At 52.4% G+C, this 57171-nt stretch carries 51 protein-coding genes, 1 tRNA gene and 1 other RNA gene (1 of these 53 only partly in view); 31 read left to right on the top strand and 22 right to left on the bottom strand.

The features are described 5' to 3' along the window. Positions 1-29: 29 nt before the first annotated feature. Positions 30-785 (bottom strand): ribonuclease III, encoded by a 756-nt coding sequence (gene rnc, locus EV12_RS07070; protein WP_036913785.1) that lies wholly within the window; start codon positions 783-785, stop codon positions 30-32. Between the two features lie 310 nt (positions 786-1095). Here rnc and EV12_RS07065 point away from each other — a divergent pair, with 310 nt between their 5' ends. Then, complete coding sequence (locus EV12_RS07065; RefSeq protein WP_152562990.1) at positions 1096-1452, top strand: hypothetical protein; 357 nt, start codon at positions 1096-1098, stop codon at positions 1450-1452. 342 nt (positions 1453-1794) lie between these two features. On the opposite strand, the gene rnpB is transcribed toward EV12_RS07065, so the two are convergent. Then, an RNA gene (gene rnpB / locus EV12_RS12925) (RNase P RNA component class A) lies at positions 1795-2195 on the bottom strand. Between the two features lie 45 nt (positions 2196-2240). Between rnpB and EV12_RS07055 the strand changes: the two genes are divergently transcribed. The 4 genes from EV12_RS07055 to EV12_RS07045 all read left to right on the top strand — a co-directional run bounded on the left by EV12_RS07055 (position 2241) and on the right by EV12_RS07045 (position 3234). After that, a tRNA-Arg gene (locus EV12_RS07055) sits at positions 2241-2314 on the top strand. Beyond that, entirely contained in the window at positions 2290-2412 is a 123-nt protein-coding gene (locus EV12_RS14825; RefSeq protein ID WP_255327637.1) for a hypothetical protein, read from the top strand. Before EV12_RS07055 ends, EV12_RS14825 begins: the two co-directional genes overlap by 25 nt. Further along, the gene (locus EV12_RS07050; RefSeq protein ID WP_036913780.1) at positions 2409-2738 is read left to right on the top strand and encodes a hypothetical protein; all 330 of its coding nucleotides are present in this window, start codon (positions 2409-2411) and stop codon (positions 2736-2738) included. Before EV12_RS14825 ends, EV12_RS07050 begins: the two co-directional genes overlap by 4 nt. 37 nt (positions 2739-2775) lie before the next feature. Further along, positions 2776-3234: a hypothetical protein gene (locus EV12_RS07045; protein WP_036913776.1), complete on the top strand. Its 459-nt coding sequence runs from the start codon at positions 2776-2778 to the stop codon at positions 3232-3234. Between the two features lie 31 nt (positions 3235-3265). Here EV12_RS07045 and EV12_RS07040 read toward each other — a convergent pair whose 3' ends face one another. After that, a complete protein-coding gene (locus EV12_RS07040) occupies positions 3266-5791 on the bottom strand; it encodes a glycogen/starch/alpha-glucan phosphorylase (protein ID WP_036913773.1) in 2526 nt (841 codons plus the stop codon). Between the two features lie 120 nt (positions 5792-5911). Here EV12_RS07040 and EV12_RS07035 point away from each other — a divergent pair, with 120 nt between their 5' ends. The 5 genes from EV12_RS07035 to EV12_RS14185 all read left to right on the top strand — a co-directional run bounded on the left by EV12_RS07035 (position 5912) and on the right by EV12_RS14185 (position 9654). After that, the gene (locus EV12_RS07035) at positions 5912-6205 is read left to right on the top strand and encodes a hypothetical protein (RefSeq protein ID WP_036913772.1); all 294 of its coding nucleotides are present in this window, start codon (positions 5912-5914) and stop codon (positions 6203-6205) included. Next, the gene (locus EV12_RS07030) at positions 6150-7523 is read left to right on the top strand and encodes a cation:proton antiporter (RefSeq protein WP_036913771.1); all 1374 of its coding nucleotides are present in this window, start codon (positions 6150-6152) and stop codon (positions 7521-7523) included. The genes EV12_RS07035 and EV12_RS07030 overlap by 56 nt, the downstream gene beginning before the upstream one ends. A gap of 74 nt (positions 7524-7597) precedes the next feature. After that, positions 7598-8557, top strand: a complete 960-nt coding sequence (locus EV12_RS07025) for an alpha/beta fold hydrolase (RefSeq protein WP_036913766.1) — start codon at positions 7598-7600, stop codon at positions 8555-8557. Positions 8558-8564: 7 nt separating this feature from the next. Next, positions 8565-9458 (top strand): aldose epimerase family protein, encoded by an 894-nt coding sequence (locus EV12_RS07020; protein ID WP_036913764.1) that lies wholly within the window; start codon positions 8565-8567, stop codon positions 9456-9458. Between the two features lie 22 nt (positions 9459-9480). Beyond that, positions 9481-9654, top strand: a complete 174-nt coding sequence (locus EV12_RS14185) for a hypothetical protein (RefSeq protein WP_193742176.1) — start codon at positions 9481-9483, stop codon at positions 9652-9654. A 118-nt stretch (positions 9655-9772) separates the two neighbouring features. Here the strand turns inward: EV12_RS14185 and EV12_RS07015 are convergent, their stop codons facing one another. Further along, entirely contained in the window at positions 9773-10999 is a 1227-nt protein-coding gene (locus tag EV12_RS07015; protein WP_081939877.1) for an FAD-binding oxidoreductase, read from the bottom strand. A gap of 14 nt (positions 11000-11013) precedes the next feature. On the opposite strand from EV12_RS07015, the gene EV12_RS07010 reads away from it, so the two are divergent. After that, on the top strand, positions 11014-12402 hold the full coding sequence (locus EV12_RS07010; RefSeq protein WP_036913762.1) for a four-carbon acid sugar kinase family protein: 1389 nt from the start codon (positions 11014-11016) through the stop codon (positions 12400-12402). Here the strand turns inward: EV12_RS07010 and EV12_RS13210 are convergent. The 4 genes from EV12_RS13210 to EV12_RS06995 form a co-directional block, all read right to left on the bottom strand. Further along, positions 12286-13731 (bottom strand): (Fe-S)-binding protein, encoded by a 1446-nt coding sequence (locus EV12_RS13210; RefSeq protein WP_036972484.1) that lies wholly within the window; start codon positions 13729-13731, stop codon positions 12286-12288. The genes EV12_RS07010 and EV12_RS13210 overlap by 117 nt on opposite strands. Before the next feature lie 247 nt (positions 13732-13978). Beyond that, the gene (locus EV12_RS07005; protein WP_193742175.1) at positions 13979-14800 is read right to left on the bottom strand and encodes a sulfotransferase family 2 domain-containing protein; all 822 of its coding nucleotides are present in this window, start codon (positions 14798-14800) and stop codon (positions 13979-13981) included. Then, complete coding sequence (locus EV12_RS07000) at positions 14730-15443, bottom strand: sulfotransferase family 2 domain-containing protein (RefSeq protein ID WP_036913759.1); 714 nt, start codon at positions 15441-15443, stop codon at positions 14730-14732. The genes EV12_RS07005 and EV12_RS07000 overlap by 71 nt, the downstream gene beginning before the upstream one ends. A 33-nt stretch (positions 15444-15476) precedes the next feature. Beyond that, complete coding sequence (locus EV12_RS06995) at positions 15477-16901, bottom strand: NADP-dependent isocitrate dehydrogenase (RefSeq protein ID WP_036913757.1); 1425 nt, start codon at positions 16899-16901, stop codon at positions 15477-15479. Between the two features lie 118 nt (positions 16902-17019). On the opposite strand from EV12_RS06995, the gene EV12_RS06990 reads away from it, so the two are divergent. Beyond that, complete coding sequence (locus EV12_RS06990) at positions 17020-18048, top strand: hypothetical protein (RefSeq protein WP_036913755.1); 1029 nt, start codon at positions 17020-17022, stop codon at positions 18046-18048. Positions 18049-18062: 14 nt separating this feature from the next. Continuing rightward, complete coding sequence (locus EV12_RS06985; RefSeq protein ID WP_036913920.1) at positions 18063-19037, top strand: glycosyltransferase family 2 protein; 975 nt, start codon at positions 18063-18065, stop codon at positions 19035-19037. On the opposite strand, the gene EV12_RS06980 is transcribed toward EV12_RS06985, so the two are convergent. Then, a complete protein-coding gene (locus tag EV12_RS06980) occupies positions 19022-20329 on the bottom strand; it encodes a ChbG/HpnK family deacetylase (RefSeq protein ID WP_036913753.1) in 1308 nt (435 codons plus the stop codon). The genes EV12_RS06985 and EV12_RS06980 overlap by 16 nt on opposite strands. Positions 20330-20808: 479 nt before the next feature. On the opposite strand from EV12_RS06980, the gene EV12_RS06975 reads away from it, so the two are divergent. Beyond that, complete coding sequence (locus EV12_RS06975; protein WP_036913751.1) at positions 20809-21846, top strand: glycosyltransferase; 1038 nt, start codon at positions 20809-20811, stop codon at positions 21844-21846. An 18-nt stretch (positions 21847-21864) separates the two neighbouring features. Here EV12_RS06975 and EV12_RS14180 read toward each other — a convergent pair whose 3' ends face one another. Continuing rightward, on the bottom strand, positions 21865-22032 hold the full coding sequence (locus EV12_RS14180) for a hypothetical protein (protein ID WP_193742174.1): 168 nt from the start codon (positions 22030-22032) through the stop codon (positions 21865-21867). On the opposite strand from EV12_RS14180, the gene EV12_RS06970 reads away from it, so the two are divergent. Genes EV12_RS06970 through EV12_RS06950 form a run of 5 tightly spaced genes read left to right on the top strand, consistent with a single transcriptional unit; the run spans position 22021 to position 29673 of the window. Further along, positions 22021-23838 (top strand): ABC transporter ATP-binding protein, encoded by a 1818-nt coding sequence (locus EV12_RS06970; protein ID WP_036913750.1) that lies wholly within the window; start codon positions 22021-22023, stop codon positions 23836-23838. The two genes, EV12_RS14180 and EV12_RS06970, sit on opposite strands and share 12 nt — an antisense overlap. Positions 23839-23845: 7 nt before the next feature. Continuing rightward, positions 23846-26071 (top strand): glycosyltransferase, encoded by a 2226-nt coding sequence (locus EV12_RS06965; protein ID WP_036913748.1) that lies wholly within the window; start codon positions 23846-23848, stop codon positions 26069-26071. Continuing rightward, positions 26068-27282 (top strand): glycosyltransferase, encoded by a 1215-nt coding sequence (locus tag EV12_RS06960; RefSeq protein WP_036913746.1) that lies wholly within the window; start codon positions 26068-26070, stop codon positions 27280-27282. Before EV12_RS06965 ends, EV12_RS06960 begins: the two co-directional genes overlap by 4 nt. Further along, positions 27275-28543 (top strand): glycosyltransferase, encoded by a 1269-nt coding sequence (locus EV12_RS06955; protein ID WP_036913918.1) that lies wholly within the window; start codon positions 27275-27277, stop codon positions 28541-28543. Before EV12_RS06960 ends, EV12_RS06955 begins: the two co-directional genes overlap by 8 nt. After that, a complete protein-coding gene (locus EV12_RS06950) occupies positions 28540-29673 on the top strand; it encodes a glycosyltransferase (RefSeq protein WP_036913743.1) in 1134 nt (377 codons plus the stop codon). Before EV12_RS06955 ends, EV12_RS06950 begins: the two co-directional genes overlap by 4 nt. Here EV12_RS06950 and EV12_RS06945 read toward each other — a convergent pair. Beyond that, on the bottom strand, positions 29658-30887 hold the full coding sequence (locus EV12_RS06945; RefSeq protein ID WP_036913741.1) for an O-antigen ligase family protein: 1230 nt from the start codon (positions 30885-30887) through the stop codon (positions 29658-29660). The two genes, EV12_RS06950 and EV12_RS06945, sit on opposite strands and share 16 nt — an antisense overlap. Before the next feature lie 503 nt (positions 30888-31390). Here EV12_RS06945 and EV12_RS06940 point away from each other — a divergent pair. The 3 genes from EV12_RS06940 to EV12_RS06930 all read left to right on the top strand — a co-directional run bounded on the left by EV12_RS06940 (position 31391) and on the right by EV12_RS06930 (position 36040). Further along, positions 31391-32659 (top strand): O-antigen ligase family protein, encoded by a 1269-nt coding sequence (locus EV12_RS06940; RefSeq protein WP_152562325.1) that lies wholly within the window; start codon positions 31391-31393, stop codon positions 32657-32659. Positions 32660-32751: 92 nt separating this feature from the next. Beyond that, positions 32752-35160 (top strand): UvrD-helicase domain-containing protein, encoded by a 2409-nt coding sequence (locus EV12_RS06935; RefSeq protein WP_036913739.1) that lies wholly within the window; start codon positions 32752-32754, stop codon positions 35158-35160. Between the two features lie 10 nt (positions 35161-35170). Further along, on the top strand, positions 35171-36040 hold the full coding sequence (locus EV12_RS06930) for a sulfotransferase family protein (RefSeq protein ID WP_036913737.1): 870 nt from the start codon (positions 35171-35173) through the stop codon (positions 36038-36040). A 52-nt stretch (positions 36041-36092) separates the two neighbouring features. Here EV12_RS06930 and kdsA read toward each other — a convergent pair whose 3' ends face one another. Next, positions 36093-36944 carry a 3-deoxy-8-phosphooctulonate synthase gene (gene kdsA, locus EV12_RS06925; RefSeq protein WP_036913734.1) on the bottom strand — a complete coding sequence of 284 codons (852 nt, stop codon included), beginning with the start codon at positions 36942-36944 and terminating at the stop codon, positions 36093-36095. Positions 36945-37224: 280 nt separating this feature from the next. Next, a complete protein-coding gene (locus EV12_RS06920; protein ID WP_036913731.1) occupies positions 37225-37542 on the bottom strand; it encodes a hypothetical protein in 318 nt (105 codons plus the stop codon). 361 nt (positions 37543-37903) lie between these two features. Between EV12_RS06920 and EV12_RS06915 the strand changes: the two genes are divergently transcribed. After that, on the top strand, positions 37904-38626 hold the full coding sequence (locus EV12_RS06915; protein WP_036913729.1) for a glycosyltransferase: 723 nt from the start codon (positions 37904-37906) through the stop codon (positions 38624-38626). A gap of 5 nt (positions 38627-38631) precedes the next feature. Then, a complete protein-coding gene (gene kdsB / locus EV12_RS06910) occupies positions 38632-39453 on the top strand; it encodes a 3-deoxy-manno-octulosonate cytidylyltransferase (RefSeq protein WP_036913915.1) in 822 nt (273 codons plus the stop codon). Positions 39454-39471: 18 nt separating this feature from the next. Here kdsB and EV12_RS06905 read toward each other — a convergent pair whose 3' ends face one another. Genes EV12_RS06905 through EV12_RS06895 form a run of 3 tightly spaced genes read right to left on the bottom strand, consistent with a single transcriptional unit; the run spans position 39472 to position 41952 of the window. Next, positions 39472-40323, bottom strand: a complete 852-nt coding sequence (locus tag EV12_RS06905; protein ID WP_036913914.1) for a sulfotransferase family protein — start codon at positions 40321-40323, stop codon at positions 39472-39474. Next, positions 40316-40912, bottom strand: a complete 597-nt coding sequence (locus EV12_RS06900; protein ID WP_052039480.1) for a KdsC family phosphatase — start codon at positions 40910-40912, stop codon at positions 40316-40318. Before EV12_RS06900 ends, EV12_RS06905 begins: the two co-directional genes overlap by 8 nt. Next, complete coding sequence (locus EV12_RS06895) at positions 40909-41952, bottom strand: KpsF/GutQ family sugar-phosphate isomerase (protein WP_052039481.1); 1044 nt, start codon at positions 41950-41952, stop codon at positions 40909-40911. The genes EV12_RS06900 and EV12_RS06895 overlap by 4 nt, the downstream gene beginning before the upstream one ends. Here EV12_RS06895 and EV12_RS06890 point away from each other — a divergent pair. Beyond that, on the top strand, positions 41951-43210 hold the full coding sequence (locus EV12_RS06890) for a CCA tRNA nucleotidyltransferase (protein ID WP_036913726.1): 1260 nt from the start codon (positions 41951-41953) through the stop codon (positions 43208-43210). The two genes, EV12_RS06895 and EV12_RS06890, sit on opposite strands and share 2 nt — an antisense overlap. Then, positions 43210-44739, top strand: a complete 1530-nt coding sequence (locus EV12_RS06885; RefSeq protein ID WP_036913723.1) for a hypothetical protein — start codon at positions 43210-43212, stop codon at positions 44737-44739. Before EV12_RS06890 ends, EV12_RS06885 begins: the two co-directional genes overlap by 1 nt. 28 nt (positions 44740-44767) lie before the next feature. Here EV12_RS06885 and selD read toward each other — a convergent pair whose 3' ends face one another. The 4 genes from selD to EV12_RS14820 all read right to left on the bottom strand — a co-directional run bounded on the left by selD (position 44768) and on the right by EV12_RS14820 (position 49649). Beyond that, a complete protein-coding gene (selD, locus tag EV12_RS06880) occupies positions 44768-46960 on the bottom strand; it encodes a selenide, water dikinase SelD (RefSeq protein WP_036913721.1) in 2193 nt (730 codons plus the stop codon). Positions 46961-47034: 74 nt separating this feature from the next. Continuing rightward, complete coding sequence (locus tag EV12_RS06875; RefSeq protein ID WP_036913717.1) at positions 47035-48363, bottom strand: sugar transferase; 1329 nt, start codon at positions 48361-48363, stop codon at positions 47035-47037. Positions 48364-48428: 65 nt separating this feature from the next. Further along, positions 48429-49475, bottom strand: a complete 1047-nt coding sequence (galE, locus tag EV12_RS06870; protein WP_036913714.1) for a UDP-glucose 4-epimerase GalE — start codon at positions 49473-49475, stop codon at positions 48429-48431. A gap of 51 nt (positions 49476-49526) precedes the next feature. Then, a complete protein-coding gene (locus EV12_RS14820) occupies positions 49527-49649 on the bottom strand; it encodes a hypothetical protein (RefSeq protein ID WP_255327638.1) in 123 nt (40 codons plus the stop codon). A gap of 265 nt (positions 49650-49914) precedes the next feature. Between EV12_RS14820 and EV12_RS14175 the strand changes: the two genes are divergently transcribed. The 5 genes from EV12_RS14175 to EV12_RS06850 all read left to right on the top strand — a co-directional run bounded on the left by EV12_RS14175 (position 49915) and on the right by EV12_RS06850 (position 54258). Further along, positions 49915-50094, top strand: coding sequence for a hypothetical protein (locus EV12_RS14175; RefSeq protein ID WP_052039482.1), 180 nt, complete (start codon positions 49915-49917; stop codon positions 50092-50094). Between the two features lie 89 nt (positions 50095-50183). Then, positions 50184-50336 carry a hypothetical protein gene (locus EV12_RS14170; protein WP_193742173.1) on the top strand — a complete coding sequence of 51 codons (153 nt, stop codon included), beginning with the start codon at positions 50184-50186 and terminating at the stop codon, positions 50334-50336. A 40-nt stretch (positions 50337-50376) separates the two neighbouring features. Next, complete coding sequence (gene hisS, locus EV12_RS06860; RefSeq protein WP_036913711.1) at positions 50377-51687, top strand: histidine--tRNA ligase; 1311 nt, start codon at positions 50377-50379, stop codon at positions 51685-51687. A 103-nt stretch (positions 51688-51790) separates the two neighbouring features. After that, positions 51791-53239, top strand: a complete 1449-nt coding sequence (locus EV12_RS06855; RefSeq protein WP_036913708.1) for a nucleotide sugar dehydrogenase — start codon at positions 51791-51793, stop codon at positions 53237-53239. Further along, positions 53236-54258 (top strand): NAD-dependent epimerase, encoded by a 1023-nt coding sequence (locus tag EV12_RS06850; protein ID WP_036913704.1) that lies wholly within the window; start codon positions 53236-53238, stop codon positions 54256-54258. The genes EV12_RS06855 and EV12_RS06850 overlap by 4 nt, the downstream gene beginning before the upstream one ends. Positions 54259-54290: 32 nt before the next feature. Here EV12_RS06850 and EV12_RS06845 read toward each other — a convergent pair whose 3' ends face one another. Both EV12_RS06845 and mtnA read right to left on the bottom strand, forming a co-directional pair. Further along, entirely contained in the window at positions 54291-56438 is a 2148-nt protein-coding gene (locus tag EV12_RS06845) for a bifunctional aldolase/short-chain dehydrogenase (protein ID WP_036913701.1), read from the bottom strand. Between the two features lie 728 nt (positions 56439-57166). After that, positions 57167-57171: the final stretch of an S-methyl-5-thioribose-1-phosphate isomerase gene (gene mtnA / locus EV12_RS06840; RefSeq protein ID WP_036913699.1), read on the bottom strand. 1108 nt of this gene lie beyond the right edge of the window; only the last 5 of its 1113 coding nucleotides appear in the window; the start codon falls outside the window, past its right edge; its stop codon occupies positions 57167-57169.

The raw sequence follows: 57171 nt of genomic DNA, 5'->3' as shown, positions 1-57171 counted from the left end.
CAACATCGTGATGATGTCAGCCTCTCTGATCATTGAGGATCAGATCTGCTTTCTTCGCGAGAAGCAGAAGGAAGAATTTCTTGCAGTGCGGCCCTTGCGGCTGCTTGTTCGGCATCTTTGATCGATCTACCCCAGCCTTCGCCAAGCAGTTTGCCGTTGAGAAGAACTTGAGCGAAAAAACGATTCTGATCACCATGCTGCTGTCTGCGTTCATTGATCTCATAGGTGGGGCATCCCAATCCTTGGCCTTGACTCCATTCCTGTAGGGCGTTCTTGCTGTGGTAGCGATGAGGTGCTCTCAGCACCTCATCGCTGGTGGCCTGCCAGAAAGGAGTTAACCAGTGATGAATGGGCGCAAGGCTTTGGCTGCCCTCATAGAGCGCACCAATGAGTGCTTCAGTGGTTTCAGCGCGAATAGTGGCTTTGGCTGGCTCGTCAGCTGCGGCCTTAGCTCCGATGATCAGCACCTGATCAATCTGAATCTGATCGCCCACTTCTGCTAGCCACCGATCACTGACCAGCTGTGAGCGAAGTGCTGAGGATTCGCCCACGGTCATGGCAGGGAATGTTTGGTTGATGAACTCGGTGGCGGCAAGTCTTAGAACAGCATCGCCAATAAATTCCAGGCGTTCATGGTTGCTCGCAGCTCTGGCTGAGGTGTGGGTCAGTGCTTGATCAACAAGGTTGAAGGAAAGATCCCAGAATTCAACACCAAGCTTGTGGATCAGGCCTTGGAGTTGATCAATGCGACTTTGTGAGAGTTGCTTTGTCTGTATTGAGGGCATCAAAAGGAGTCTGGCATGGAGAACCCTTGCCGGGAATTTGCATCATGTCATTATATTGCTTTGATTTGTATTTTCATTGACGTGGATGAAGATTATGGCAATAGGAGCACTTGAGAAGTATGCATAAATTGAAATTAAATGAAGCAGTATCTAAGTTCCTTTTATTCTGATCTGCGGAGATATTTTTTATTTTCTTCTGCACATCGCTCCTCTGCACGGATTCCTTGGCCGTCCGTTTAATTTGGGAAAAGATTGGTCTCTCCCTGAGTCTTGCCAATGCTTAAAATTTCTATGGTGTTTCATTCTGTTGGTGTGTATTGCACAGAGAAGAAGATCTCTTCTATATCTTTCTTGGCTGCCACCATTTGCATTTTTGTTGGCTGATGATGGATTACGTATTCATGAACAGATTGGAAATATAGTTTCGATTAGCCACCTTGAATTTCAGCCGCCGCTTGGCTTGAGGAGGCAAGATATTGGCGAGTTGATTGGTTCAGCAGCGTTTGGATTGCCATCGCTGTTGTTGCCTGCATATGGCTTTCTTAGGGCTGACTCTAAGGGGAGAATGGAATTTTTAGGAATTGCCGTGCTGATCTTAAGTCTTGCATTTTTTGGAATTGTTGTTGATATGGCCCATGAAATCATGGAAAAGGATTTCGATAAATAGCTTGCTTTTGTTGAGAATGGAGGGGAAATGTTGTCTGCAAGCTTGACGCTAGGCTATATCTTCTTCCTGGAAATGTGCAAGCCTGGAGAGCGGTTTAATTTTTTCTATTTTTGTAGGAGTTTTATTGCGAAAAATGCGCTTATCGTTAGGAGTAAAAGATGATACCTTTTCTTCCTATTTACTTGAGGCCATGTATTATAAAGGCTTGCTAGTTATTGGCTTTGCTTCCTGTTTATAAAGCACGAATACTGGGAATAGAATGATTTATCCCAGCCATGTTGCCATTTTGGCTTGACTCTATTCGTGCATTAGAGGCGGAAGCGATTTGCATGTTTGGAAAAGGGTGAAAGCAGGTCGTAAGCCGGGTTCTGTTCACTGCTCAATCGCAGTGGGTGACCATCTATCTAGGACCGCCGTTGCCGACGGCCTCAAGCGGCGCATTTAATTGGAACGTGGCAGATGGCCAGCCATCGCTCCTTGGCCTTGCTCCCAACCGGGGTTTACCGAGCCAGCACCTCTCGATGCTGCTGGTGCGCTCTTACCACACCTTTGCACCCTTGCCTGTGCCCGGAGTAGAACTCCATGAGGCCATCGGCGGTGTTTTTCTGTGGCACTCTCCTCACGGTCACCCGCACTGGGCATTACCCAGCAAGTCTGGCCATCGGGGAGCCCGGACTTTCCTCAACCGATTTTGTACTGCCCAAAGGCAGTGACTCCTCGATTGCGATCACCTCTCCTGCTTTCAAACCCCATCATGCATTGTGATCGTGGGCATAATTCCCTTTATTGGGGCTGTAGCTCAGCCGGATAGAGCGACGGTTTCCTAAACCGTAGGTCGTGGGTTCGAGTCCCGCCAGCCCCGTTTTTCGCCAACTGTTCGAGGTAGCCGGTACTACATCTGGTGGGCTAGGCAATTGCCACGCTCCTGCTAGCGTTAATTCGGTGGATCAGGCGTCATGACCCAGCTTCACGATCTGCGGCTACGGCTACTTGTGCAGCAGGAAAGCGAGAGCATTGCAAATTCACAGCCCATCGACCTGGACCTCTCTGTGGTGCAGGCTCGCTGTCTCTGTTGGTTGGCTTTATTGGCTGAGGCTCATGAGGATCAGGCCAGTGATGCTGAACGGCGAGGTGATACTGAGCAGGCGATGGGTTGGTTTGCTGATTCGATGAGACTGCGCGACGTGATCCAGGTGGTGTCCACTATTGAGATTCCCTTGCCTGCTCCAGGTGATACAGATTCGGGCGAGGGCAGTTTTTCAAGCGAGCCTCCTCTTGCGGCTTAGTAGATGGCATGATGGGATGTGAGCTAGACGGAGTGCGGTGCCAGAAGAGCCCTGTCAATGCCCTGACTGTCAAAGGTTCTACCGGGAGCATGATCGACTGATTCGTGAGTGCCCTACCTTGCGTCATCAGCAGGAGCTCAATTGGGCTGCTTTGCAGTCTTTTCGAACACTCTCTGGTCGCGTGCTTGAAGATCTTCAGAAGCAATATGGTTCCCAAGGAAATGATGCTGCTAATACTGAGGCCACTCCTGTTGGTGGGGGCGAAGAGCCGGCTGATGAAATCCAGCAATCCATCGCTGATTTGGAGAACATCAATGCACACCTTTTCTCCATCGAGGCCCTTATGGAACGCATCTTTGATGTGAAGGTGCCAGAAGCTGTTGAGCAGAAATTCCGAGAACTTGCTGGTGAACTAGCTCCAGATCCTCTCAATGCAGATCGGCTTCGCCTCAACCGTCTTCTGCATCAGACGCCTGATTTGCCTGATCGCAGTTAGCTTCCCTACCTACCCATAGTTTGTTTATTCTTCAGGGCACATCGCAGGTAATTTCTACGGGGAAGGGCTCAACGTTCCAGATTGTCTGACAGTAGTCTTGGATTGAGCGGTCTGAAGAGAAGAAGCCAGTTCTTGCCGTGTTTAACAGTGACATCTGGTTCCATTGTTTCCGGTTGGTCCAGGCTTGACTTACCTCGTCCTGGGCGCGCAGATAATCTGCGAAATCGGCTAACACGAAGAATGGATCGAAGCCAGTGAGGTTGTCGAGCAGGGGGCGGAATAGCTCGCCATCGCCGTTGCTGAAATGGCCAAGGCCTATCAGTCTTAAGGCTTCCGCTAGCTCGGGCAAGGTTTCAACAATTTTCCTGGGCCGATAGCCGTTGGTTTGGAGCTCCATGATTTCTGTCTCGGTTTTGCCAAACAGGAAGAAGTTTTCAGGGCCGACTCGCTCACGGATTTCAACGTTGGCACCATCAAGGGTGCCGATGGTTAGAGCTCCGTTCATCGCGAACTTCATGTTGCCGGTGCCTGAAGCTTCCTTGCCGGCTGTTGAAACCTGCTCGGAGAGGTCTGAGGCGGGATAAATCTGCTCAGCGAGTTTTACGTTGTAGTCAGGTAGGAAAACGACCCGAAGGCGGCCCTCCATATCGGGATCAGCGTTGATCGTTTCGGCAATGCCATTGATGAAGCGGATGATCAGTTTGGCCATGTAGTAGCCCGGTGCTGCCTTGCCTCCAAAGATCACGGTTCGGGGAGCCATTCCCTCGGCCTGGCCGTTCTTGATGCGCAGGTAGTGGGTGATTACCTGTAGGGCATTGAGGTGTTGGCGTTTGTATTCATGGATCCGTTTGACCTGCACATCGAAGAGGCTCGAAGGATCGACAAGAACACCGGTTTGTCGATGGATGTAACCGGCAAGTTTGCGCTTCACCGAAAGTTTGGTTGCTCCCCATTGCTCTAGGAAGTCGGTGTCATGTTGCCGCTCCTCCAGCTTGGTGAGTAATTCCATGTTGGTGATCCATTCAGGACCAACGTGTTCATCGAGTAGTCGTGAGAGGGCTGGGTTGGCAAGGGCTACCCAGCGCCGCGGCGTGACGCCGTTCGTGACATTGGTGAATTTCTCCGGCCAGATCTCAGCGAATTCAGGCATCAGCTGTCGCTTCAACAGATCAGAGTGCAACGCAGCAACACCGTTCACATGATGGGCTGCAATGGTGGCCAAGTTCGCCATGCGCACGGCCTTGCCACCATCCTCATCGATGATCGACAATTTTCGCTGGATCGCATCATTGCCTGGGTAACGCAGGCGCACCTGTTGTAGGAAGCGGCGGTTGATCTCATAGATCAGCTCAAGGTGGCGGGGCAGCAGGCTGCCAAAGCGAGTGAGATCCCACTTCTCTAGAGCTTCTGGCAACAACGTGTGGTTGGTGTATGCGACTGAGCGGGTCGTGATGTCCCAAGCGGTGTCCCAATCCAGATAGTGCTGATCAATGAGTAGTCGCATCAGCTCTGCCACGGCAATCGCCGGGTGGGTGTCGTTGAGCTGAACGGTCCAGTGGTTAGGGAACTCTTCAACGGGAATCCCTCGGTTCCCCAGACTGCGCAGCATGTCCTGGAGGGAGCAGCTCACAAAGAAGTGTTGCTGCTTGAGGCGCAGGCGGCGGCCTTCATCGGTGCCGTCATTGGGGTAGAGCACCTTGGAAAGGGTTTCTGAACCAACCTTTTCTTCCACAGCGCCGTAGTAGTCACCGATGTTGAAGGCGTAGAAATCGAAGCTTTCAGTAGCGTCGGCTCGCCAGAGGCGTAAGCGGTTACAGGTGTTGACCCGATAGCCAAGTACCGGCACATCGTGGGGAATGCCGATGGCATGCTCGGAGGGGATCCAGCGTGAGCGGTAGTTTCCCTTGCCGTCGGTGTAGCTCTCGGTGCGACCACCAAACCCCACGAAGCAGGCCTCCTCGGGTTGGGGGAGTTCCCAGGGCCAACCACCCTTGAGCCACTTGTCTGTGACCTCTACCTGCCAGCCATCTCGGATCAACTGGTTGAAGATGCCGAATTCGTAGCGGATTCCATAGCCGATAGCTGGCACCTGCAGGCTGGCCAGTGATTCCATGTAGCAGGCGGCAAGACGGCCTAGACCTCCGTTGCCGAGACCGGGCTCTTCCTCGACCTCAAGGATCTGATCGAGTGATTCGATCCTGAAGCGGCGTAAAGCTTGCTCTGCGATGTCTTTCGAGATGCCAAGGTTGAGCAGGTTGCTGTTGAGCTGCGGACCGATGAGGAATTCAGCAGATAGGTAGGCCACCGTCTTGTGGGGTCGGGCTCGGATTGCCTCAAGACTTGCCAGGTAGCGAGTCATCAGCCGATCCCGCACGGCATAACTCAGGGCCATGTAGAGGTCATGGTTACTTGCCGTGGGAGCAAGTTTCCCGAGGGTAAAGAACAGATGTTCTGTCATGCCGTCGAATACAGCATCGGCATCCAGCCCGGCTCGTTCAGGGTCGGCGAAGCAGCCCGGAGTGGGCAGGCGTAGATCTAAGGGGTGGGAGCTGCTCATGACGGCGGAGAGAAAATAATGTTGGAGGGCTGGAGGCTCTCCTTGTAAGGGGTATTAAGGGGACTAGTAATCAGGCGTAGCAGTAGTCAGTGGCCGATCGGCAGCTCACAAGGCGTCAAGGTGATTGATTTGTTCATCCTCTTCACGTGCGTTGAGGATGATCATTCTCTTGAGGCGAAGGGTTTAGGCCATCGATCCCAGCTGGGGAATCTCTGGAAGTTAGCTGCGATGTGCGGCTTGTTTGCCTTAGCGACCGCACATCAACACCTGCAGGTTCTAATCACGCTTCGTTCGGAAAACACCAAAGCAGGATTTGCTCTTCCTTTAATCTCGCTCACAAAGACTGAAATCCGGCTCCATGGTTTTGCATTCAGTGTTGTCCGTGCTGAGCAGCCACGACGTGGAGGTGGCTGAAACATTGATCGGTGTGCTGAATTTCCTGCTGATTTTTGTGGCAGCACGCACTCTGGCTGAGGTTTTGGTGCGTTTGCATCTACCGACGATCGTCGGCGAACTTCTCGCTGGGGTTCTGATCGGGGCCTCAGGTTTGCATCTGTTGGTTCCGCCGAGCGCGCATGTTCAGTTGAACGAAGGTTTGGTCAGCCTGATCAGCGCCTTGGCCTCGATCCCTCCTGAGGCCGTACCGGACCTCTATTACGAAACTTTCCCCTCTCTGCAAGCGGTCGCCACGCTCGGTTTGTATGCCCTGCTTTTCCTCACCGGGTTGGAAAGTGAGTTGGAAGAGTTGGTTGCCGTAGGAGTCCAGGCCTTCACAGTTGCCATGGCTGGTGTGGTGCTGCCTTTTGCCCTAGGCACCTTTGGTTTGATGGCTCTCTTCCAGGTGGAATTGATCCCGGCGATTTTTGCTGGTGCTTCGATGACTGCTACCAGCATCGGCATCACTGCCAGTGTGTTTGGCGAACTCGGTTATCTCAAAACGCGAGAGGGCCAGATCGTGATTGGTGCGGCTGTGCTTGATGACATCCTTGGCATTGTGATCTTGGCCGTTGTTGTTGCTTTGGCCACAGGCGGGAGCCTCGAGATTGCTCCGATTGTGAAACTTGTTGCAGCAGCGACCGTGTTTGTGGTCTTGGCAATTGTGCTTAGCCGTACTGCGGCGCCGGCCTTTGATTGGGTGATCGATCGGCTTAAGGCGCCTGGGGCAGTTGTTGTTGCCTCATTTGTGATTCTGGTGCTGTGTTGCTTTATCGCTACAGCGATTGGTTTGGAGGCCGCTTTGGGAGCATTCGCTGCTGGATTGATCCTCAGCAGCTCGAAGAACAATCACGCGATTCAGCAGTCGGTGCTGCCGATTGTGACTCTCTTTGCAACGATTTTCTTTGTCTTGGTTGGCGCTGGTATGGATCTCTCGGTGATTAATCCTCTGGATCCTGCGAGTCGCTCTGCACTCGTTGTGGCTGGCTTCCTTTTGGTTGTAGCGATCGTGGGCAAGATTGCAGCTGGTTGGGCTTTCGTGATCGACAAACCCACCAATCGCTTGGTGGTTGGTCTTGGCATGATGCCTCGCGGCGAAGTCGGTTTGATTTTTCTTGGCCTTGGTACAAGCGCCGGGCTGCTTTCTCCGTCTTTAGAAGCAGCAGTTCTATTGATGGTGATTGGCACCACCTTTCTTGCGCCGTTACTTCTTCGCTTGGTGCTTCGAGATAAACCGCCTGGAGGCGGCAACTCCATCCCTGATGACGTTGCCGCCAATCCTGTTGGGCTGGTTTAGTGCAGCTTCTTTGCTTGCATAGCCCTGAAAAGTAAAAGAATTGCCTACCATCACCTTTCGCCACCGTCGCCGTTGTGACGTCAGCTCCATCTGCCGTGCTTAATGCTTCCTGGAGCCATCTGGGGCACGATGTTCATTGCCTACAACGCATCCCAGAACAGGATGTTGAGCATGGGGGACGCCAACGGCCTGCACTGTTGTTGGTGCATGGCTTTGGAGCTTCTACCGATCATTGGCGCCACAACATTCCGAAGCTCTCCCTCACCCATGAGGTGCATGCCATAGACCTGCTTGGCTTTGGTCGTAGTGCCAAACCTGGTGGGTTGGATTATGGCGGGGACCTTTGGAAAGACCAGTTGGTTTCATATGTCAACGAGCGAATCGGAAGGCCCACTGTGATTGTTGGCAATTCGCTGGGAGGTTATGCAGCCCTGGCAGCAGCAGCTGCTCTTGAATCGCAATCCGCCGGAGTGGTTTTACTGAATGCTGCTGGTTATTTCAGCGATGAGAAGTTTTCTCCAAAACCAAAAGATATGACTTCGAGGCTTCGCCAGATGATTGGGCAAGGTCTTTCAAGGGATCTTGTGGTGAAGTGGTTGATATATCCTTTGATACAGAGAATGATCTTTGAGAATCTGCGCCGGCCTGGTGTCATTCGCAGCACTCTCAAGCAGGTTTATATCGATCCTGCCAATGTTGATGATGATTTGATTGAGTCGATTCGTAGGCCTTCTCTGGATCCAGGCGCATTCCAAGTGTTTCGCAATGTTTTTCAGGCGCGCGGGCTTAGGGGTAAGCCTATTGATGAATTGTTTAATGATTTGCAAGCTCCTCTGTTATTGCTCTGGGGTGATGGTGATCCCTGGTTGAGGAATGCAAAAGCCAAGCAAGAAAAGTTTCGCACATATGCCAAAGAAGCTTCTTTGGAAGTGAAAGAGGTGCTTCTAAATGCTGGACATTGCCCTCATGATGAGGTGCCTGACTTGGTGAATTCTGAATTGCTGGAGTGGCTAACTGGTTTGAGTATTGCTTAATTTAGGAATGATTGATTGCCATAGTTCTCCTCTCCTCCGCAAGCAGAGTCCCTATCCTCATTGGCAGTATCTCCACCCAGAAAGTGGTGATCGTTTGCGGATTGTGCCTGAGCGAGGTGGATTAGTCACTGATTGGTGTTGTAACGGCCGTGAGATGCTCTATTTGGATCAGGAGCGTTTTGCAGATCCAGGGAAAAGTATTCGCGGAGGTATTCCAGTGTTGTTTCCCATCTGCGGAAACCTGCCAGGCGATTTATTACTCTTGCCAAGTGGTGAGTTCACTCTTAAACAGCATGGTTTTGCTAGGGATCAGCACTGGGAATTGCAGTTATTAGAAGATCACAGTGGCGTGAAGCTTAGCCTTGGTGATAGTGAAGAGACGCGGGCTGCTTATCCATTTGCTTTTTTGATCGAGATGGTGATGCGCCCGATTCGCAATGCTTTAGAGATCGAGGTAAATGTACATAACCGTAGTCAAACTGCGATGCCCTTCAGTTTTGGTTTACACCCTTATTTCAAGGTGACTGACTTGAGTCAGGTCCGCTTGGAAGGGTTGCCTCATTCATGTCTCAATCATTTGCAGATGGCAGAAGCCGAAACCGCCATCCAATTGGCAGGTCTAACTGAGGGCGTGGATTTTCTGACTCGCCCTGCGGGCCCAGTAACCCTTGTAGATGGCGCCTCTAGGGCATGCCTGCAGCTTCAGCATGAGACTCCCATGGATCTCACTGTGGTGTGGACTGATCCGCCGCGGCAGATGGTATGCCTTGAGCCTTGGACTGGTCCGCGGGAGGCATTGATTAGTGGCGATCGAAAGTTGGAGATCGAACCTGGTGGCCAGCAGAGGCTGAGATGTTCCTTTTCAAAAAATCCTGAAAAAACTGTTAGTGCGGCTAGTTGATAAAACATCTGTGTATTAGACGGTGGCAACAACTCCAACAGGCTCCAGCCTTCAGTGCTCTAAGCCATCGAGGACGGCTGGAACGCCTTCTGTAAAGCTCCCTGGAGTGTTTTGCTTTGCCAAAGCCTGGGGGGGGGTGATCAGACAGTGGAACGCTGCCGACTTGATCAGCGGAAACGTTGATAACGGGAATTGATCAGATCATGAGCTGAAAGAGAAAGCCGCCACCAGCGACTCCGCCCAGAAGGTGACGAGCAACAGAGACGACTGTGATACCGAATTGAGGCATTCCGCCATGCCTGTTTGGCCGTTGATTAACCACTGACTCCTGGCAATCGGCCTCTCGCTAGTTGTTGCTTTGAATCGAATTGTTGCTTCACAGCTTCAATCAGTGGCCTTGAGGGTGCATCTAGCCAAGCAGGGAGCCGATCTCCAGCTTGACTGGGTTGCTGCAGGAGTGTGAGCTGGCCACCGAGGCGAGCAATCTTGAGGCGCAGCTCGTTGAGATCCTCGTTTTGGCTGATCCTTTTTGCGTTGGGTGGTGACATTTGCCAGCCATCGCCGATGCCAGCGCCAGCTGCAAGCTGCCAATGCCAGCCGTTGAGGGCTTGTAGTTCTTTGCTGGCGATCAGCCGGTGAATGTTGCTTGGTTGCAGCGCTACCCGTACCAGCCAGTCGCTGCAATTTAAAGATCCTTCAGATGGGTGTGGATCTTGATGGGGGCCGAGCCAGGCCAGCTGTTTTGTGCCCAGTTGATGTTGATTGGCGAGGTCTTGGAGGCGTCCTATTTGGTCGTTGACGGCTTGATCGCTCACGCTGGCCACGCCGATGTTGAGATGCCAGTCCTCTAAATCAGTTTTGATCCAATCGCAGTATTCCGGGGTGAAGCTGGTGCGCAATAGTGCAGCTCGCCATGCTTCCAGCGCTTCCAGAGAACCATCAAGGCGAAGGCAGATATGTGCTGGGCGGATTGGTTGGCAGCGAAGAGTTAGTTCCGTGATCAGAGCCAAGCTGCCCCAACTGCCGCAGAGGAGGCGCATTAGGTCATAGCCAGCAACGTTTTTGACTACCCGGCCTCCAGCATGCGCAGCAATACCATCGCTACGCAGGAGTCCGATTCCGATCAGTTGGTCGCGTATACCCAGATGCCGCTGTCGCAAACCGCCGGCGAGGCCACGAGCCACCAACCCACCCACACTTCCAGCACTGTTGGGATCTGTGTTGGGTTGGCTTCCCCTGGGCCAGTTGACGGCTAGCCATTGATGGTGTTCTTTCAAAACCATTTGTAGGTCTGCCAGCGGCAGGCCTGCTTCAACAGTGATCGTGAGGTCGTCGACAGCGTGATCAAGGATGCGCTTGAGACCATTCACACTGATTGGTCTTGAAGGCATTTCCACAGGCGGCCCCCATTGCAGACGGCTGCCAAGACCACAGGGCAGCCAGGGGGTTGCTGCTGCATGCAGCCCCGCAACAAGATCGGCCAGTTCCTTTGCCGTAGCAGGTGCTGGCAGGTTGGCGGTATCGGCGAAGAACGTGTTCACGTCACGATGGTGCCATGAAGATTGTGGTGCTTGATGACGACCCCACCGGCTCCCAGACTGTGCATGGCTGTCTGCTGCTGCTGCGCTGGGATGTTGATGTGCTGCGGCAGGGGTTGCGCCACCCTTCGCCACTCTTGTTTGTGCTGGCCAACACACGTGCGTTAGCCCCTGATCAGGCGGCATCCCGCAATCGTGAGATTTGTTGTGCTTTGCGGCAAGCATTCGCGGCGGAAGGCATGTCAGCAGCGGAAGTTGTTGTGGTCAGTCGCGGTGACTCCACGCTGCGTGGTCATGGCGTTTTGGAGCCTGAGGTGATCGCTGAGGAGCTCGGCCCTTTCGATGCGACGCTGCATGTTCCTGCCTTCCTCGAAGGAGGGCGCACCACGGTGAATGGCGTGCATTTGCTTGATGGCAAGCCAGTGCATTCCAGTGCTTTTGCCAAAGATCGCTTGTTTGGTTACAGCACCAGTGATCTCCCTGCTTGGCTAGAGGAGAAAAGTGGTGGGCAGATCCGAGCTCAAACTGTTCAGCGCCTCTGCCTTGCGCAGTTGGATGCGGCTGTTGAAAACCAAGATGCTGCGAAGCCATTGAAGACAGGCCGCACAGAGTTGCGACGTTGGTTGGCTCGGCTTCATCACAATCAGTCTGTGGTGGTGGATGCGGAGCGTTCTGAGCAATTGCTGGCCTTAGCAGAAGCGGTAAGGCAGTTGGCAGGTCAAAAGCGATTTCTATTTCGCTCTGCTGCGAGCCTTCTTAAGGCTCTGGCAGAGATTGGCCCTCAACCGCTTAGCTCAACTGGCTTAGCAGGCTTGCGGCGTAGCGATCGCTCAGGTCAACCATGGCCTGGGTTGGTGATGGTTGGTTCCCACGTGCCTCTGGCTGATGCTCAGTTGGAATCTTTACTCGAGGCGCCAGAGTGCATGGGGGTGGAATTGCCAGTCCCCCGCTTGGCGCAGATCTTGCAAAAGGGCTTGTCAGATGGGCGATTGGCTGAGTTGGAGCAGCATTGCTTCAATCAGCTGGGCGAGGTGCTTGCCATTGGCTGTACACCGGTGTTGTTCACGAGTCGCGGTGAATTGGATTGCTTGACATCAGCTGTAAGGCTGAGCTTTGGCGTTGCTTTGGCTCAATTGATGGCTCGTCTGGCGGCTGCTCTCGCGCCGAGGTTGGGCTATTTGATCAGTAAGGGTGGAATTACAACCCACACTCTCTTGGCAGAAGGGCTGGGCTTGGAGATGGTGCAGCTTGAGGGGCAAATCTTGCCAGGCTTGTCGTTGGTGCGGCCTTTAGCTGGAGGCGGCTTGGTTGATCTGCCGATCCTTACCTTCCCCGGAAATCTTGGTGATTCTCAAACCCTTTTGGATGCCTGGCGATTGATGGAGGCCGGCGGCACAGGCCAGTAGCTCCATTGGATGGGCGACTGCCAGATCACCATCCAGATGGCGGCGGAGTTGCAAGGTGCAGCCAATGTTGGCGCTGGCAATCAGCTCAGCTCCAGTGTTGCTGAGGTCAGCCACCTTGATTCTCCCTAGCTCGGCAGCTTCTTGAGGGTTGACCAAGTTATAAATTCCGGCGCTCCCACAGCAAACTCCGGCTTCTGTGGCTTCGCTCAAAACTAGATTTGGAATGGCCTTCAATAGTTGTCTTGGTTGGGCTTTGATTCCTTGGCCATGAATCATGTGGCAGGCATCGTGGTAAGCAACTTTCAGAGGAGTTTGGGGGCTGGCAGGCTGCCCATTGTTATGGGGAAGAGGCTGAAGGCTTTGCTGAAAGTTGCTGTCGAGGCCGTGTTCCGCCAGGAATTCATGCACATCGAAGACGGGAATATTGAAGCTTGCTGTTGCGTTGAGGAGTTCGCCGTAGGCCTTCATGGTGTGGCCACAGCCCGAGGCGGCCACCAGCACAGCCTCTAAGGGTTCGGCTCCAGCAGGTCGCCCTGGGCCGACAACGTTGGCAAAGCTTTTGACAAGCTTCTCGGCTAGCTCTCGGGTTTGTTTGAGTTGCCCCTGGTGGTGCGAGACGGCGCCACAGCAGCCTTGATCTTTCGGCACAACGACTTCAAAGCCATTGGCTTGCAGCACGGCAACAGTGGCTTGGTTCACGTTGGGATCGAAGCAACGTTGCACACAGCCAAGAACAAGCCCCACCCTGCTGCGGCGTTGACCTGCTGCGGGGTGGAGGATCTTCAAATCATCCTGAAAATTTTCTGCTGCAAGAGCAGGCAACAAGGCCTCCATCGCTTCCAGTTGGGGCCCAAGAATCCTGTTGATACCGAGGCGGCGGCTAAGAGCTTGTATTGGTGTTCCCGCGTAGGCACGCAAAGGGTGCAGAAGGGCGCGCAGTCGGCCGGGATAGGGGAGCAACTTCAGTAGAACTTGGCGAAAGTGGTTCTGGCAGGGGCTGCGAAGTTCTGCTTGGTTCAGTAAAGGGCGCGTCGCCTCGATGAGCTGGTCGTAGCGAACTCCTGAGGGGCATGCACTCACACAGGCAAAGCAACCTAGACAGGAGTCGAAGTGGCTAGCGACGGTGGCATCAAGCTCCAGCTCACCTTTGTCGATCGCCTTGAGGGTGTGGATCCGCCCTCGCGGCGAATCCATTTCAGTGCCCAATACTCGGTAACTTGCGCAGGTTGGCAGGCAGAAACCACAGTGCACGCAGGGGTCGGCGGCGTCTGCTGGGAGGCTGCTCAGGGCCTTGTCATTTTGGTTTGACGTGACGTCAACAGAAGTCATGCATTGAGTCTGGCGACTTCCATGTCGCCCTGTTGCATCGCCGGATCATTCGCCATGCCTTTGCATAAGCGTTGAGTTTCTCCTGACGCCTTCGCTATTTGCTCCAGTGATTCATGTAGGACAGCGTGGTTGCATGCTACTGCCCTTACGTTGGTGTTTGCTCTAGGCAGATTGCTTTTTATTTTGCAGCGTAAACCCAGAGAGAATAGGAGTCACAGGAAGCACATCAGCTACACGGATTGATGCTTCAGTAACTGTATCCAGCTAGCTCAATCTCGTGTTTGAAGAGGGAGGCGATCCTTGCTGCTTGCCCATCATTCAGGATGTCTCGATAATGTCTGTGATCACTGCGAAACTGCCGCTTTGCTTCTGGCAGCTTGGGGCTGCCAGAAAGATTTAATTCTTCAAAAATCCGGTTCACTTCCTTCTGAACATTCTCATAGCGGCATAGTCGGTCCACGCTGAATTTTCCATTGATGGTGTACATTTCTTCGCTATTCTTCGCAGCTGATTCGAGGGAGTGGCTGTTGATAAACGTATCGAGATCCATTGGATCTTTCTTGCCTCTGATTACCCAGAAATATTGAGATATGGCCCGGTCCCAGGGATTACGTACAAAGCAAAACTTGAAGTAGGTTTCCCAACATTCCCGATTCAGATATTGGAGAGCTTCTTGTGGCTTGATGTGGGTATGGAATCCTATTTGTTCGAGCTGCCTGTTGATATTTTTCTTGGTCAGTTTTTTCTGTATTCGTAGTTTAAGGTAATTTAGCTTATTATTCCAAGGGATAAAGTTGCGTGGCCCGAGGTAGCCTAGATCCTGTCGGATGGCTTCATCTCGTGCGCTTAAGGGTGTGATCACGTCCTTTCGCTCACAGGTGCTTGATAGAGCAATGCCAATGGAGGTCGAGGCAGTTTTTCGGTTTGCAATAAAGATGAAGCGATTGCGGTGGTTGATGATCATCAGAATGCGTATAAATAGATAAAAAGATTTGCCTTCAAAAGCTGTATCCAGACAGCTCAATTTCGCGTTTAAAAATGGATGCAATCCTTGCGGCTTGCTCGTCATTGAGAACATCTCTATAATGTCTTCGATCACTGCGAAACTGTCGCTTTGCTTCGGGCAGCTTGGGGTCACCGGGAAGATTTAATTCCTCAAAGATTCGATTGACTTCCGTCTGAATATTTTCATAGCGACAAAGCCGATTGACAGCGAGCTTGCCATTCAAGGTGTACATCTTTTGACTGCGACTTGCGATTCCCTTGATTTTTGAGCTATTGAGAAATGAGTCTAGACTGACCGGATTGGGCTTATTCCTGATCGACCAGAAATATTGAGAAATCACGAGATCCCAGGGATTGCGAACGAAGCAGAAGCGAAAATAAGATTCCCAGAGATCGGGTTGCAAATAGTTCAGAATTTTCTTGGGTGTGATATGAGTATAGTAGCCAATTTCTTTCAACTTTTCAGATATCCAAAGACCAGTGAGCTTTCGCTGAGTGAGAAGTGATAGATAGGCTACTTTGTTCTGCCAAGGTATGAAATGTCGTGGCCCTGGATAGCATAATCTTCTTCTTATTTCCTCATCTTTGCCCAAGGGAGCAATGATGTCTTTTTGATTGCAGGCACTTGAAAAAGTAATCCCTATTGCAGTCGAGGCAGTTTTGCGGTTGGCGATAAAAATGAACCGTTGGCTATGGCTAATAATCATCTAGTAGTGCTGGGAATTGATTTGGCATCAGCCTTAGAAGTGGCTGATAACGGCCTCGGAGAAGCCGCTGCAGGTCACGGGCTCTACGGGAGGTTCCATGAGTCGAGCAAGGTCATAGGTGACCTGTTGATTGGCGATTGCAGCACTTAACCCTTTGGTGATCATGTCTGCCGCTTCTTGCCAGCCTAGAAACTCCAGCATCATCACTCCGCTGAGGATTACTGATCCGGGATTAATCCGATCGAGTCCGGCGTGCTTTGGTGCCGTGCCGTGAGTGGCCTCGAAGATGGCCGCGTTCTCGCCGATGTTGGCTCCTGGGGCCATGCCTAATCCGCCCACCATCGCGGCAGCAGCATCGGAGATGTAGTCGCCATTGAGGTTGAGTGTCGCCAGGATCGAGTATTCCTGCGGCCGTGTTTGGATCTGCTGGAAGATGCTGTCAGCGATGCGGTCATCAACCAGCACCATCTTCTTCCAATGGCCATTGCCGTGGCTAGCGCCGATGGTATTGATCACTCTCTGCACCTCGGAATCGATGCTGGCCTTTTTCTCAGGAGTCAGGTTGTCGTAGCCCGGCTCGAGCATGCGCGCGTTGGCCTCGACGCTCAGGTTCGATTCCTTTTCAAGGTTGCCGAGGATCCAGCTCTCTCGTTCAGTGATGCAGACGTCACGAAATTCGCTTGTAGCTAATTCGTATCCCCAGTCTCGGAAAGCACCCTCAGTGAATTTCATGATGTTGCCTTTGTGCACCAAGGTGACGTGGCGCTTGTCGCCCTTGAGTCGAAGAGCATGTTGGATGGCTTTGCGGATATGACGCTGGCTGCCGTGCTTGCTTACCGGCTTGATGCCGATGCCTGAGCCTTCAGGAATCTGGCGTTTGCCTAGCTTGCCGTTGGCTGGAATGACGACTGAGTTGAGATGCTCGCGCAGCTTCTGGCCGACTGGATCATCGGCTTCCCATTCCACCCCCATGTAGATATCTTCCGTGTTTTCTCGGTAGACGATTACATCAAGATCCTGAGGCCGTTTGTGGGGGCTGGGTGTGCCCTTGTAGTAGCGACAGGGGCGGACGCAGGAATACAAATCGAAGATTTGGCGTAGGGCCACATTGAGGGAACGGATGCCCCCGCCGATTGGAGTAGTGAGGGGCCCCTTGATGGCGACCCCATAGGTGCGGATTGCTGCAAGGGTGTCTTCAGGTAGGTACTGGTAGGTGCCGTAGAGATCGCATGCCTCGTCGCCTGCATACACCTTGAACCATTCGATACGACGAATCCCTTGATAGGCCTTCGTTACAGCTGCATCCAGCACTCTTTGGGTCGCGGGCCAGATGTCCAAACCTGTGCCATCGCCGCGGATGAAGGGGATGATTGGCTCGTTGGGTACGACTGGCTGGCCGTTCACGAAGCGGATGGCCGTGCCCTGGCTTGGGGCGGAGAGCTTCTCGAACTGAGCCATGTGTGACGACCGTGCAATGGTGTGGCGAGTTAAGAGGGAGCCTATGACTTAGCGGTAGAATTGTCATGAATACAGATCAACCCTAGCTTTTACAAGTAAATCTAGTTGAGCGTAATCAATGTTTTGGCAAAAATTGTGGCCGAAGATTCAGGTCTCTAGAAAAGAAAGAAAGTTTCTGCTTTGTTTTGGCGGCTCATTGGCTATCTTGACTGTCTTTTATTGCTCTAATCAAATTTGGTCGAAATATCAGTCTGAGGTTGAGATGGTTTCCGAGATGTTAAAGGGAAAGCAGAATATTGGTTCGAAACAGCTTCAGGTCCCGATACTTCGCAAGGCTAGTTTTCCTGACATTGCTGTTCAGCAGCGCAGCATGGCTGCCGCGGCTGAGCAGTCTGTCAAGGCTCTTGGCCTTGACAGACTGAAGGTTAATGATGAATCAATAAAAGTTCAATTTGCAGGCCTTTATATTTCTAGCAATAACGAGATATGTAATTATATCATGATGTTAATTAAGCAAGAGCTTCAACGGGCAGGGGCGAGGGAAGTAAGCATTGCCTATCCGCGTAAGACATTTGAGTTGGGAGCACAATCTGTTGTTGATGGTGTTTCTGCAGAGTTAGATAATGCTGTGATGGTCATGAAAGATACACAGTTGGAGAATGATGTTGCGAAAGAAGGGCAAAAGCTTTTGCTTTTACGTATCCGAGAGGCAGGGGTGGATACAATTGATCGCAGTATTTATTCAGAAGATTTCTATATCAGGGTGGCTATTTTGGCGGCTTTAACCACCTTTGCCTCGGGATGGATTGTTTATGGCTTGACTGAGCGCTATTGGAGGGGGCCACAATGGCGAACACATTTCCTGGCAACTGCCGCTGGGTTATTGGTTGGCTGGAATCTCTTGCTCTGTTTGTATCTTAATATGCGCCCTGATCGACCGAGATATAATATGATTAGCAGGGTAAATTTGGCTTCTTTTGTGCGTCTTGAGGATGGCTTATATGAGGGAGAAGGCTTTGGCAAGGATGAAGTCCTTCTAGGAGGAACAGGTTTTAATTCACCTCAGGTGTTGGACTCGCCCAAGGTAATGGCTCCTTCAGAAGGGGGTTTTTATCAGTTGATTCCTACTCCCTTAATGCTTCCTTGAGGTCAGAGCATTTGATTGACTTTTCGTCCGATTCTGTTGCGGATCAGTCCCAGGTTTGGGTAGTAGCTGCCTGTTTCAATGAAGAGGCTGTGATCTGTCAGTTCATAGAACGAGTGGTTGCCTTGCCGGAAGTCAGTCATTTGTTGCTGGTGGATGACGGTTCACGGGACGCCACGGTGGCCCAGATCCGCAGATGGCAGAAGCGATTTGTTGGTTCAAAAGCTTCAGCTCCTGTCACTTTGCTGGAGCTCACACGCAACTTCGGCAAAGAGGCGGCAATGCTGGCCGGGTTAGATCATGCTCACGGTCACTGCGATGCTGTGGTGCTGATTGATTCAGATCTTCAGCATCCACCAGAGCTGATTACGGAGATGGCTCAGGCTTGGGGCCAAGGTGCTGAGATTGTCACTGCAGTCCGTGACGATCGTGATCAGGAATCAAGGTTGAAAGTAACAACTTCCTCCTGGTTCTACAGGGTTTTCAACCGGGTAGTTGATTCCATTCAACTGATTGATGGAGCAGGAGATTTTCGTTTGCTCAGTGCACCAGTTGTGCAAGCCCTCACTCAAATGCGTGAATTCAGCCGTTTCTCCAAAGGTTTACTTCCTTGGACCGGATATCGCAGTGTCGAGCTTAGTTACAGCAGGGTGAAACGAATGGGAGGTCGTAGCTCCTGGAGCCCCCTGAAGCTATGGAGCTATGCCCTTGATGGCATCTTTTCCTTCTCAGTGATTCCTCTAAAGATTTGGAGCTTTTTGGGCCTTGTAGTTTCCTTAATTAGTTTGCTTTACGCCGCAGTTATCGTTTTGATCACGATTTTTAATGGAGTTGATCTTCCTGGCTATGCCTCACTGATTGTGGCGGTTCTGTTTTTGGGGGGCATTCAATTGATTGGTATCGGTGTACTTGGCGAGTACATCGGTCGGATCTATGTGGATACCAAAGCCAGGCCACACTATTTCATTAGGGCCATTCACGGTTCACTTTGAGTGGAGGCACTGGCTTGTAGTTTTTTGACTGCTTGCCACTCCAGTTGACGCCATGAGGATGAGAAAAATGTACGAGATAAAGGGAAATCTGTTAGGCCCTTATTAATCTCTTCTGGCTTTAGCGGTGCAGCTGGATGCGATAGCAGCAAAGGTTGTGTTTGCGGTGGTGAGAATGAAACAGATTTGAGTTCTTGCCAAGCGGCTTTGAGCGGAGCATCCACCATTTGCCCTGTGAAAAGCACGCCGGCAAATCGGGCGTTGGTAGCTACTAATGCTTTGCCCAGTCGTGGTAAAGCCATGCGAGTGAGGTTTTGCAGCACAAGCCACTTCAACCAGCCACCATTAGTTAGAGCTGTTAGCCAGTAGCGTGATGATAGCCCAGTGGGCAAGGGCTCAGCAGTGGTGCGTAACCAGCTGATGCCTTGTTCAGGGGCTAGTTCGAGGATCACATCGAGCACGATTGGCACCAGATGCACATGTTGATGGCCATCAATGGCGATGATGGTGAGTCCAGTTAGCTCTCGAAACCGCTGGATTTGAGAATTCAGTTCACAGCGAAGTTGCCTTTCAAGTCGTCGTCGTCTTGGAGAATTTTTAGGTAGGCATGATGCCAGCATTAACGTCCCAAAAGAGCATTTGAGCCGCCCTGCATCATCAATGAGTTCGGACACTTGTTGAGGGGCTGCTACTGCTCGACCTTCGCTTAGGCAGAGGTGCAAGCAAAGTTGAAGGCTGGGGCAGTTTTTACATTGTTCAATAGCTGCCTCAACGGCATTGCCGTTGACCAGCAGGCTGGCGCTGTCCAACTGCCTGGCTGCAGCAAGAGCAAGGATGGCGGTGTTGGTCGCGTTGGTGAGACCTAGGTCATCGGCATGGAGTTGAGGCTTCGTCTTGTTAGATCGTTGGTGTCGGCGCATGCTGAATCGGGCTGCCCTTGACCAGATCAAAGCATTGAGCAATGTAGGTGTAAAAACCAGCATCACTGTGGTGATGGGTAGTGAGGCCCAAGGGCTGAGCGCCAATGGCAACAGTGCGCTCACGCTGACATTGACACTGAACTGCAGAAGCAACCAGCGACGTGCGAAGCGTTGTCCAGTTGTTTCTGTACGGAAGGTGTACAGGGCATGGCCTAGATAGCTGACCAATGAGGCGGCTAAGAAGCCACTGAGGTTGCTCAGCCAGAACGGTATGAGCTTTGCCATGAGCACCAGCAGCGTTGCGTGTATGGCTGCAGCTGCTAGTCCGACTAGTCCATAACGCCCTACCCGTGCAGCCAATGGCTGCAAACTCATGACAGCACAGTTTCAAGGACTGTATTCATCGTCTTGAGATGATCGAGTAGCAATAGCCGTGACATGGCAGAGCGATTCCTCATCAGGGACAACATCAAAGTGCCGCAACCGTAATGGCATGGCACTGATTGATCCTGCAAGATTGGTACGCTTCAGGAGACTGGATGCAGTCGCTACAAGATGCATCACTTGGAGTTTGCTCAGGGCCAGATTGAATGGTCATGTCTTGAGTCCGTATATCCCAGCCGCTCAATCCATCTTCACTTGCTGATGGGATGATCCAGAGATTTGCAGTTGGTTTGAGGGTGAGACCCTTGATCTTGCTCTACTAATACAGCTGTGGAGCTCGTGGCTTTAGTGCCGCTTTGTTGATGCAAATCAGCTCAGCACCGAGGATGCGGTGGTCGGATGAGTTTTGTAATCGCCAGATTTGATCAAATTGCGGCATAGTTCTGCATCGGTTATTCCCCACGCCCACTGTGCGTCGCGTCTTTTTTCTGGTTCCGGGGACTACTGATCGCTATCGCTGCGGTGGTCTTTCAGTGGCACTCCATACCGCAAGGTTGGTGAATAGGCTGATGCCTACTGATTTGGTGACCTATCGGAACCGTCAGGACGATTATCTATTTTTGGATGATCTTTTGCAGCAAGAACCAGCTCCAGGGAAAACGCTTTGGGTGGTGAGCTGGGGGTTTGAAGTGCCGAAGTTGTTGCGGCGTCTAAGGGGGCGGCATGTCGTCTATCACGCCCATAGCAGCGGCTATGGGTTTGATCTTCCATCAGGGGTTCCTGTCTTCGCTGTGAGCAGGAATACCCTTGGCTACTGGGGTGACCGGGCACCTCGCAATCCTCTGTTTTTGGTGCCTAATGCTTTAGAGCCGTATTGGTTGGAGCGAGGTGCTCGGCTTGGAGCCGCTGTTGCTGAAGCTGGAGATCGCCCAATCGATGTCTTGGTGCAGGAACGAAAGAGTAGTCGCTATGTGCTGGAACAATTGGTTCCTGCTTTGAGAAAGCTGGGGTTGAAGGTTGTGGTTCAGAGTGGCTGGGTGGACGATCTAGTCGCTCTGTTCAACGCTTCCAAGGTATATCTCTACGATTCGGCTGAGTATTGGCGGGGTAATGGCCTGAGTGAGGGCTTTGGCTTGCCACCTCTGGAGGCGATGGCTTGCGGCTGCGTGGTGTTCAGCAGTCTCAACCATGCGCTCGCCGATACCATTGATCCGAGTGTGGTGGGCCATCAGATTGGTTGCGGCAGTCTCGCCTGGGATGTGCGGCGGATTTGCGAATCTGTTCGAGAGCCGGGGTCTTGGTGTCCGACGCAGGAGCGGCTCAGTCAGCTGCTCAGTGAACATACGGAAACGGCTTTGATGGCGCGTTGGAGATCGGCGCTGGCTGTTATCGAGACCATGCCGTCCGATGAAGTTCCCCTCAGGATTTCTCCAACCTTTCTGATGCGATGCAGACGAAAGGTTGGCCGAGCATTGAGGCTTTTGAGACAGCTGATCTCTCTCCGCTAATTGTGGCTTCTGTCTTTTTCATGAGCGGCTGCAGCGAACAGGGGGCTTAAGGATGGTCAATCGGTTGCCTGGCTGGCCGATCTGTTGCTGATTGTGGAGGTTGGCTACCGGTAACTTGCGCTTTAAGGGTGCTGGCGTTCCGTCTGCCTCCGAGAAGAATTGTGCGGCGTGTCCATGCTCTTGCAAAGTCAGACCTGGAATGAACTAAGGCAGCTGCTGCGTCAACTTCCGTCTAAGCGCATCAACCTTCTGATTCTTGTTTTGCTTGCTTCCTTTTTTCAGGGCTTGCTTGACATGCTTCTCGTCGGTCTCCTGGCCAGGTTGGTAGGCGTGATGTCGGGAGCAACGTTGCATGATCGTATCCCCGGTATTCGCTTTTTTGGCGGCGGCATTCTTGATCAAACCGGATGGCTGTTAGGACTCCTAATCGCGTCATTCTGGTTTACTTCGGCGATCCGTTTTGGTGTTTCGTTGATGCAAAGCATGCTCAGTGCGGAGATCTGGACAGATTTAGTTAATAAGGTCTATGCCAATTTGATGTTGCAACGCTATGAGTTTTTCACTCACAACCGAACTGCTCATCTTTCCGAGCGCTTCAATAGAATTCTGAACCGTGTTTCAACCACAGTTGTTACACCTTTGATCACGATTGTTGGTAACACGCTTTCGGTTTTGGTTCTTCTGGTCGGAGTGGTTTTTGTCCTCGGCTGGAATGCGTTGCTGATTTTTGTATTGATGTTGGCTGCATATACTCTTGCGTCAAAGATTATTACCCCCTATTTACGGCTGGCAACGAAGCAAAAGGTTCGTTATTCGCGCCGGATCAATCTTTTGCTGATGGAGTCTCTGAGGTCGATGAGAGATGTGCAGATCTATTCGGCTGACGAATTTTTTGTCCGCCGTTTCTCACGTGATGGTGTCGTCGCTAAGCGTTATGACCGCCTCTCTAAGTTGTTGCCTGATGTGCCTCGGTTCATCATTGAGCCTGCAGGGATCACGATCCTATTTTTAGTTGGCCTGGCCCCGGCATTATTGGATGGTGATACAGAGAGAATTCGTGAAGCTGTGCCGATGTTGGCAGCAGTCTTGGTTACTTTGTTGCGTATTTCCTCTCCCCTGCAGTCGATGTTTCGCAGCATTAACAAGCTGCGGGGTGGGCTCCCTGAAATTCAGGATGCCCTTCAGCTGCTGAGTATGACCCCTGATCGACTTGTGCTTTCTTCGCCAGGTGTGCCCACGCCTGATGGGGTGATGCCGCGAAGATTCATTGAGCTCGAGGGAGTGGGTTTTTGCTATAGCGGCAGCGATCGCGAGGTGCTTAGAGATGTCAATCTCACCATTCCGGTGGGTTCCAGGATCGCTTTAGTTGGGCGTACTGGCAGTGGTAAGAGCACTCTGGCTCATTTGTTGTTGGGGCTATTTCTTCCCACTCGAGGAGAGCTCTCCCTTGATGGGGTTCCTCTTAATGAAGAAGAGGTGCCAGCTTGGCAGGCTAATTGCGCTCTTGTCCCCCAGGATATTCGCCTTCTTGATGCAAGTGTACGCGAGAATATTGCTTTCGGACAGGATTTAGAATCAATCAATGATGATGATATTTGGGCCGCGCTGGAGGCGGCCCAGTTTGACGATTATGTGAGTCAGATGCCCTATGGATTATTCACCATGATTGGTGAGAACGGGGTGAAACTTTCTGGCGGTCAGCGTCAAAGATTGTCTCTGGCTAGAGCTTTCTTTCGCAATGCCAAGGTGTTGGTTTTGGATGAAGCAACGAGTGCTCTCGATAACAAGACTGAGCATGATGTCCTGCAAGCACTTGATTTGATAGGTCGACGCTGTACCACGATTGTGATCGCCCACAGACTTACTACCGTGAAGAAGTGCGATCGCATCTACGAGTTGCAGGATGGTTGCATCAAGGCTTCGGGTGATTACGACACACTTTGCTCCTCTTCTTCGTCCTTCCGAGAGATGACTCGTTTCGAGAGCGCCTGAACTGACCATGGCTGACTTTGTGGTTCTTTCAACTGCTGACTGGGATCATCCGTTATGGACCAATAAGCAACATGTTGCTGTTTCCCTGGCGGCTGCCGGCCACAGAGTTTTGTATGTGGATTCGCTGGGTTTGCGTCCTCCTCGTGCAGGGGCTGCTGATCGAGGCCGCATCCTGCGGCGTCTTCGTCGAGTGTTGCGTCCGCCTCGGCAAGTAGGCGAGGCCCTTTGGGTGTGGTCACCTCTTGTGCTGCCCGGCGGGACGGCTGGCTTTGCTTTGATTCTGAATCGGCAGTTATTAACTCTGGGGCTGCGTCTTGCGTTGCTTTGGCTGCGCTTCCGGCAACCAATCCTTTGGACGTATAACCCGCTGACATGCCGCTATTTGGCGCTGGGTAGTTTTGGTGGAAGTATTTATCACTGCGTTGATCGCATTCAGGCTCAACCAGGTATGCCGGCGGAGAGGATCAGTGCAAGCGAGCGGCAGCTTTGTCGTGCAGTGGATGTGGTCTTTACGACCTCCCCTGATCTACAGGCTGATCTGGAGAAGATTCATCCTCACACTCATTTTTTCGGCAACGTCGCCGATCAGCAACATTTTGCTCAGGCATTGGGCGGAACATTGCCTTGCCCTCCTGCTCTGAATGATCTGGCCAGGCCTCGCTTGCTATTCATCGGCGCTATTGATGCCTACAAGCTGGATTTGTTGATGCTTGAAGTCTTGGCGGCGCGCCACCCTGAGTGGACCTATGTCTTTGTCGGTCCTGTGGGGGAGGCAGATCCCGAAACTGATGTTTCCAACTTGCGCAAGTTCTCCAATGTTCACTTCGTTGGCGCGCAGTCCTATGGAAATTTGCCTGCCTGGCTTGCTCACTGTGATGTCGCCTTGCTGCCATTGCGGCACAACAGCTACACCCGTCATATGTTCCCGATGAAGTTCTTCGAGTATTTGGCGTCTGGTAGGCCTGTAGTGGCTACTGCGATTCCTGCACTTCGTCCCCACGCTGCAGCGGCACATCTCTGTGAGCCTGAAGCGGACTCCTTTGAAGTGGCAATTGCCAATGCGATTACTTCTGGCGGACCGGCTTTGAATGAGCGACTTGCCGTGGCAGCAGAACACACGTATGAGACGCGAACAGCAGCCATGTTGTCGGTGCTGAACGAGCTGGGAATTTTGCCTGACGCTCGAGCCAGTGGTGTTTCCTCTGGACGGGCCAGAGTCAGAGTTCGTCGTCTTCGTCACTATTGGCCCGAATGGCTCCTGTCGCAGCTCGCGATTTCCTTGGCTGTTGGGCTGGATCGAATTGGTGCCCATGACAATGCGTTTGAGATGTTGCGAGCTTTTAGACGCCGTTGGCCGCGCAATCTGCCTGTACTGCGTGCCTTGATCCCACGTTCAGTTCAAGCAGGTGATTTCAATTATGCGCTCGAAGTCATGGAAGATCTTTGGATTAATAACGGCCAGATCTCTTATTTACGCAAATTACTTTTTCGTCGGGGTTCGCGGCCTGAAGATCTACAACAGCAGATTATTTTGTTCGAAACTTTGGCCAGAAGTGTTCTGCTTCCATTGACCTATCGATGTTATTCCCGAGTCGTTCTGGCCTATCGGATTGTTGAGAGTGGGGATCAAGTCAGAATGCGTGAATCAGCGGTTGCTTTGGAGTCGTTTGTTGTTCAACTTGAAAGTGATCCAGGCACACGAATATGTCGGCGAGGAAATCGCTCGAATCGAGCAAAGTTATTGATTTCTTGCTATTCAACACTCACGCGCTTGTATTTAGAGCTTGGCGATCGAAAGGCACTGGCGGCTATTGGACGAAAAGCAGCGGAGTTTATGGATGGCTTCGATCTGAATGCGATTGATAGCGATACATCCTTCCGCTTGACTCGCAATCTGATGCGTTGCCTCACGATCGATGTCCTTGAAGCTTGGCGTTTGGGGGAGCAATCCCTTTATCAGAGGGCGAGGCAAAGGCTTGCTCGGGTTCGGGATCATTGTCATCAATCCATCCATGATGAAAGCAATGCGCAGGAGGATCATCGAGGTTTTGCCAAGGCTCTTCTTGAAGAGGTTGATAGCCTGGAGCAAATGATCACTGGTCCCAGCCATGATCCGCAAAGGATTCACGAATTACTGCGGTTAATGATTAAGAATAAGGGATTATCACTTGGTGGAGTGTTGCCCTTATTCCCTGATTATCTAGACACTAAGGTGGCTGAGGTCTGTCAATGAAGGATGTGGTTGATGTCTCATCGCCACGAGTGCTTTTATATGTTGACTCTTTGAAAATTGGGGGTGCGGAGAGGATCACTCTCACCCTGGCTCAGTGGTTGTATCAGGAAGGTTGGACCCCAGTCGTTTTAACCCGTCAGCCTTTGGCAAGGGATTTTTACCCCATTCCGGCTGGAGTTGAGAGGGCAGTTGAGCCTGTTGATCCAGATTGGCTCAAGAGGCTTCATTGGTTTGGTTTCCCATGGCGGGTCCAGCGTTTGCGGTGTTGGATTCGGCGTGAGCGGGTTGCCGTGGCCATTGGTATGACCACGTTGCCAGCCATCAAGCTGCTTCTAGCCACACGTCCTCTGGCTGTGCCATGCGTTGTTTCTGAGCGGAACTATCCACCGGCTAAGCGACTTGCTATGCCTTGGCGGTTGTTAAGACGCTTGACCTATCCATGGGCAGATCTCCATCTGGTGCAGACCCGATCAACGGGGAAGTGGCTTGCGAACAAGGTTGGAGCCAAGCATCAGTTGCTGTTGCCGAATCCTGTGCAGTGGCCACTGCCACGTTTTGCTCCTGCTCCTGACCCAGAGTCGTGGCTTGCGGCTGCCGGGGTGGTTGCAGATGACCCTCTCATTTTGGCTGCTGGCACCAAGGCCTATCAAAAGGGTTTCGATCGCTTGATGTCGACTTTTGCCTTATTGGCAGCGCGCTTGCCAAGGGTGCAGCTCGTGATTTTGGGCCTTGCGTCGACGACATATCACGGCATGGATCAGCAGGCCAATTTGCGAGCTCTGCTTGCTCAACATGGCGACTTTCAGGCTCGACTTCACTTCCCGGGGCGCGTTGGCAACATGATGGATTGGTATCAACGTGCTGGGATTTATGTTCTTCCCTCGCGTTATGAGGGCTTCCCTAACGTGTTACTGGAGGCCATGGCGGCAGGCTGTGCTTGTGTTGCCTCTGATTGCCTCACTGGCCCAGCCGATTTGATTGAGAATGGTCGTAATGGGCTGTTAATGCCTATAGAGGCTTCATCCATGGATTGGGCTGAGACTTTGGCTGAGCTTTTGGACGATACAAAAAGGCGCCGTTCATTAGCCAAACAAGCATTAGGTGTTCACGAACGATTTGCTCAACAGGCTTTGCGTCAGAGTTTCTGTAAAGCTCTGGCAGGCTTGCAAATAGCAGATCATCAGGGCATTCGGAATGGCAAAGATGGATGATCTTTGGCTGGTGTTGCCTCATTTGGGACCGGGCGGTGCCCAAAAGGTTGCTCTTCTCGCTGCTGATCACTTCGCGGCTCAGGGGCTAAGCCTGCGTGTTGTGACTTTGCTGCCAGGTCATTCCATTGCCCATTGCCTCCCTGATGGACTTGATCATTGTGATCTAGGGCCTGCTGTCGATGCCGCTTGGCGCAGGGACTATTGGAACCGATCCCTGGCAGCGCGTGGTCGACGATTCGTGTTTGCTCAGCGGCGACGACTACATCGCATCGCCGCAAAACTTTTGCTGCTGCTGGTTTGGCCCTGGTTGAGTGGCGAGGCTAAGCCTGGCAGGAATGGCCTTGCATCAGGATTGCTCTGTTGGTGTGTACACGGGGTTGGTGGGCCTCAGGCACTGCTGCTACAGGATTTGTTTCGCCAGCATCAGCCTCAGCGGGTCCTGGCGTTTTTAAGTCGTACCAACATGTTGGTGTGCCAGGCCCTTTGGGATTCGTCGACCCACCTGGTGATTTCTGAGCGCAATGATTTATCGCGTCAGTCGTTGCCTTTCCCCTGGCAGCGGCTACGCGAGGTTCTTTACCGACGTGCCGATGTGGTCACCGCCAATACCGATGGCGTACTCCAGTCTCTTGAGTGTTTGCCCAACTTGCAACGCCTAGAACTATTGCCCAACCCCCTGCCGAGAAAGGATGAATCCTTCCATGTTGCTAATGCCGCTTATGGGATACGGCCAGAAGCATTTGTCACCGTGGCCAGGCTGGTTCCTCAGAAGGGCATCGATGTCTTGATTCGTGCGCTTGCACTGATGACTGGCTCGGCCAGTCAATGGCCAGTTTTTCTGGTTGGCGATGGCCCGGAACGGCCGGCACTGGAGAATCAGGCTGCAGTCGAGGGTGTCGCCCAACGTGTGCATTTTGAGGGCTTCCGCAGTGATCCAGAGGTACTCCTTGCTGCAGCTTCTGTATTTGTGCTGCCTTCAAGGTTTGAAGGTATGCCGAATGCTCTTTTGGAGGCGATGTCTGCCGGACTTGCTGTGATCGTTACCGATGCGTCGCCAGGCCCACTGGAGGTTGTCGAACATCGTCGTTCCGGCATTGTGGTTCCCAGCGAGGACCCTCATGCTCTCGCCAAGGCGATGTCGGAACTGGTTGAAGATGTGGACCTACGCAATCGTTTGGGATTGGCAGCACGTGATCGCCTAGCAGCCCTTGACTGGCCGCAGGTGGAGACACAGTGGCGCTCGGTGCTCGCTCTGCCATGAGCATGCGCTTGCTTGTTTTTGCGCCAACACGACGCGCGCCAACGGAAACCTTTGTGCGTGCCAATCTTCAGGGTCTTCCTTTTGAGATCACCGCCTATTTTGGTGATGAGCGACCTCTGTCGGATCCAGGTCGCTTCGCCTATGGCCTCGCCATTCTTGTGAGTAAGGCGCTAACCAGGCTTGGCCTTTTGCGTTTAGCCACGTTGCCAGGCTCATTGGTTGCTTGGTGTTTGATCCGTCGTCATCAGCCTGATGTGTTGATGGCGGAGTTCGGGTTTCATGCAGTGCGCATTATGGAGGCCGCCACTTGGAGTGATGCCCCATTGGTGGTGCATTTTCGCGGTTCTGATGCTTCGGCACGGAATAGGGTGGGACTCCTAAAAGAGCGCTATCGCCGATTGATGGCGATTGTCTCTGGGATCATCGTTAAAAGCCAACCGATGCGCCGCACGTTGCTGGATTTGGGAGCAGCAGATGAGCACATGATTGTCAGCCCTTCGGGAGCTGATCAACGACTATTCCATGGTGCCGACCCTGGCAGTTCCGCGCCTTTATTTGTAGCCATAGGCCGTTTTGTTGCCAAAAAAGGTCCGCTGGAAACAATCCACGCCTTCGCCGCTATGCGACAAGTATTGACTGAAGCTGAGGTTGCAAAAACTAGCTTGATCATCGTTGGCGATGGCCCGTTGTTTAATCAGGCCAAGCAGTTAGTGCACCAGTTAGGTCTTGGCAAAGTTGTGAGTTTGCCTGGTGTCGCTGGTCGAGACACGGTGGCACAACTTCTCAGGCAAGCGCGTTGCTTCGTACAGCATTCTCGTGTTGCCCCTGATGGCGATAGTGAAGGCAGCCCGGTGGCTGTGATGGAGGCTCAGTTGAGTGGCCTTCCAGTTGTGGCCACTCGCCATGGAGGCATCCCTGAGGTTGTGCAGGAAGGCATCAGTGGTTTTTTGGTCGATGAGGGGGATTTGCAGAGGATGGCCTCTGCTATGGCGCGCTTGGCTCGCGATCCAGGTTTAGCCAGTCGCATGGGTTTGGCTGGACAGCAACGCGTTGCATCACGTTTCACGGTAAGCCACCATTTGGCGGCGGTTGCTGCGTTGCTTGAGAAGGCGAGTCAGAAACGTTCTTGACTTGATTCGTCGCTAGCCGGTTTGATTACGCAGAGAGCAGTGGCTGCTAGAAGGCCAATTAATATTTGGTTGACTTGACTGCGATGGTGGATTGTTGTTGATAAGGCATTGAATGCGAGAGCAAAGTTAATTCCTAGAGCCATTTCTGGCCAAGTGGTGCCACGAAACCCAAGAGGTAGAACTTCGCGAATAGAGGATTGTTGTCTTAAAAGCCCTCTCATGATCAATATCACCAGCATCATTAATGCAATGATTCCGAGCAGGCCGTGATGACCACCCATCTGGGCTAAGGTGTTATGGCCATGGCCAAGATGGCCTAACGTATGGTCGTGATTGGGAATGTGATAACAAAACTCATTGAGTTTTTCGTTTGACCAGCCAACACCGTATATGAATCGGTTATTTCCTGAGAGCATCCCTGATAGCCAGCACACAGCTGCTGCCAGGCGGTGGCTATCTGAATAAACGTTATCTCTCACATTAGGTCCTAAATACCACCAAAGAATGAGGGCGATTGCAAGAAGAGCAATGAGAGAGATTGCGAGAGCCCAGAATTTTTTGCTACGACCTTTTAGGCGCATCACCAACCAGGCCATCAATGCACTAATTGGTACGGCCCATGTCGCCATTCTCGATCCACTGCCGACACAAAGTAGGTATCCGCTGATTGCTCCTGCTAGAGTTATTCCCTTGATAAGTAATCCACGGTTAAGGATAAACGAGTACCAAGAGGCCATTGTGACCATCACCAGCAGAGTGGCAAAGCGATTAAGACTCCCGTAACCATCCAATCTCGTATTGAAGATCGGCTTTACGGAGCTAAGGACGAGTGGAAATCCAGATGCAATGGCTTCGTGAAGGAATAGGAAGCTGAGTGGAAGGGATGCGATGCCGAGCCAAGTGAGCGTGTGCTTCCATTGTCGCTGGCTGAGCAGCGAGCCGACCAAGACTCCAAGCGCAATGAGGAGGAATTGCACTGCCCCTTGCAGATCAGTGCGCAACGTAATCATGCGGGTGTTGATGAGAAGCAATCCCAGGAGAAGGATCAATGGAGTCTGAAATTTTTCCTCGAAGTTTCGATCGCCGTTGATGACTCCTTGCAGTAAAGGAACAAGCAGCCTCCAAGTCATCCAGATCACCAATAGCCCCAGGCTTGTTGTCTTTAAAGGTTTGTCTTGAAATGTGTGCAGAATAATACTGATGGGTAGCAGCACGTCGACGGGCTGGATTTTTATGAACCATCTGTTGAATATTTTGATTAAATTAAGGTTCATCTTTGTCGGCCGATCGGGAAAAGATTGGGGTTGATGTTTTATCTTTGGACGCTAAGATGGCGTCAAGTTTGTGTCAATTGCTGGCAGCCATGGATTTGCTTGGGTTGCCAAGACTCTCTGGGAGGTTGTTCATCATGCTCGGTTGCTGATGATCTTTTGCTATTGCATCGATGTTTGCAAGGCGATGGTCTCTTGGGAAATGGATGTGGGGCTTTTGTCTTTGGTATGGCGGTATTGATGTAGTTCATCTCACCATGCCGTCTTGGTCAATGGGAGTCTTTTTGATTGGATTTTAGAAATTTACAAGTAGGGCATCTGCATTTGCTCATGGCTCCCCGCTCGATTCATGTTGGCGTGGGAATGGCAACCTTTTGATTGACAGGGTTAAGGACTTTGCTGGAAGCGGGTCGTGAGAGGATGGATAGGTATTTATTTGAATGAGCTTGTCAACTCCATCCTGGCTGGAGTCCCTGACATGGGACGCTCTCCTCGATGTGCTGCTGCCGCTTTCGCTGTTCACTTTGCTCCTGCAGCGCAGCAGTGATCCTATGGGCATGGTGCTGCTGATGGTGGTCTGGCTGGGATTGAAGCTTGTGTTGCGCACTAATATTTCACCGATTTACTGGTACTTGTTGGGGGTGCTCTCCATTTGTTTGGCGATGCTTACTCATCAGGTTTCGAACTCTTCCCCATCTGATCTGTTACTTGTCCTGCTTGCTTTTAGTGTTGGTGTAGGCCGTAAACGTGAGGAGTGGCGTGCTTCGTTTTGGATTCTACTATTTATTGCTCTAGCGGCTTTGTTCACTTTTGAATTAGATAATTATGATCGTGATTATACGCGGTTTAATGATAATTTAAAGATTATTCCATTCCAATATTTGCGTGATCTTTTGCCGGCCGAGGCGGTGCGTCTTCAGCGGATAACGATTAATAGATCTGGCTACATTCTTGGTATTGTCGGTATATTAGGCTTCACTTTGGCACGCCATAGCAATAGGAATTGGCCTAGATATTTTGCCTTCACCCTCGGTCTGATCGCCTATGGCCTTGCCTTCTGTACAGGCTCTCGTGCTGCTGCTGGGTTTCCGGTGTTGGTGCTTTTGTTTGCAGAGCTTGCTTGGTGCTTCCGAGGCCAGCTAAGGCGATTGGCGACCCCTGTCGCAATCATGGTGTTAATGCTTGGTCTGATGATCAATCTTTCGATGTATTTACCAAGCAGTCCTTTCTCTAAAAACAATCCAAGCGATATTGGCCGGGCCAACGTGGCACAATGCTTTGTCTCTCAATCAATTAGCTCCTGGAGCACTCTTTTGACTGGGCAGGGAGGAGACCGGGTCTCCTTGGCATGTCAACGATTAACCCTACCTAATCCTGGGCGTAAGTTTGGTCCTCCACATGCTCACAACGCCTTCTTGCAGACCTTGGCCGATTACGGTTTGCCCGCAGCTTTAATGCTTTTATCTATTGTTGGTCTGAGTCTTCGAAATGCCCTGCGAATGATTGCTGCAGGCGATGGGCTGCAGGGGAGCATGGCTCTAAGCCTATGCCTGTTCATATTCGGCTCTTCCTTGGTGGAGTCTACTTTGATTAGTACTTCATTGCAGCAGGTGTTGAGTGGATATTTGTTAGCTGTTGCTTGGCCACGTCCACTAAAGTTATACGAGCATAATCTTCAGTTAGAAACTGTTAATTTTGAGGTTAAGGTTGATTGAGCTCATCAACCTCTCCGGGATGCTGGTTGTTCAGTTGGATGCCTGGCTCAGGGTTTGACGAAGATTCTTTTGCCGACTTTGAGGTTTAAAACTTGAGTTTCCTTGACGGTCTTAATGATGCTCAGCGGAAGGCTGTGGATCATCACCAGGGGCCTTTGTTGGTGGTAGCAGGTGCTGGTAGTGGCAAGACGCGTGCGCTCACGCATCGCATTGCTCATTTGATTGGTGCGCATGGTGCTGATCCAGCCCATGTCCTGGCAGTGACCTTCACCAACAAGGCCGCGCGTGAGATGAAGGATCGTTTGGAGCTGTTATTGGCCCAGCGGCTTGCTGAGAGTCAATACGGCCAGCCATGGAGCACCTTGCCGTCGGTGGACCAACGCCAGTTGCGGGGTCGAATTTTTCGAGAGGTGACCAAAGAGTTGTGGATTGGCACATTTCACTCCTTATTTGCTCGCTTGCTTCGCTTTGACATTGATAAGTTTCGTGATGCAGAAGGGCTGAGTTGGACGCGTCAGTTTTCGATTTACGACGAGGCCGATGCTCAGAGTTTGGTGAAGGAGATTGTGACTCAGGAGCTACAGCTTGATCCCAAGCGCTTTGAGCCGAAGAAGGTGCGCTGGGCGATTAGTAACGCTAAAAATCAAGGCTGGTTGCCTGATCAAATGGAAACCCAGGTCGATGGTCAGCGAGGCAAGCTCACGGTTGAGACGTATCGGCGTTATCGCAAGGCATTAGCGGCGAACAACGCACTTGATTTCGACGACCTCCTGCTGTTGCCCGTCCAGTTACTTCAGCAGAACGAGCAGATACGACGTTATTGGCACAACCGTTTTCGGCATGTGTTAGTTGATGAATACCAAGACACCAATCGCACTCAGTACGACTTGATCAAGTTGTTGGTTACCGATGGTCGGGAACCTGAGAGCTTTGATGATTGGCAGGGCCGTTCAGTTTTTGTGGTGGGCGATGCAGATCAAAGCATCTACAGCTTCCGTGCGGCTGATTTCACGATTTTAATGGGCTTTCAGGACGACTTTGGCGATAAAGCATCAGACGATGCCACTCGCACCATGGTGAAGTTGGAGGAGAATTATCGCTCTACCTCAACAATTCTGGAGGCAGCCAATGCCTTGATCGCTAACAATACCGAGCGGATTGACAAGATATTGCGAGCTACCCGTGGTGAGGGGGAGTTGATCACCCTTACTCGCTGTGACGATGAGATCGCCGAAGCTGAAGCTGTGGTGCATCGAATGCGCATGCTGGAAGCTGCTCATCCAGAACTTCGTTGGGGCGATGTGGCGGTGTTGTATCGCACCAATGCCCAGTCAAGGGCGATTGAGGAGTCGTTGGTGCGTTGGCGTATTCCTTACCTTGTTGTGGGCGGGCTACGTTTTTATGACAGGCGTGAAATCAAGGATGTCTTGGCCTATCTACGCTTATTGGTCAACCCCGCCGATACGGTGAGCCTGCTCAGAGTGATCAATGTGCCTAAGCGAGGCATCGGCAAGACCACCTTGCAGAGGCTTGTCGATGCTGCTAACCAACTTGGTATTCCTTTGTGGGATGTGGTGAGTGATGCCGAAGCAGTGCGCTCACTAGGAGGCAGATCGGCGAAGGGGTTGTTGCAGTTCTGTGAATTGATCAATGACTTGCAACGCTCGATGCAAGATCAGATTCCTTCGGAGATGATTCAGCAGGTGATGGAGAAGAGTGGCTATATCAGTGAGCTGATTGCTGAAGCCACCGATGAGGCTGAGGAGAGGCGTCGCAATTTGCAAGAGCTTGTGAATGCTGCTTTGCAATACCAGGAAGAAAATGAAGAGGGCAATCTTGAGGGCTTCTTAGCCTCTGCTGCGTTGGCCAGCGATGCTGATAGCAAGGACACGTCTGCTGATCGGGTGACGTTAATGACTTTGCATAGCAGTAAGGGGCTTGAGTTTCCCTTGGTCTTTCTGGTTGGTATGGAGCAGGGACTTTTCCCTAGCTATCGCTCTCTTGATGATCCCTCATCTTTGGAGGAAGAACGACGCCTTTGCTATGTGGGGATGACGCGTGCCAAAGAGCGTTTGTTTTTGTCTCATGCCAGTGAGCGAAGGCTTTGGGGTGGCATGCGACAGCCTGCTGTTCCCTCACTATTTCTTGCTGAGTTACCCGAGGGTTTGGTGCAGGGTGATCTCCCTCAAATTGGTGGTGCGGCATTACGGCGTGAGCGACGGCTTGACCGTTTGACGCGGGTTGATCGCGATGACAATCAACGGATCAAAGCCTGTGGTGTGAGCGGAGCCCCTAGCAATGCAGTGCGGCGGCGGCAGGCTGGGCCCGCTCCAGGCAAGGCATGGGTCGTAGGTGACCGGGTCGTGCATTCCAGCTTTGGCGAAGGGGAGATCACCCATACCTTCGGCAGTGGTGAAAAAGTGTCGATTGCTGTCAAGTTCGCCGGTATGGGGCCAAAGATTCTTGATCCACGTTTGGCCCCGATTGAGCCTTTGGAGTAGGCCTGAGGTCATGGCATGTAAAAAACTGCTCCTGATCCGTGGCCTGGGCCATAGCGGCACCACCATTCTCGATTTGGCGTTGGGGAGCCACCCAAGCATGATCGGCTTGGGTGAGGCTCTACGCATTTTGCGGACTCCTTCACCAGGTGAGGAGCAACGTGGTCCTGCTCGTCTTAGGGCTGAATTGCGCCATCAGCGTCTTTGTACATGTGGCACCACGGCAGCCAGTTGTCCTATTTGGGGTCCCTTGCTTGATTGGCTGCCCGTCCATGATCATTTTCCTTTGGCTGACAAGTTGCGCCAGTTACTTGGCAATGTTGACCATTACGTCAATCAGCAGAATGGTGAGATCGAGTGGGTGGTCGATTCTTATCAGGATGATCTTCAGATCCCTCTTCAGGTTCTGCCAGATCTTGATGTACGCATCATCTTTTTGGTTCGTGATGTGCGTTCTTGGGTTCATTCCCGTGCTCGTGATGGCAACAAGAAGGGCAAGAGCTTGCCTGGGGTCAGGTCGTTGGCTCGCTGGTGCTGGGTGAATCGACGCTTTGAAAGGGATTTAACCCGTTCGGGTAAGCCAATTTTTTTACTTGGTTATGAGGAATTAGCCCTTTCACCTGAGCGGTCTCTCACATTGTTGTGTGAATGGTTAGGACTTTCCTTCGAAAAGGCTATGCTCACTCCAGGAGTTGGAACACAAAGTCATATCCTGGCAGGTAATCGTTTGCGATTTGATCCTCTTAAGAGTCGAGAGATTAGCTACAACACGTCTTGGATGCAGGGGCCTGCTTGGCCAGCACAACCTGCGTTGATGTTGCCTAGCGTGGATCATTTGAATCGACGTCTTGTTTACTCCAATAAGGTTTTGGGTGTTGATTAAGATCGCCTTTAGAAGGCGAATAGAATGACCTGGCTTTTGATGTTTTGAATATTTATTCAATGGTTAATTTGTTCATACTTTTGACTAGATCGTCAACTGATTTAACTTGCTTTAAGAAGGCTTCTAGCAGTGTTAGAGGCAGTGCGCTGGGGCCATCGCAGAGAGCTTTGTTGGGGTCGGGATGCGATTCAAGGAATAAACCCGCAAGCCCAACGGCCATGCCAGCACGGGCGAGTTCAAGAACTTGTGATCGTCGGCCGCCCGAGGCGGCTCCGCCAGCATCGCGGCATTGCAATGCATGGGTGACATCGAAAATCAGGGGCAAATCATTGCAGGTATGCTTCATGACTCCAAAGCCCAACATGTCGACCACTAGATTGTCGTAGCCAAAGTTGGAGCCACGTTCACAAAGAAGCAATTTAGTGTTACCACATTCTTTAAATTTTTCAGTAATATTCTTCATTTGCTCTGGGCTCAGGAATTGTGGCTTCTTGATATTGATTACGGCATTTGTTTCTGCCATCGCCTGCACAAGATCTGTTTGGCGTGCCAGGAAGGCAGGAAGTTGAATCACGTCACAAATGGCGGCAGCTTCAGAGGCCTCTTCCGGTGTATGGACATCAGTTAAAACCGGGATTTTGTATGTCTCTTTCACGGCTTTTAATATGCTGAGCCCTGTTGCGACACCGGGTCCACGGTAGGAATGAATTGAGGAGCGATTTGCCTTGTCGTAAGAGGCCTTGAAGACAAAAGGGATTCCCAGGTGTCGGCAAACTTCCACGTAATAGCCTGCAACATCAATTGCAAAATCAAGACTTTCAAGCACATTCACTCCGCCTATCAAGACGAAGGGCTGGTCGTTAGCAAAAATGATGTTGTCCAGTGAGACCCGAGGGCTTGCCATTCTGAAGACTCTGTTCAATTTGCTCTCTTGAGCCTAACTGGCTTTAGGAACAGGTGCATCTTTTATATGATTGGCCGAGGTTAGTTATCCAATGAACACCAGATCGCTAAAAAAAATAACCTGATCCATGTCTGTGGAGACTATAATGAGGTCGTAACTTTTTTATTATTATCTATAATTCAGCCAAAGGCTCTATTGTTGCTTGGGAGTAGATTTGCTCGTGTATTTGGGATGATGACAAATCTAGAATAGTGATTAGATCTGATCGCTTCTGCAATGGCTATTGGCATAAAAATTGCAGGAATTTCTCGCGGTTTTCTCGACTACCTAGAGTCTCTTCGGCCATTGTGATTTCCATCATTTTAGCGTATGCCACTTTCTTTTCCTTGCTGCCAATAGTTGAACCCATCCACTGAGCACAATTGAGCTTCAGCTCTTTTGCTTTGGATTGGTTAAGCGCGATAGATACCTGTGCTGCGGCTAATGCGACAAGGCTTATAGAGGCAACTACTGTCGCAATAAGGCTTGCATTATCTTTGCATAGGTTAAAGAATTCAAGAGGGCTTAGGCCTTGATCTTGTTCTGGTGTACTGCTCATGACTTGCTATTTGGATTCTCAACATTAGAGCATTACGCGTTTAGTTTTTCATCGAAGGAATTCTGAAATAACATACGACTTCATTGGTTGCAGCAGCCTTCGTTGCCCAACTATGAATCTATGTCAACTATGTAAACCTACGAGAATGTTGGCATGAAACCTCTTTCTCCTCCATGGTTGACCTTTCCTTGTTGACAGGTGAGTGATGATCCAGAGGTACAGGAATCTTTGCAATGCAAGCGTATGGCTTGTGAGGCGTTGGCATTTTGTCGAGTTCTGATTTGGTTCAGGTTTTTGCCATCGCCAGGTGGGGCATGAGGTCGGTCTACGCTTCTTCTCAATTACCGATGAAGCTTGAGTTATGACACTGCCAATACCGATTTATATCGGTTACGACCCGCGTGAGAGAGCGGCCACGAATGTTCTGATCGACAGTCTTTACCAGCACAGTTCGGTACCGCTGGCAATAACCCCTTTGGTCACTCCTCAGCTGGAAGGCCAGGGCTTATTTCGGCGGGAGCGCGATCCGAAGCAAAGCACGGAATTTTCCTTCACGAGGTTTCTTGTGCCGCAGCTGATGGATTATCAAGGCTGGGCGATTTTTATGGACTGCGACATGCTTTGCCGCGGTGATATCGCGGAGCTATGGGCCCAACGCGATGAACAGATGGCCGTGATGTGCGTTAAGCATGAGCATGAGCCAGGAGAAACAAAGAAATTCTTGGGTGAGGTGCAGAGCCCCTATCCGAAAAAGAATTGGAGCTCGCTAATGTTGCTGAATTGCAGTCGTTGCACCGCTCTAACCGTCGATTATGTGAGTACGGCCACGGGGCTTGATTTGCATCGTTTTCACTGGCTTGCCGGTGATCATGAGATTGGAGCCATTGAGGGTGGGCTTTGGAACCACTTGGTTGCTGTTCAGGAGGATCCTGAGCTGTTAGCTGGGCAGTTACGACCCCAATTACCCCAGTTACTGCATTGGACTTTGGGTGGACCATGGTTCCGCGATCAGCGCACGATGGGTGGTGCCTTAGCGGCTGAATGGTTTAGTGCTCGTGATGATGCGATGAAGCTTTGGGATTAATGCCGATGGGAGTTCAACGCAGTGTCGTGGCCGTGCCTGCAAGGCTTGAATCATCGCGATTACCCAATAAGGTTCTGGCAGATATCGGCGGGATGCCAATGCTGCAGCGTGTTCTTGAGCGCTGCAGCCAGGCTCATGGGCCAAAGGCGGTTGTCCTTTGCACGGATAGTGATCGATTGAAAGAGATGGCGGAAGACTGGGGTTTCCCGGTGTTGATGACTTCGCCTGCATGCAGTTCAGGTAGCGAAAGAATCGCTTCGGTTGCCGAGCATTTGGTTGCCATGGCCTGGGATGAGCAAGCTGATAGTTGGGATCAGCAGCAGCAGCAACAGCGGTTGGCTATGACTGCAGTGATCAATGTGCAAGGGGATCAGCCGTTCTTGGATCCTGCGGTGGTGACGACAATGGCGATGGAGTTCGAGCAGAGAGAGATTGTTCCAGCTGTGATAACTCCGGTTTATCGACTCAAGGCCGAGTCCATCCATAACCCCAATGTGGTTAAGACCTTATTGGCTATTGATGGCCGAGCACTTTATTTTTCTCGCTCGGCGATCCCGCATGTGCGAGATGTGGACCCTTTGGATTGGCATCGCCATGCCACCTACTGGGGGCATGTGGGGATGTATGGCTTTCGAGGAGATGTGTTGGCCTGCTGGTCAGGCATGCCGCCTTCGCCTTTGGAAGCTCTTGAACGTCTAGAGCAATTGCGATTGATTGAAGCTGGTCATACGATTTCCACCTTTGCAGTTGAGGGGATATCCCTTTCGGTGGATACGGTTGAGCAGTTGGAAGAAGCTAGGGAATGTGCCTTGCAATCTTCACCGTGAAGCCAAGGTGAATGGCATTTATTGGTCTCTGCACCAAGTCGCAGATGTTGACCATATTGATTCAATATTGACATTCGGCAATTGATTTTTGACTGCGTGGTAGATAGGCGATTGCCACAGGCCTAGCTGCTCTAAAATATCTTCTGGTATTAGAGTATCTGTAGCACTTACATTGATCTTTTGTTCCCAGCGTGGCTCTTGGTAGTTAATGTCTAGGAATTTGCATAGGTTCGCGTAAGTTTCCTGTGTGAACAATGTTTCGTAGAAGCTGATGAAGCAGTTTTCGTGACCGAAGGCTTCGTCTAGGGCTCCCAAAGTCTGCGCATAATTACTGCGAATCGAGACTCGTTCTGGCAGTTTATTCACAAGAGAACGAAGGGCTTCTATCTCTTGCGATGGGTCTTTTTGTCCGTGTTTACGCAGTTTCATGCGCTGGCTTGAAATGACTCGTTCAATGGGGTCACGCATCAGAAAAACCGGTCGAACAGGAATCCCGCGTTGCGTAAATTCACGTTTGATTGTCATCAGGGTATTGGCGCTTAGGCATGAATAGGAGGGGGTAATGTCTCCGGTTAGGTTGATATGAGGTTGGCTTAGCAGATTAAAGAAGTAGTCGTAATAGCGAGCAGGTTCTTTGAAGAAGCGTTGACGACGCCACGTGCGTGGCTTGAGCCATGAACCTTGCTGTTGCTTATAGCGGACTAGCTTTGGCACAGTTAATGCATCGTGGATGTGATATTCCTTGCAGAAACCAAAATTTGCATCGGCTCTGTTGTGTAGCTGTAGATGGAGCCAAGACGTGCCGGCTTTTTGTGCACCAACCCCGAGAAGGAAGACTCCTTGTTGTGTTGTTGAGGTTGTTCTAGTCATTGCGATCTCTCCAGCCATTTTTGCGCAGTTGATCCCATCGATCTCGAGCTTTGAGTAGGCGTTCGGCAAGTTCTCGCACGGCACCATGCCCCCCAGGGCGTTGGAGCACGGCATCAGCTTGGGATCGAAGTGGTCTACAAGCATCTGCAGGTGCTAGCAAGAGCTTGACTAGAGGGCGCACGATGAGGTCATTGAGATCGTCGCCGACAAAGGCGGTCTGTGCTGGAGCGAGGTTTAACTGCTGTTGCAGTTCGGATAGCGCTGCTGTTTTGTCTTTGATTCCCACTAAGCAATGCTGAATGCCGAGCTGCTTGGCGCGCGCATCGGTCGCTCCTCCTTTGCCACCGCTCAGCAAGGCCAGTATCAGGCCTTCTTGTTGGAGCAGTCGTAGTCCCAGTCCATCGCGCACATCAAATCGCTTTTGCAGTTCGCCGTGAGCATCAAGCCATAGCCCACCATCGGTAAGTACTCCATCAACATCCATCACCAGTAGATCGATGGAAGCTAATGCCTTCCACTGCAGTCGCCATTGCAGCTCTCGGTTCCAGTAACGGGGGTTGGTTCGAGAGATCAGGGTGGTGCCGCTCATGTCAGCCCTGCTTGAACCAGATCATGAAGCCGTAGTAGTCCGAGCAACAGATTGCCTGAGCTGTCAGGGCCTACGACGGGCAGTACTGAGATGGGTTTGCGACGGTTGCATTCCATCTGCTTGATCGCTTCGACTGCGAGGAGATCAGCGTCCACGGTGATTGGATCGGCTGTCATCAGGTCAGCGGCACTGAGGCTGGCCCAATTCTCGGCACTGTGATCACGCAAGGCGCGGCGTAAATCACCATCGGTAATGAGGCCCAGCAGCAGCCCGGCGGTGGAGGGGTCTTCCACCCAGCCACTGCCAATACCATCTTGGGTCAGTCTGCAGATCACTTCTTGCAGACTGTTGTTGGGTTTTAGTGGTTGGACCTTTTTAACTGGCACCATTAGGTCCGAAGTGGTGAGGGTGAGCTGTTTGCCGAGCGAACCGGCTGGGTGGTTGAACGCGAAGTCTGCAGGTGAGATGTTGCGACGTTCCATCCATATGGCAGCAAGGGCATCACCGATCGCCATGGCCACCGCCGTGCTGGCGGTGGGGGCAAGATTCAAAGGACACACTTCTCGATCAACACTTGCTTCAAGCACCACGTCACTACCGCGAGCAAGTGATGAGTCGGGCTTTCCAACCAGAGCGATGCGAGCGGTGCCACGTCGTTTGAGGTGGGGAAGCACTTCTAACAGTTCAGCAGTTTCACCGCTGTTGGAGAGCAGTAGGCAGACGTCCTCTTGGGCTACCACTCCCAGATCGCCATGCATTGCATCGAGGGGGTTTAGGTAAAGGGCCATCAGGCCGATCGAGGAAAAGGTGGCAGCAATTTTGCGTGCAACGATGCCGCTTTTGCCTACGCCGGTGATCACCAATTTGGCGCGTTGATCACCACAGCGTTCAAGCAAGACCAATGCCTTTTCCACCTGGCTGCTGCTGAGTCGTTCGGCAGCGACGGCGATGGCGGCAGCCTCTTCCTGCAGGCAGCGGGTGAGGGCAGACAAACTGTAAGTTCGTGATGATGCGGTCATTCTCCTGCATACCACCGCCATGGAGAGTCTGGTGAAGCCAGAGCCTGGATTCGATGGACCAGGCTTGCCAATGGGTTTGTTGGCGGTACTGCAGCAAGTTGCGTCAGAGGTTGGGATTAAACGCCTTGCCTTGGTGGGTGGTGCGGTTCGAGATGGCCTGTTGCATCGGGTTCATTGTGATCCCTGGCGAGGTTTGCCTGATCTCGATTTGGTGGTGGAGGGTTCAGCGGTGGTTTTAGCCAAGGCGCTTCGCCGTCATTTAGGGCCAGAGCAGTTGCCGCAGCTGCGTGTGCATGGGGCTTACGGAACGGTGGAACTTGTGGTTGATGGCGTATTGCTTGATTTAGCCACTGCTCGGCAAGAAACCTATGCAGCTCCTGGACAAAACCCGCAGGTCACGGAAGGTCATCTCGAAGAAGACTTAGCCCGAAGGGACTTCACGGTGAATGCCATGGCTTTGGAGTTACCAGGGATGACCTTGTTGGATCCCCATGATGGTTGGGCGGCTTTAGCCATGCGTCAGCTGGCTTTTTTACACTCAAACAGTGTCGCGGATGATCCGACGCGAGTCGTTCGAGGGGCTCGTTATGCGGCCCGGCTTGGTTTTGTATTGGCGCCTGAGGCTCTTGCTCAGGTGCGCTCCACTCTTCAATCCTGGCCTTGGGCTTGGCGTCCTGGCGAAGCGCCGAAGCTGGCACCGCCAGCCCTTTCCACGCGGTTGCGGATGGAGCTGGAGTTGTTATTTGAAAGGGAGCCTTGGCAGAAGGCAGTGGCTCATTTGCAGGACTGGGGAGCTCTGGTGTTACTTGATGAGGGCCTTCAGGCTGATCAAAACTGGCATCGTCGAATGCGCAGGGCCTGGCGTTTGGGGCTGCCGCTGCTGACAGCATTGGTGGCTGGAGCTGCGGATCCTCTGGCTATGGCAGAACGGTTGCAGTTGCCACAATTGCAGCAAAGGTTGTTGGCGGAAGCCGCCGAATTGCAGATTTTGTTGGCTTCGCTAGAGGTCGCTGAGAGTTTGTCGACGTGGTCGCCCGCTCGCTGGTGCGAAACCTTGGAGGCCAATGGTTGGCAGCCAGAGGCGGTTGCTCTTTGCGTTTGTTTGGGTGTACCGATGTGGCGACCCTTGCTGCGTTGGTGGGGGCGTTGGCGGCAGGTGAAATCTCCTGTATCGGCACAGGCCCTGATTGATCAGGGCTGGCGACCCGGTCCGGCTTTGGGGGCCGAATTACAGCGGCTCAGGCTGGAGTTGATCGATAAGCAGGTGGCGTTGAGGTGATGTTGTTCTGGCGGCGCTTTGGGCTGGGAGTAGTGGTCATCCTGGTCTGTGTGGCATTTGCCTTTAAGGCTCTTTTGTTGGTGGATGTCACCAGCTTGTGGAGTGATGAGCTTTACAGCGTTGGCAAGAGTTTTCAGCCGAGTTTTAGGGATCTGTTGGCAATGCTCCGCAATGACACCCATCCGCCTGTTTATTACAGCCTGCTCTGGTTCTGGGGTCAGAGCGTTGGTCAGAACGCTGTGACGTTGCGATTGCTTTCCTGGCTGGCCTATGGGCTTGGTGGAATCGTGATGGTGTTTCAGGCAGGCGCCTTGGCTCAGGCGCTAGGGGTGTCGCGGGGTCGGAGTTTGTGCCTTGCGGCATTGCTGGCTTTTTGCAGTCCTTATCCGGTGCGTTTTGCGATCGAAGGCAAGAGTTATGCCCTTTTGGTGTTGTTTGTGGGACTTGCTTGGTGGTGGCGGCGTCGGCTTTTGCAGTCAGTGGGATCAAGCACTGTTTTTGCAAGAGATCTTCTGTTGTATGGCATCACGGTTTGCCTTGCAGCACTGACACATTTCTATGGTCTTTTTTTGTTTGCGGCGGCGGCGGCTTGGGATCTATGGCAGCAGCGCTGGCGGCTGGGCGGCATAGCCACACTGGCTGTGCTTCCTGCTTTGGTTTGGATTGCTTACGCGGCTGCTTATCTTTTTCGTGATTCCACGGGTGGCTGGTTGGCTCAGCCAGATTTCGCTCTGCTTGAGGAGACCTTGGCAAGGGCCCTTGGTCCTTGGCCTTTGCCGAAAATTGGGTTGTTTGTCTTGCTGATGCTGGCTTTGCGTCGATGGGGGCGACTGGCTGCTGGTCATGATGGTGATGATGGCTATAGAAGGGATTTACAGCCAGCTGTAGTTGCTGGTTCTCTTTTGGATCAGAGCGGTTTGATTCCATCCGCGTTGATGCTTCTGGCAGTAGTGGCTGTGTCGTTTGTGAAGCCGTTGGCTTTTAGCCGCTACTTCGTGGTGCTGGTGCCGGCAGCTCTGCCTTTGATTGCGGTGAAGTTGGGGGGGCTTCGACTCAACCTCCGAGGTAGTGCCTTGGCTCTTGTCGCTTTGACGGCCCTAACTGTTTTGTGGTGGCAGCAGAGCTATATAGGGCTTCATCCTGGGCTCGGCGGTGCCGGTGGTAGGGAACAAGACAATTTTCGTGCGATTAGCCAGTCACTAGCTGGCCAAGTGGAGCGCTATGGACGGCGGTCGAGGCTGCTTAATTTGAGTGATCATATGGAAGTTGCGGCGGGTCGAATGCTTAGAAATCCAATGCCTTGGGGTGATGGTGCTGCGCTGCAGAAACGACTAGATAACCCCCCTTTGCCATCGGTTATCTGGCTTGCGAGTAGCGGTCCTGACCAATCAATGCATCGTCGGCTCAAGCCCCTGATCAAGAGAGCTGAACGAGGTGGGTATACATGTCGGGAGGATGGCCCACAGATTGAGTACACGCGCGTGTTGCGTTGCACGCTGATGACGTCCACTGTCGGAGACTCTCAGTAGCCAACATCAATTGAATGAGCAGCAACCACTACATCGGCTGAACCTGGCCGATGCGTTGCCAAGGACCATCCCTGAGAAGTTCTGAGGCGATTTTGGTTGAACAGGCCAGGACTAATGGGCCGCAGGTTTGTGGATCCACCATGAGTTCGAGCAGTGCCTGGTGGTGTGCACTGCCTGGGGTTACATCGTTCAGTGCGATTTCGATCGGTGCGGGCTCGCCGTCGATGCTCGGATTGAGCAAGTGCCAGTTGCGACGATTGGCTGGGGCCAGGGTGCTCGAATAGCCAGCTTTTAGGAGCAGCAGAGCACCCTGCAGGGAGGGAATGGCGGTGGCTTCGAGGATGAGACGTAGAGGTTGTAGCCCTGCGCTATGGCGTTGGTGATTGCTTGCGCTAAGCATTTCACCGAGATGGCCCAGTAGTCCGAAGCCGGTGATGTCGGTACATGCATGAATGGTTTGCATTCCTGCATGTTTTTCTTCAAGGCTTCGCAGCGCTGTCAGGAGGTTGTGCTGGCTGATCGTCATCTGGGCAAGTGCAGCGTCGAGATCCTCTGGGTGAGCTTCTCCTGCCATTGCTGCAGCAAAGATCACGCCGCTGCCTATGGGGCGGCTGAGGAGCAGGACATCTCCCGATTGCAGCTTGCCTTTGCTCCAAGGCACCCGCCCAGAAGCCACCTTGCCGTTAACACTAAGGGTGAGCTGGATCCCAAGATTGATTGGTTGGGGCGGAATGCTGCGGGCTTCGAGGGTATGCCCTCCAATTAATTTGGCGCCTTGCGGTTCGAGGGTTGATTGGATTCCTTTGAGCGTTTGGACCAACAACTCTTGTTGAAGTTCAGATGACACCTTGGGCAGGGTGATGACAGCCTGTGCAGAGATCACATGCGCACCACTGGCCCAAAGGTCTGAGCAGGCATGCAGTGTGGTTAAGCGACCATTAAGCCAGGGGTCGCTGATCAGTGCAGGGAAACCATCGACACTTTGCAGCAAGCTGTCGCCTGATGATGTGCTGGCAATCAAGGCAGCGTCCTCAGGTTGTTGCCCAAGAGCTCCAAGGCCTGCCTGCTTTAGGGCATCGTTTAAAGGCTTCTCAGCCAGTTTGGCTGCGCAACCTCGGCAAGCCATGTTCTCCTGTCGCTTGAGAACTCCGCTCATGCTTGGGAGTTCGTTAAAGCTCCCCATGAAGCGCCGATCGATAGCTTCTTTCCAGTACCAAAGCCAGGTATGGGGGCCGATGATCCGGTTGCCCCAAATAGCCCAGGCGGTGAACTTCCCTGAGGTCAGCTGACCTCCCAGTATTTGCAAGGCAAGCTGTTGTGGCTGCCATGGACGGGTGGGTTGTCTACGGCTGAGCCGCTCTAGGTTTTGGGCAAGAGGCTTTGCGGCTTGCACGGCCCATACCCCTGCGGCTGGCCGCTGGGCCTTATCAATCACCGCACAGTCGCCGACGGCGAAGCAGTGGGGATGGTTGATGACTTGAAGTGTCTTAGTGGTGCGAACACGCCCAAAGGGATCCACGGGAAAGCCACTGGTAGCAAGCCAAGCGGGAGCTTGGCTGCCAGTGCAGAGCAGGGTGGGGCCACTCAAGGGGGTTCCGCTTGGCACTACTACGATTGCGGCCCTGGAGAGGGCTTGTTTTAGGGCTGGTCTGGGTTGCCCATGATGCGCCTGCAGATTTAAAGGGCGCTTGGGCCAGCGTTGACGAAGGGCGAGCGCCACTTCTACTCCCGCCAGGCCAGCCCCGATCACCGTCAGTGGCGTGGAATCATTGAGCAGCACCTGACTGTCTTGCTGTTCAAGCCAGGCCAGGGCAGGCTCCAAAGGCTTGATTGGCATTGCCATTTCAGCCTGGCTTAGTTCAAGGTATGGGCCCTTGTTGAAGGTTTCGGCTCCCACATCGAAACTAATTCGTTGGAAATGTATGGGAGGACGCTTGGCGAGGAGCAGGCGATTGTGGTGGGCCTCCACTGCTGTGATTTCGGCAATGATTAGTGCTACGCCAGCTCGGTCCGTGAGGCGACGGAGGTCGATCGTGATTTCACTGTGTTTGTAATGACCGGCAATGAGACCAGGCACCATGCCGGAGTAGAGGGTGGTGCTGTGGCGGTTGATCAGGGTGATCAGTCCTGCAGGTCGGAGTTGGGGACGCATGGCCCAGCGACGCAGCATCAGGGCATGGCTATGTCCCCCCCCGGCGAGAACGAGGTGATCAGCCGTCATGGTTTTTCAGCGCAGCATGGAGTTGAGGCTTGTCATTGCGTTGGCAATTGAACGTGTTGCCTGTGGCGAGATTTTCAACGACCACCCACCTTGAGCACCGTTTTAATTGTGCGTAGCAGGATCATGAGATCTAGCCAGCTATTGAAGTATTTGAGGTAATAGAGGTCGTAAGAGAGTTTGAGCTCTGAATCCTCCACACTTGCGGCATAAGGGGCACATACCTGGGCCCAGCCGCTTAATCCAGGGCGCATCCAGTGGCGCTTGCGGTAGTGGGGAATGCTTTCTTCCAGCTCATGCTCTATTTCAGGACGCTCAGGTCGCGGTCCAATCAGGCTCATGTCGCCACGCAGCACGTTGATGAGCTGAGGTAGTTCATCGAGGCGCGAGCGCCGCAGCCAGTGGCCTATTCGGGTGATGCGTGGGTCGCCCGGCATTGTCCAGCTGATGGGAGCATGAGGTGGTGGCACTTTCATCGTGCGGAGTTTCAGGACCATGAATGGCTGGCCTAACCAGCCGCTGCGTTCCTGGATGTAAAAGATCGGACCGCGATCTTCTAACCAGATCAGCAGGGCCGCTGGCAACAGCAATAGCGGTGTTGTTACTGCCAACAGCAGCATTGCTAGTACCACATCTGCCACTCGTTTGAGTTGGCGTTGAGGGCTGAACAATATGTTCCAGGGAATTTCGGAATAGCTCAGCCAGGATTCGGGCAGCAGCTTTGGAGGCAGTCGTTCGAGTTGTCGCTCTGCAAGGGCAAGAGGTGTTGTCAGGTTGCATTCGCGGGGGTCGCGCTGCTCAAATATTTCCAGTAATTCGCTGTAATCAGGGTGGTGCCTAATGTTGGGTGATACCGCTATCACTAATGGCCCCCGTTGTTTTGCCACCTCTGCAGCAGGTAGCCATTTAGGCATGAGTCGTGTGGGTGTTTTTTGCCAGGCCTGAAGGGTCTGATCTGCTTCCGTTTCGGAGGCTAGAAGGATCAGCTTTGGCTCTTCAGCCTGAAGTCTCCCCTTGCGCAAACTGACTCGCACCAGTAGAGACCACAGTGTTGTTGGTAGCAGCCATGACAGCTGGGTGCTGCGGTACACCAGCCAGATGTCTAGTGGTGGATTGATCACCCAGCGCAGGATCGCCACCAGCATCAATGTGGTCAGCAGGCAAAGCCCCAGGCGTTGGATCAGTGTCCAGCGGGGCAGACGGCGCCAGCTCAGCAGGGTGTATGTGCCCAACAGCCAGCCCAGTAGCAAATAGGCCGTGATCGTCGTCACCATCCAGCCAAGCTGTCCCGTTAGCGGTTGTGACCAGATGCTTGATAATCCAGCCAGGACTCCTACTAGGCCAAGCAGATCTAGGCCCGCACAAGTCAGCAAGTTGCGGCGAGGATCGCGCCAGGACAAGGGCATCGCAGCGACTTGGTGACCTTAGGGCTTGCCTGGCTGTGAGTTGGTGTTGGGGAGCAACAATGGTTTCATTGTTGTTTCTGGCTGTAGCCCTGTGGATTGGCCTTCTGCCAAGTCCAGCTATCGCGGCACATGTCTGAAAGGCTGCGCTGCGTGTACCAACCCAACCGCTCGGCGGCCAGTCTTGGATCTGCGACGCTACATGCGGTATCTCCAGCGCGGCGCTGATTAATGCTGTATGGCACGGGTTGGCCGCTTGCCTTTTCAAAGGCCTGCACAACTTCCAACACCGAGTGGCCTTTGCCACTGCCGAGATTAAGAGTGAGGAGTTGCGGTTCTTCTCGCTCTAGTACCTCCAGCGCAGCCCGGTGTCCTTCAGCTAAGTCCATCACGTGGATGTAGTCGCGCACACCACTCCCATCGGGTGTAGGCCAATCGGCTCCAAATACTTGGAGTTCCGCGCGCAGGCCTACTGCTACCTGGCTCACAAAAGGGAAAAGGTTGTTGGGTGTTCCTTTGGGATCTTCGCCGATGCAGCCGCTGGGGTGGGCTCCAACTGGATTGAAATAGCGCAATCGGGCAATGCGCCAACCAGGTTCGCTGCAGGCCAGGTCATCTAGCAACTGCTCCACCGCTGCCTTGCTTTGACCATATGGATTGATCGGTTGCACCCTAGTCGTTTCAGGGATTGGGATTTGCTCGGGATAGCCATAGAGCGTTGCACTGCTGCTGAAAACGATCGTGCGGCAGTTATGCCGTTGCATGGCTTCCAGTAGGCAGCGGCTGCCAGCCACATTCACATCCCAGTATTTCAGTGGCAACTGAACTGATTCATGCACTGCCTTGAGCCCGGCGAAGTGCACCACAGCCGCGATGCCGTTTTCCATTGAGCTGAAAGCGCGATCTAGATCGTTGCTATTGCGGATATCTCCCTCCAATACGAGCATTCGCTCTTTGGCGGCCACTCCAGCAAGTTCGGCTACCCTTTTTGAGGCAATAGCTGAGCTATTGGAAAAGTTGTCGAGTATCACCAGCCTGTGGCCGGCTTCCAGAAGCACCAGGCAGGTGTGACTGCCAATGAACCCGGCACCACCCGTGATCAACAACTCGGCCATCGCAAATTAAATGACTTAGGCAGTCAGGCTAGGAGCTGTACCTGTTCAATTTCATAAGACTCTTGAAATGATCAGCTGACCAGAGGAGCCATTGCAGAGTTTGCGGGGCATCGTCGACCCCCTTTTCGCTGTGATATTGAGCTGTCCATCAATGTTCAGAACCTTAGTAGTCAAGGCAGCAGCTAAACCCTGAACTCCATCAAAGACTTTGAAGGCTTCGGGACCTCGCTGAAGTCATAACCCGAAACTTGGCTGAGCTGGTTTGCGAGCGAATCAATCCTTCTCTATCCATGAATGAACAAACTCTTGCCTAGCGATGCTCACTTGCAGCGCCTACCGCTTATTGATTTGGTATTGCAGCATTTCGTTGGCAGCATCAAACAAACCAGATTGATGGCTTGAAATCCACCATCGCCTACTTCCGAGAGCTTTTGGACTCGTGATCACCTATTTGCGTATCAAGCTTTTGCCTCTGGGATTGAGCCTCATCCAATCACTTTTTGGCGTGCTATTTCGCTGGTGCTTTTTAGAGCCACATTGGTACGGCAATGGCCAGTACTCCGCCAGTGGTGAATACAGCAGCAGAGGCCGCCATAAGTCATTTGTTGAGATCAGTTAACGCATCATTGTCTATCAGGATTCTTCTTTGATCTGTACTTTCCATAGGCGTCCTGCTCAGGGCTTTTTGAGCGTAAGGGGTTCAACGTGGTGCCATTTCCTGTTGATTTCAAGGTTCGCGGGGCTTGGGCAGGTCCCTTCTGGCGTGATCCGTTGCGGTGGTTGCCACCGGCCGGCAGCCTCGCCAACAGTTCAGGGGCATTGCGCGACTTGTTTGGTTGCCTCGTTTATCGAGCTTGGTGATCACTGGCCCGGCAGACTGTCGACTGCTTGTCGGTGAAGCGTGACTCAGCTGCAGAGCCTGCGAGGAATGGTGGATCTATTGCCAGAGCAGACGAGGCGCTGGCAGGCGGTAGAAAGCGTTGCGCGAGATCACTTCCGCAGAGCAGGGTTGCAGGAGATTCGCACGCCTCTTCTGGAAGTGACTGAACTCTTCGCACGTGGCATTGGTGAAGCCACGGATGTTGTTGGTAAGGAGATGTATACCTTTGTTGATCGGGGTGAGCGATCCTGCACCCTTCGGCCGGAGGGAACCGCTTCTGTTGTGCGTGCGGCTCTACAGCACGGCTTGTTGAGTCAGGGGCCACAGCGTCTTTGGTATGGCGGTCCAATGTTTCGCTATGAGCGACCTCAGGCTGGTCGGCAACGACAGTTTCATCAGATTGGTGTGGAGTATCTCGGGGTTGGTAGTCCTCGTAGTGATGCTGAAGTCATTGCATTGGCCTGGGCACTTCTGGTCGACTTGGGCGTGCAAGGTCTTGTTCTGGAAATCAATAGCCTCGGTACCCTTCAGGATCGACAGAAGTATCGAGAGGAGCTTGTGGCGTGGCTAGAAGCCCGAAGTGACCAGCTTGATGACGATTCACGCAAGCGTTTGCACACCAACCCACTGCGTATCCTTGATAGTAAAAATCCTGCAATAAGGGAATTGTTGCAGGATGCTCCTACTCTTTTTGAGGCGCTCAGCGTGGAGAGTAAGGGCCGCTTTGAGGATGTGCAGGTTGACTTGGAGGCTCTCCAGATCCCTTTCCAACTTAATCCTCGTCTTGTGCGCGGCCTTGACTACTACGGCCATACCGCTTTTGAGATCACTAGCGATCAGCTTGGTGCCCAGGCCACAGTCTGTGGCGGAGGACGATATGACGGGTTGGTTGAGCAGTTAGGGGGCCCCCCCACGCCCGCTTTTGGTTGGGCTCTTGGTATGGAGCGGTTGATGCTTTTGCTTGAGGCTGCAGCGAGTATTAATCCAGATGGATCAGCTGCTCGCTTAACGGCTTCCACGAGGCCGGATCTTTATGTGGTGAATCGGGGAGAGCAGGCGGAACGAGTTGCCCTGGTCATTGCCCATCGGCTACGGGCTGCGGGGCTCATGGTGGAGCTGGATAGTTCTGCCGCTACCTTTAGCAAGCAGTTCAAGCGTGCCGGTCGCAGTAGGGCCACCTGGGCTTTGGTGATTGGTGATGATGAGGCCGAGCGGGGCGAGGGACGCCTTAAGCGTTTGCAGGAGGCAACAATTCAAGCCAATCCGAATCCCATCGATCAACTCCATCGACTCGACGATGTCACTGGCCTTGTGCGTTTGGTTCGAGAATGACCGCCGATCGCTTTCTTTGCAGGCTGAGGTTCCACTTAATCTTCTGCCATGACTGAGCAGGCCTCTCCCCTCATCTTTTGTTGAACTCGCTGTTTACAACGCTATGACTGCCTTTAAAATCCGCAACATCTGTTGCATTGGTGCGGGTTACGTAGGCGGCCCGACTATGGCGGTGATTGCCGATCGCTGTCCACATATTCAGGTGAACGTGGTGGACCTCAATGAGGCCCGCATTGCTGCTTGGAATGACCTTGATCTCAGCAAACTGCCTGTGTATGAGCCTGGGTTGGATGCGGTGGTCGATCGGGCTCGCGGGCGCAATCTCACTTTCTCTACGCAGGTAGACGCTGCGATTGCTGCTGCTGACATGGTGTTCATTTCGGTGAATACACCAACCAAAACAAAAGGACTGGGGGCCGGTCAGGCCAGTGATCTGCGTTGGGTGGAAGCTTGCGCTCGTCAGGTCGCACAATCTGCGCAGGGTCACACGATTGTTGTTGAGAAGAGCACGCTGCCAGTGCGGACCGCTGAAGTTGTGCGTTCGATTCTTGAGGCTGCTCAGCGGCAGGCGGTTGATGGAGAGCTACCGATTAGTTTTTCTGTGTTGTCCAACCCAGAGTTCCTTGCCGAGGGCACGGCGATTCGTGATTTGGAGTCGCCGGACCGTGTGTTGATCGGTGGCGAAAACCCCGTTGCCATTCAGTCTTTGGCAGAGATTTATGGCCATTGGGTGCCAGTTGAGAAAATTCTGCTTACAAATCTTTGGAGCAGTGAGCTCTCCAAGCTCACCGCCAATGCGTTTCTGGCTCAGCGCATCAGTTCCATTAACTCAGTGGCGGCTCTTTGCGAACGTACTGGTGCGGATGTGCGTGAGGTGGCGCGCGCTATTGGTAGCGATTCTCGCATTGGCTCCAAGTTCCTTCAAGCTGGGCCTGGGTTTGGTGGGAGTTGTTTTCAGAAAGACATCCTCAATCTGGTTTATCTCTGTCGTCATTTTGGCTTGCCGGATGTGGCGGACTATTGGGAGAACGTGGTAGCTCTCAATACTTGGCAGCAGCACCGTATTTCTCGTTTGGTGGTGCAAAAGCTTTTTGGAACGGTTACAGGTAAGCGGTTGGCACTGCTCGGCTTTGCTTTTAAGGCAGACACCAATGACACTCGAGAAGCGCCGGCGATTCGTATTGCACATGATCTGCTGGAGGAGGGTGCTCAGCTGGCTATTTATGATCCGAAGGTGGATCCGCAACAGATTGCGTTTGATTTGCAGCTGCCGGCTAGTTCCCCGCCAGATGTCCAGGCAGGTCCTACCCGTGCCGCCCTTAGCGGTGAAGGGACCTGGTGGTCCTGCACTAGCGTTGCCGATGCAGTCGCTGGTGCAGATGCTGCGCTGATCCTGACGGAGTGGCAGCAGTTTAGAAAGCTTGATTGGGTCGCTTTGGCACCTTTGATGCGTCAACCTGCCTGGGTGTTTGATGCTCGCGCTGTTGTCGATCCAGACGCTGTGAAATCGTCTGGCTTGATGCTTTGGCGAGTTGGAGATGGTGCTGTATGAGTCGATGCGTTGTTGTTAGCGGGGCTGCGGGATTCATTGGTGCTGCCCTTGTGCAGAGGCTGTTAGCCCAGGGTGACCGTGTCATTGGCATTGACAACCTGAATGACTACTACGATCCGTCTTTGAAGCGAGCACGACTTGCTCAGATTGAAGCGGTTTCCCTTAAAGCGTCTTGGACTTTTTACCCAATAGCCTTGGAAGATGGTGCAGGCATAGAGGAACTGTTTAGTACTGAGAAGCCTCAGGTGGTCGTTAATTTGGCTGCCCAGGCAGGGGTTCGCTACTCATTGGAGAATCCGGCGGCCTACATTCAGGCCAATTTGGTGGGCTTCGGTCACATCCTTGAGGGATGTCGTCATCATGGAGTGAAGCACTTGGTGTATGCCTCGAGTAGCTCGGTATATGGTGGCAATCGCAACTTGCCTTTTCATGAGCAACAGCCTGTGAATCACCCGGTGAGTCTCTATGCGGCCACCAAGAAGGCCAACGAATTGATGGCTCATACCTATAGCCATTTGTATGGGTTGCCTGCTACAGGATTGCGCTTTTTTACTGTGTACGGACCTTGGGGCCGTCCAGACATGGCTCCGATGCTCTTCGCCAGGGCAATTCTTGCTGGCGAGCCCATCAAGGTGTTCAATTACGGCAAGATGCAGCGTGATTTCACCTATATCGACGATATCGTTGAAGGGTTGCTTCGTTGTTGCGACAAGCCTGCTACCGCAAATTTAGGCTTCGATCCGCGGAACCCTGATCCAGGCACCGCTGCTGTACCCCACCGTCTTTTCAATATTGGTAATAGCCAGCCCATTGAGTTGATGCATTTTATTGAGCTCTTGGAGAAGTCTCTCGGGAGGGAAGCGGTGAAGGACTTCCAGCCCATGCAACCTGGTGATGTGATGGCCACCGCTGCTGATACATCTGCTCTTGAGGCCTGGGTGGATTTTCGGCCGTCGACCCCGATCGCAGAGGGGGTGGAGTGCTTCTCTCAGTGGTATCGAAGCTTTTATGAGGTTTGATCAATAGCTTGACATGCATGTGCATGTAGGCGTCAACGCACCATCGCCGCAACATTTCCGCCGTCCACTGTCAGTAATGCACCAGTGGTTCGCGGCATTAAGGCTAATGCTACGAACGCATTCGCTACATCACTTGCTCGGACTTCTGCACCGAGTAAGTTCCCACCCATGTAGCTTGCTTCGCTGATGCCGCGCGCTTCCGCTCGTTCTCGAATCATTGCCTGATCGAGCAGGCCGGACCGAATTCGATCTGCATTGATGGCGTTACAGCGAATGCTTGAGGGCCCTTCCTCCAGGGCGTATTGCTTCATAAGTGCCAGCAATGCCGCTTTCGCAATTCCGTAGGCACCAAAACCAGGGCCTGGGTTTAGCGCTTGCTTGCTGACATTGAAGAGCAGCTGTCCGCCTAAGGATTTGCTGGTATCTGTCGTTCTATTGCCCTGGGCTCGAAACAGGCGAACTGCAGCTTGTGCAACGTGCTGGTGAGCAAATAGGTTGAGCTCGAAGCTTGCTCGCAACTTGGATTCTGGAAGAGTGGCAATGTCTCCGCTCCAAGCCGCACCAGCATTGGATACCACGATGTCTAAGCCCCCAAAGCAAGCTGCAATTGTCGCGAATGCATCATGAACCTCAGCAGCATTGGTGAGGTCGCACTTCAGTCCGAGAGAGCTTGAGCCGCATCCTTTGGCAGTAGTTGTTGCTGCTTCACCATTCTTGTCAAGTACGACAACTTGTGCACCTTGCTTGGCGAAGGCAAGGGCGATCGCTGCACCAATTCCACCACCACCACCAGTGACCAAGACAACATGGCGTGCGAGTGGTGCTTCTTTGCCCTTGCCGAGCTTTGCTTGTTCGAGACTCCAGTACTCCATCTCGAAGGTATCTGCCTCATTGACTGGTTGAAAACGTCCCACTGATTCAGCTGCCATCAGTGTGGCGGCCCAGGCCTCACCAATATCTGCGGTGACATTGGCTTCGGCTGTTGAACGGCCTAGGCCAACGAGGCCAACTTCAGGGATTGCGATCAGCCTTGGTAGTGGATCGAGCTGTTGTTTATGGCTGCCAACGCGAGCATTCTGACGCTCGAAGTAATCCTGATATGAGTTGATGTATTGCTCTAATGCCAGTTTTGCTGAGTGGAGCCATTCCCCCAGCACTTGGCAGGATTCAATCGCTTCATCTCCTTGGAGTTGCGGAGGCTTTTTGAGAATTAGAGGCCAGGGTTTGGTTCGGATCACGTGGTCGGGGGTAGCGACTCCACGGCGAGACCAGTCTTGAAGGTGAATGTCGTTTACTAGTTGGAGTGCCAGTGGGGTTGAGCGCAACTCCATAAGCCAACGTTGGGGAGCGTTATGCACAGCTGCTGATTGAGCCAGGGCACCACGTAACAGTGGCAGCAGAATTGCAGCGATGTTTTTGTTATGAGCTGGATTGGTTGGTGGTGGTAGGCAAAGCGTTGGGGTTTCCCCAAGACGCTCTTCCGCCTCACGCACCAAATTGATCATTCGCTCGTAGCTTTGTTGTGCTGTGGGAGCAAACGAAAATAAGCCGTGCTTGAGAAGCACCATCCCTTCAAGTTCAACTCCCGCTTTAGCTGCTTCTACTTCTGCTTGTTCGTAGGCTTTGATGGCGGCCAATGCTAGTTGGAAGCCAGGCATGACATAGGGAACAATCGCGACACGTCGACCGTAGAGTTCACGGCAGATTTGTTCGGCATCTGGTTGATCTGCTAGGGCTAAAACAGCTACTGCGTGGGTGTGATCGACGAATTTGCTTGGTAAGAATGCATGTAGTAGTGCTTCAACCGAAGGATTGGGTGACGATGGATCGATCAGGTTGCTGCGTTGAGCTGCAACCATGTCTTCGTCGCTAAGTGCAGATAGATCTCTTAAGGCCTGCAGGTCCTCCAATCGCACAGCAGGATGGCCGGCCGGCTCGATGGTTGATAGGTCCCAGCCCGAGCCTTTCACACATAACACTGGTATGTGATCGCCAAACAATCCTATGCAGCTGGTTTTAACCGAGGTGTTGCCTCCGCCATGCAGCACCAGCTGGGGATCGGAGCCGAGCAGACGGGCTGTGTAAGTGCGGAGAGCCAGGTCTTCAGAGACGTCCTGCGCGGCGTAAGACTTGATGGCCGCTTGTGCCTCGGTATCCGACCAGCGGTTTTGGCACGTCATTGATTGGTGCGTATCGACGGGAACGTTACTTCAGTCGCGCTGAAGTTCCTCTGCTTTCTCCTTTGCGGATGTTCAAGGCTAAAAGCTTTATTAGGTAGTTCGTTGAGATGTTTCCATGCCAAGAATCACAATTCCTTGGCATGAAGTGTTGACTGAAGAGATTCTCAGTCAGATGGCTGAATTTCCCTGATTGGTTATCTTAAACATGGTGTTTCGCTTGGGCTGTGTAGATGGAAAAGATGTTGATATAAAAGTTCTGAAGCCTCGGATACTTAGGCTTTCGAATGATTATGGGATCATATATAGCAGAGTATAATGTTGGCTATTCCTGTCAAGTCGACCAGCCTTCTGTTGATCATTGTCGAGCCCTAGATTTAATGAATCATTTTAACTCTGGTGTTGAAAAGATGTAAAACTGAGGAATGAAAGCTTGCTGTGTGCAATACCTTGCCTTTTTGCAAAGCATTTAATCTCGATGAATATCTTGTTCTTTTGTATAGGTTCCAGTCAAGCCTTGGGAAGTAGAAATGCAAGGATCTTCCTTGTATTTGAGTGTGTAAGTTGAGTCGATCTTGGCGATTTCAATTCATCTCATGTTTGGTGTCTATGGATAGTGAGGATTGAGTGCTGCTTTGAAGATTCTTCTATGATTAAAGACGACCTTGAGCTTGATTAGTCATTGATCAATCTTTGCGTAGTGATGTTTTTGCATTCATTGGTTTTAATTTCTAAT

Origin of the sequence: Prochlorococcus sp. MIT 0701, assembly GCF_000760295.1 — a bacterium.
GTDB lineage: Bacteria > Cyanobacteriota > Cyanobacteriia > PCC-6307 > Cyanobiaceae > Prochlorococcus.
The sequence above is the reverse complement of the archived record's forward strand: the minus strand, read 5'-3'. Positions and strand labels throughout refer to the sequence as shown.

Excerpts from the sequence above, each read along its gene's own strand:
- kdsA (WP_036913734.1), bottom strand. The coding sequence starts at position 36,944 with ATGGCAAGCCCTCGGGTCTCACTGGACAACATCATTTTTGCTAACGAC.
- galE (WP_036913714.1), bottom strand. The coding sequence starts at position 49,475 with ATGGCCGAGTTGTTGATCACGGGTGGTGCCGGGTTCATTGGCAGTCAC.
- EV12_RS07020 (WP_036913764.1), top strand. The coding sequence starts at position 8,565 with ATGATTGATTGCCATAGTTCTCCTCTCCTCCGCAAGCAGAGTCCCTAT.
- EV12_RS06970 (WP_036913750.1), top strand. The coding sequence starts at position 22,021 with ATGCTCTTGCAAAGTCAGACCTGGAATGAACTAAGGCAGCTGCTGCGT.
- EV12_RS06920 (WP_036913731.1), bottom strand. The coding sequence starts at position 37,542 with ATGAGCAGTACACCAGAACAAGATCAAGGCCTAAGCCCTCTTGAATTC.
- EV12_RS06885 (WP_036913723.1), top strand. The coding sequence starts at position 43,210 with ATGTTGTTCTGGCGGCGCTTTGGGCTGGGAGTAGTGGTCATCCTGGTC.
- EV12_RS06930 (WP_036913737.1), top strand. The coding sequence starts at position 35,171 with ATGGCATGTAAAAAACTGCTCCTGATCCGTGGCCTGGGCCATAGCGGC.
- EV12_RS06995 (WP_036913757.1), bottom strand. The coding sequence starts at position 16,901 with ATGGCTCAGTTCGAGAAGCTCTCCGCCCCAAGCCAGGGCACGGCCATC.
- EV12_RS07000 (WP_036913759.1), bottom strand. The coding sequence starts at position 15,443 with ATGATTATTAGCCATAGCCAACGGTTCATTTTTATCGCCAACCGCAAA.
- EV12_RS06955 (WP_036913918.1), top strand. The coding sequence starts at position 27,275 with ATGGATGATCTTTGGCTGGTGTTGCCTCATTTGGGACCGGGCGGTGCC.
- rnc (WP_036913785.1), bottom strand. The coding sequence starts at position 785 with ATGCCCTCAATACAGACAAAGCAACTCTCACAAAGTCGCATTGATCAA.
- EV12_RS06890 (WP_036913726.1), top strand. The coding sequence starts at position 41,951 with ATGGAGAGTCTGGTGAAGCCAGAGCCTGGATTCGATGGACCAGGCTTG.
- EV12_RS06905 (WP_036913914.1), bottom strand. The coding sequence starts at position 40,323 with ATGACTAGAACAACCTCAACAACACAACAAGGAGTCTTCCTTCTCGGG.
- EV12_RS07040 (WP_036913773.1), bottom strand. The coding sequence starts at position 5,791 with ATGAGCAGCTCCCACCCCTTAGATCTACGCCTGCCCACTCCGGGCTGC.
- EV12_RS06850 (WP_036913704.1), top strand. The coding sequence starts at position 53,236 with ATGAGTCGATGCGTTGTTGTTAGCGGGGCTGCGGGATTCATTGGTGCT.
- EV12_RS06965 (WP_036913748.1), top strand. The coding sequence starts at position 23,846 with ATGGCTGACTTTGTGGTTCTTTCAACTGCTGACTGGGATCATCCGTTA.
- EV12_RS06960 (WP_036913746.1), top strand. The coding sequence starts at position 26,068 with ATGAAGGATGTGGTTGATGTCTCATCGCCACGAGTGCTTTTATATGTT.
- EV12_RS13210 (WP_036972484.1), bottom strand. The coding sequence starts at position 13,731 with ATGACTTCTGTTGACGTCACGTCAAACCAAAATGACAAGGCCCTGAGC.
- selD (WP_036913721.1), bottom strand. The coding sequence starts at position 46,960 with ATGACGGCTGATCACCTCGTTCTCGCCGGGGGGGGACATAGCCATGCC.
- EV12_RS06845 (WP_036913701.1), bottom strand. The coding sequence starts at position 56,438 with ATGACGTGCCAAAACCGCTGGTCGGATACCGAGGCACAAGCGGCCATC.
- EV12_RS06915 (WP_036913729.1), top strand. The coding sequence starts at position 37,904 with ATGACACTGCCAATACCGATTTATATCGGTTACGACCCGCGTGAGAGA.
- EV12_RS06990 (WP_036913755.1), top strand. The coding sequence starts at position 17,020 with ATGTTTTGGCAAAAATTGTGGCCGAAGATTCAGGTCTCTAGAAAAGAA.
- EV12_RS07010 (WP_036913762.1), top strand. The coding sequence starts at position 11,014 with ATGAAGATTGTGGTGCTTGATGACGACCCCACCGGCTCCCAGACTGTG.
- EV12_RS07030 (WP_036913771.1), top strand. The coding sequence starts at position 6,150 with ATGGTTTTGCATTCAGTGTTGTCCGTGCTGAGCAGCCACGACGTGGAG.
- kdsB (WP_036913915.1), top strand. The coding sequence starts at position 38,632 with ATGGGAGTTCAACGCAGTGTCGTGGCCGTGCCTGCAAGGCTTGAATCA.
- EV12_RS06900 (WP_052039480.1), bottom strand. The coding sequence starts at position 40,912 with ATGAGCGGCACCACCCTGATCTCTCGAACCAACCCCCGTTACTGGAAC.
- EV12_RS07005 (WP_193742175.1), bottom strand. The coding sequence starts at position 14,800 with ATGACGAGCAAGCCGCAAGGATTGCATCCATTTTTAAACGCGAAATTG.
- EV12_RS07050 (WP_036913780.1), top strand. The coding sequence starts at position 2,409 with ATGACCCAGCTTCACGATCTGCGGCTACGGCTACTTGTGCAGCAGGAA.
- EV12_RS06980 (WP_036913753.1), bottom strand. The coding sequence starts at position 20,329 with ATGAGTTTGCAGCCATTGGCTGCACGGGTAGGGCGTTATGGACTAGTC.
- EV12_RS06950 (WP_036913743.1), top strand. The coding sequence starts at position 28,540 with ATGAGCATGCGCTTGCTTGTTTTTGCGCCAACACGACGCGCGCCAACG.
- EV12_RS06895 (WP_052039481.1), bottom strand. The coding sequence starts at position 41,952 with ATGGCGGTGGTATGCAGGAGAATGACCGCATCATCACGAACTTACAGT.
- EV12_RS06875 (WP_036913717.1), bottom strand. The coding sequence starts at position 48,363 with ATGCCCTTGTCCTGGCGCGATCCTCGCCGCAACTTGCTGACTTGTGCG.
- EV12_RS06855 (WP_036913708.1), top strand. The coding sequence starts at position 51,791 with ATGACTGCCTTTAAAATCCGCAACATCTGTTGCATTGGTGCGGGTTAC.